Here is a 56956-nt window from a genome sequence, read left to right on the forward strand (position 1 = left end):
AGCTTGTGCGCATAGATCACGCCAGCCTCGGGCTGCGGCTGCGCGATCGGCTTGATGCCGGCCCGCAGCAGGCCCAGGCCGTCGGACAGCACCTGCTCACCCAACGCCGCCAGGCGATCATGCAGTTGACCGCCGGTGTCGTTGGGACCGATCGCGATGTGCTGCTTGAGCAGCACCGGACCGGTATCCAGCCCCGCGTCCATCTGCATCAGGCACACACCGGTTTCGGCATCGCCGGCCTGGATCGCACGCTGGATCGGCGCGGCACCACGCCAGCGCGGCAGCAGCGAGGCGTGCACGTTCCAGCAGCCATGGGTCGGGATGGTCAGCACCGCCTTGGGCAGGATCAGGCCATACGCCACCACCACCATCAGGTCCGGGGCGAGATCGCGCAGCTGCTGCTGGGCTTCGGGGGTCTTCAGGCTCTCCGGCTGGAACACCGGGATGCCGCGTGCGATCGCTTCCAGCTTGACCGGCGAAGGTGCCAGGCCACGGCCACGGCCAGCGGGACGATCAGGCTGCGTGTACACCGCGACCACTTCATGGTGGCGGGCTGCGGCACGCAGCGAGGACACGGCGAACGCCGGCGTACCGGCAAAGACAATCTTCATGGCGACCCCACTAACAGAACGTAAAACGGCGCCGATGTCCGGCGCCGCGCGACAGGACCCATCGCGCGGTCAACCCGCGCGGCGGTCGCTGCAATCACCTCAGGCAACGTGCTTGCGCTGCTTGGCCAGCTTCTTGCGCACCATCTCGCGCTTGAGCGGCGAGAGGTAATCAATGAACAGCTTGCCGTCCAGGTGGTCCATCTCGTGCTGCACACACACGGCGAGCACGCCGTCAGTGGTCAGTTCCTGCGCCACGCCGTCGCGGTCCAGGTAACGCACGGTGATCTGGTTGGCGCGGGTGACGTCGGCAAAGATGCCCGGCACCGACAGGCAGCCTTCCTGATAGACCTGGCCACCTTCGTTGGCGACGATCTCCGGATTGATGAACACCATCGGGGTGTCTTTCTCTTCGCTGACGTCGATCACCATGAAGCGCTTGTGCACGTCCACCTGGCTGGCGGCCAGGCCGATGCCCGGGGCGTCATACATGGTCTGGAACATGTCGTCGATCAGGGTCTGGAACGCCGGCGTGGTCACGTCGGCAGCATCGATCAACGCAGCCTTGGTACGCAGGCGCGGATCGGGAAATTCGAGAATGGGCAGGAGGGCCATGGCAAATACCGGTAGGGGGCGCCGGTCGAAGCGGCGTACAGGGCGATTCTATCGCCAACGCTTGCCCCGCGCCCCGGTTTCTGGACTATAGTGCGCGAACCTGTTGGGGAATCAGGCACCACATCTATGTTTGAACGAACTCGTACGGTCGTCGCCGTGGCGATGCTGACCGTCGCTACCTATGCTACCGCCGTGGAAATGAATGGCGGGCACCCGGATACCTATGTCGTGCGCAAAGGGGACACGCTGTGGGATATCTCGGCGCGTTTCCTGCAGAAGCCCTGGCTGTGGCCGGAGATCTGGCAGGCCAACCCGCAGGTCAAGAATCCGCACCTGATCTACCCGGGTGACGTGCTCAGCCTGGCCTATCTGGACCGCGTCGTGGCCCAGCCCGGCCCGCGCCAGGAGGCCCCGATCAACGGCGTCCCGCTGGAGCAGGTCGAGCCCTTCCTGAAGCAGTTGAGCGTGGTCGACGAGGTCAAGTCGCTGCCCTACGTGGTCAATCTGGAAGACAACCGCCTGCGCGCCACCACCGGCCAGACCGCCTATGTGCGGGGCCTGGAGAACGCCCAGGTCGGCCAGCGCTACGCGGTGGTCCGCCCGACCGTGCAGTACGCCCTGCCCAAGCCGACCGAAGACCTCAATGCCCGCGGCGAGACCACGCCCGGCAGCGGCAACCTCTGGAAGACCTTCATCGTGCCGAGCAAGCGGCACCAGGCGCTGGGCTACGAACTGGCCCAGATCAACGTCGGCACGGTGAGCCGCGTGCAGAGCGGCAGTGTCGAAGTGACCTCGCTGGTGCTTCAGGGTCAGGTGGACGGCCGTGAAGTCCGCGCCGGGGACCGCCTGGTCCCGGTCGAGGCGCGCCCGTACGACCTGCAGTTCGTGCCGCACGTGCCCGCGCCGCAGGCCCTCGATCTGGATGTCCGGGTGCTGGCCGTGGCCGATACCTTCACCTCCGGCGGCCCGCGCGATGTGATCGCGATCTCCGCCGGCCGTGCCAACGGAGTGGACAACGGCACCGTGTTCTCGCTGTGGCGCCAGGGCCGCCATGTGGCCCACCGCATGAATTACCCGAACTCGTCGCGGATGGACGATTCGCTGACCAGCGGGGCCGGCCGGGTCACCCTGCCGGACGAGTACGCCGCCCACGCGATGGTCTTCCGCACCTTCGAGAACGTCAGCTACGCGCTGGTGATGGAAGGCGTGAAGCCGGTCAGGGTCGGCTATTCGGCACTGCATCCCGATAAGCAGTAAGCGCGGGAGAGTCCTACCCCGCCATCCGACGGCGCCCTAGGGCGCCGTCATCATTTGCGGACCAGGGTATAGGGATGCCGATTCCCTGCCTTGCCTCATCCACCGCCCTGCTCACCCTGGTCCTGGCCGGCGGTGCCCTGCCGCCCCGGCTGCGCCTGCTGCGCCAGTTCACTGATGCAGCGGCAGCGCTGCTGGCCGGTCCGAGCGCCTGGCGCGCCGCCGGCTGCACCCCGGCGCAACGCGCCCGGCTGGCGTTGCCGGACGAGGGGTATCTGGCCCACGGCCTGGCCTGGCTGGCAGACGAACGCCACCATCTGCTCGCCCTCACCGATCCCGACTACCCGGCGCTGCTGGCCCAGATCGAGGAGCCGCCCGTGGCCTTGTTCGTGGACGGAAACCCGGCCCGGCTGTGGCATCCGGCGGTAGCGGTGGTGGGCAGCCGCTCGCCCACCGCCAGCGGCCGCGAGCACGCGCACGCCTTCGGCACCGCGCTGGCTGGCGATGGCTGGTCGGTCATCAGCGGCCTGGCAACCGGGGTCGACGCCCAGGCCCACGAGGGCGCCCTGCAGATCGCCGGAGGAATGACCGTGGCCGTGGTCGCCACTGGCTTGGACCAGACCTATCCGCCCCGGCATGCCGCGCTGCATGAACGCATTGCCCGTACCGGCGCGGTGGTCAGCGAATACGCGCCCGGAATGCCGGCCACCCAGGCGCACTTCCCTGCCCGTAACCGGATCGTCGCCGGGCTCAGCCTGGGTACCCTGGTGATCGAGGCTGCCGAGCGCTCGGGCGCGCTGATCACCGCCCGCTGCGCCGCCGAGGCAGGCCGCGAGGTGTTCGCCCTGCCCGGCTCGATCCGCAACCCCCGGGCCCGCGGCTGCCACCGACTGATCCGGCAGGGCGCCGCGCTGGTGGAGGCCCCGGCCGAGGTGACCGCCGGGGTGGCCGCGCTCGCCCAGACCCTGGCCGGGGCCTTGCGAACCCGGTTGGACGCCCCCACTGAACAGGCACGACCGGCGCCCGAGCGCGCCCCTTCCTACACCGACCCGGACTACCAGTGCTTGTGGAAAGCCCTGGATCACGACCCAACGGGTATGGATTCATTGATCCAGCGCAGCGGATTGACGGCGGCCCAGCTGTCGGCCATGCTGCTGGTCATGGAACTGGATGGAAAGGTAATGGCCGCCCATGGTCGCTACTGTCGAAAACCCTAGTTTCTTCACCTCCACAGCGTCGTTGACGCAGGCCGAGGGGCAATGAAAGAGAGCATTCTGGATGTCCTGCTGTACCTGTTCGAACATTATTTCAGCGAAGACGCGGACCTCATCCGCGACCGCGACTCCCTCCAGAACGGCCTGATCCAGGCCGGCTTCAGCCCCACCGAGATCAACAAAGCCTTCGATTGGCTGGACGCGCTTGCCGAGCAGCGCCCGGCCGTCGTGCTGGGCCGCGTGAATGGCCCGGTGCGGATTTTCCATGGCCCGGAGCTGGACAAGCTCGACGTGGAAGGCCGCGGCTTTCTGATGTTCCTAGAGCAGCACGGGATTCTCGATGCCAGCCAGCGCGAGCTGGTGCTCGACCGTGCGATGGCGCTGGACCAGGACGAACTGGACCTGGACGACCTCAAGTGGGTCGTGCTGATGGTGCTGTTCAACCAGCCCGGTGCCGAGGCCGCATACGCCTGGATGGAAACCCAGATGTTCGTGGACGAGCCGGAACCGCTTCACTGACCTTACACTGAGCGCCTTGCGCATTCAGGAGCGGGCCGGTGGACCAATGGTTCTTTGCAGAAGGAAACAGTCAGCAGCGCGGTCCGCTGCCTGCTGACGAGCTGATCGCGCTCTACCGTTCCAGCCGCATCGGGTTGGATACGCTGGTCTGGCGCGACGGCATGGCCCAGTGGCAGCCCCTGGAATCGGTGGCTGCCGAGATCGGCCTGGACCCTGCCCCCGCCGCCGGGCCGGCGGCAGAGCCGGTGCCCGATCCCACCGTGCCGCCGGCACTGCCCGCCGCGCCGGCCATCCCCGTCGCGCCTGCGGCCCCCGCCAATCCCGTCATTCCGCCGCCCCGCAAGGGATTGAGCGGCTGCGCGATCGTGGGCATCGTGGCCGCCATCATCGTGGTGTTGGTGTTGATCGTCGGTGCGGTACTCGCCGCGATCGCCCTGCCCGCCTACCAGGAGTATGTCGCGCGGTCCAAGACCAGCGAAGCGCTGGTGACGCTGGCCCCGGTCAAGGTCGCGGTGGCCGCGTTCCACGGTGAGCATGGCCGCTGCCCGGTCAATGATGACGAAGGCTTCCAGCCGGCCGACGGGTATGCCGACGGCGCGATCAATGCCGTGCGGATCGGTCGCTTCGACAACGGCCACTGCGGCGTGGAAGCCGAACTCACCGTGCCCGGCAATGCCGCGCTGGACGGCAAGCTGTTGTGGCTGGATTACAACGGCGCCGGGCACTGGGAATGCAGCGGCGAGCCCGACGATACGTACCTGCCGCAGGAATGCCGCGGCTGATGAACGGACACATGTCCATGGATGCACCCAACAGGGGATTGAAGCAATGATTGAGTGGTATTTCGCCGATGGCCAGGAACGTCAGGGACCGCTGAGCGCAGATGAGATGCGCCAGCGCTTCCAGCGTGGTGAGATCACCCTGGCCACACTGGTGTGGCGCGAAGGGTTCGCGCAGTGGGCACCGCTGTCCGAGGCCGTCGACGAGCTGCAGTTGCAGACCCTGACCGCTGCGGCCGACAACCTCGGCAGCGGCATCGACCTGCGCGGGGATTACACCGCCATCGACAACGGCACTGCCCCCCTGCCCGGCACCGGCGGTGGCACGCACTCGCCGTATACCGCGCCTGTTGCGGCCACCGGCTACGCCAACACGGCGGTGGTCAGCGGTCATGACGTGGTCTACGCCGGCTTCTGGAAGCGCTACGCCGCCTACTTCATCGACTACATCCTGCTCACCGTAGTCACTCTGCCGCTGAGCATGATCATCAACCTGGCCGGCGTCGGCTCGGGCAACGAGGGCGTGCAGGTCGCGCTCACGCTGGTGGTGATGCTGCTCAGCATGGTCATCAGCATCGGCTACTACGCCGGCTTCCACGCCTCGCGCGGCGGCGCCACGCTGGGCAAGATGGCCGTCGGCATCAAAGTGGTGCGTGGCAACGGCGAGCGGATCAGCTTCCTGCGGGCGTTCTGCCGCTACCTGGCGACCATTGTCAGCAGCCTGATCCTGATGATCGGTTTCATCATGGCCGCCTTCACCGAGCGCAAGCAGGCACTGCACGACATGATGTGCGACACCCTGGTGGTGGACAAGTGGGCCTTCACCGAGCATCCCGAGCTGCAGCAGCGCGGCCTGGGCACGGTCACCATCGTGATCCTGGTGATCGCCGCACTGGCCGTGGTGGCCTTGTTCGGCGTGATGATCGCCATGATCGGCGTGATCGCCTCGATGTCCTGATCTGAGCAATCCTCACACCGGGCCGCTTGACATGAGCCGGCCCGGCGTGATTCCACTAATAGGCAGAAAGCTGAACGCCCGGCCCACCCCCGGGCGTTCGGTTTATGTATATCGCCCGCGCCGCTTCACTAATGCGGCCATTTGCTCCACCCTAGCGGCCCTCCCCGGGGCCCTGCCCATAGAATCCTGACGCCATGCCCAAGCACCTGCTCATCGTCGAATCGCCCGCCAAGGCCAAGACGATCAACAAATACCTCGGCAAGGACTTCACCGTCCTGGCCTCGTATGGGCATGTGCGTGACCTGGTGCCCAAGGAAGGCGCGGTCGACCCCGACAACAACTTCGCGATGCGTTACGACCTCATCGAGAAGAACGAAAAGCACGTCGATGCCATCGTCAAGGCCGCCAAGGGCGCCGACGACATCTTCCTGGCGACCGATCCGGATCGCGAGGGGGAAGCGATCAGCTGGCACATCGCCGAGATCCTGAAGGAACGTGGGCTGGTCAAGGACAAGCCTATGCAGCGCGTGGTCTTCACCGAGATCACCCCGCGCGCCATCAAGGAAGCGATGGGCCACCCGCGAGAGATCGCCGCCGATCTGGTCGATGCGCAGCAGGCACGCCGTGCGCTGGATTACCTGGTCGGTTTCAATCTGTCCCCGGTGCTGTGGCGCAAGGTCCAGCGCGGCCTGTCCGCCGGCCGCGTGCAGAGCCCGGCGCTGCGCATGATCGTCGAACGCGAAGAAGAGATCGAAGCCTTCATCGCCCGCGAGTACTGGAGCATCGATGCGCTGTGCGCGCATCCTTCGCAGCACTTCAATGCGCGCCTGATCAAGCTGGACGGCCAGAAGTTCGAACAGTTCACCGTGACCGACGGCGACACCGCCGAGGCTGCGCGCATGCGCATCCAGCAGGCCGCCCAGGGCGCCCTGCACGTCACCGACGTGGTCAGCAAGGAGCGCAAGCGCCGCCCGGCCCCGCCGTTCACCACCTCCACCCTGCAGCAGGAAGCCTCGCGCAAGCTCGGCTTCACCACGCGCAAGACCATGCAGGTCGCGCAGAAGCTGTACGAAGGCGTGGCGATCGGTGAAGAAGAAGGTACCGTCGGCCTGATCTCGTACATGCGTACCGACTCGGTGAACCTCTCCCAGGATGCGCTGGCCGAGATCCGCGACGTGATCGCGCGCGATTTCGGCATCGCCTCGCTGCCGGACCAGCCGAACACCTACCAGACCAAATCCAAGAACGCCCAGGAAGCGCACGAAGCCGTGCGTCCGACCTCGGCGCTGCGCACCCCTGCCCAGGTGGCGCGCTTCCTCACCGATGACGAGCGCAAGCTGTATGAGCTGATCTGGAAGCGCGCCGTCGCCTGCCAGATGATTCCGGCCACGCTCAACACCGTCAGCGTGGACCTGTCGGCCGGCAGCGAGCACGTGTTCCGCGCCAGTGGCACCACCGTGGTCGTGCCCGGCTTCCTGGCCGTGTACGAGGAAGGCAAGGACAACAAGAGTGCCGAGGACGACGATGAAGGCCGCAAGCTGCCGGCGATGAAGCCCGGCGACCGCGTGCCGCTCGAGCGCATCCTGGCCGAACAGCACTTCACCCAGCCGCCGCCGCGCTTCACCGAAGCGGCGCTGGTCAAGGCGCTCGAGGAGTACGGCATCGGCCGCCCCTCGACCTACGCCTCGATCATCCAGACCCTGCTGTTCCGCAAGTACGTGGAGATGGAAGGCCGCAGCTTCCGCCCGTCCGACGTGGGCCGCGCGGTCTCCAAGTTCCTCTCCAGCCACTTCACCCAGTACGTGGATTACGACTTCACCGCCAAGCTCGAAGACGAGCTCGATGCGGTGTCGCGTGGCGAAGAAGACTGGATCCCGCTGATGGCGCGTTTCTGGGAACCGTTCCACAAGCTGGTCGGCGAAAAGAACGAATCGGTCGACCGTGCCGAGGCCAGTGGCGCGCGCGAGCTCGGCACCGACCCCAAGACCGGCAAGCCGGTGAGCGTGCGCCTGGGCCGTTTCGGGCCGTACGCGGCGATCGGCAGCACTGCCGAGGACGCCGAGGACAAGCCCAAGTTCGCCTCGCTGCGCCCCGGCCAGTCGATGCACACCATCTCCCTGGAAGACGCGCTGGAGCTGTTCCTGATGCCGCGTGCGCTCGGCCAGGACAAGGATGAGGACGTCAGCGTCGGCATCGGTCGCTTTGGCCCGTTCGCCAAGCGCGGCAGCACCTATGCCTCGCTGAAGAAGGAAGACGACCCGTACACCATCGACCTGGCCCGCGCCGTGTTCCTGATCGAAGAGAAGGAAGAGATCGCGCGCAACCGGATCATCAAGGAATTCGAGGGCAGCGAGATCCAGGTGCTGAATGGTCGCTTCGGCCCGTACATCAGCGATGGCAAGATGAACGGCAAGATCCCGAAGGATCGCGAGCCGGCCTCGCTGACCCTGGCCGAGGTGCAGAAGCTGATGGAAGAAACCGGCAAGCCGGTGCGCAAGGGCTTCGGCAAGAAGGCCGCCAAGAAGGTCGTGGCCAAGAAGGCACCGGCCAAGAAAGCCGCTGCCGGTGAAGCGACCAAGAAGACCGCCACCAAGAAGGCGGTGAAGAAGGTTGCCAAGAAAGCCACGGCGAAGAAGGCGACCAAGAAGGTGGCCAAGAAAGCGGTGAAGAAGGCCGTCAAAAAGACGTCCTGACCGCCCCGGGCGGCTCACGCCCCTGCGCAGGGGCGCTGCTCCCACCCGCCGCCGGGTTGACCCCTCCCGCCACGGCGGGAGGATAATGCGGGCCATGCATCCGGCCCGCCTGTCATGAACGAATTCACTGTGGACACCGCCCTGCCTGCGCTGCGCGCCGGCGGGGTGATCGCCTATCCCACCGAAGCGGTCTGGGGTCTGGGCTGCGATCCCGCGCACGAAGCTGCGGTGATGAAGCTGCTGCAGCTCAAGCAGCGCCCGGTCGAGAAGGGGATGATTCTGGTCGCCGCCGACCCGGCCCAGCTGGAGGGCTGGGTGCGGATGGATGCCCTGCCGCTGGAACGCCAAGGCGCGGTGCTGGCCAGCTGGCCTGGCGCCAACACCTGGATCCTGCCCGCCGGCGTTCGTGCGCCGCGCTGGATCACCGGCGAGCACAGCGGGATCGCGGTGCGGATCAGTGCCCACCCCCTGGTCGCCGCGCTGTGCCGCGCCTGGGGCGGCCCGCTGGTTTCCACCAGCGCCAACCTCGCCGGTGAGCCACCGGCACGCACACGCGCGGAACTGGACCCGCGCCTGCTGGCCCTGCTCGATGGCCTGATCGATGGCCAGACCGGGGGCCTGGCGCAGCCCACGCCGATCCGCGATGCGCTCAGCGGCCACGTGCTGCGCAGCTGAGCCGCCTTTTGCGTGCAGGCAGGCAAACCCGCACACTGGCCGCATGACCCTGCGCCCTGCCCTGTGGTTGTCCCTGCTCGCCCTGCTGAGCCCCGCCGTGACCGCTGCGGCGCAGAGCGACAACGTGCGCGTCTACCGCTGTGTGGGCAGCAATGGCGCCGTGTCACTGCAGGATGCACCGTGCCGCCAGGGCCGGCAGGAAGTCCGCGACCTGCAGCGCCCGCGCGACCCGGCCCCGCAGGTCGTGCGCAGCGACCGCGCGCCCGAGCCGACACCGGCACCGCGCGCACCCGAGCGCGAGGTGCGCTATGTGCACGTGCAGCCGCCGCAGCCGATGTACGAGTGCACCACCAGCGATGGCGACAGCTACGTCAGCGACAGCAACGAGGGCAATCCGCGCTGGGTGCCGATCTGGACCGAAGCCTATCTGCCCTACTCGCCTGGCCCGAGGCCGCCCTCGGGCGGCTATCCTCCCTCGCGACCGCTGCCACCGATCGCACCGATGGGCAACGGTTCGGTGAGCAGCAGTGGCGGCGCGGTCTCGGTGAGCGGCAGCGGCGCGCGGGTGGGCGGCAGCATCAGCATCGGCGGTGGCAGCTCGCACTGGCAGGGCGGCGGGTATCCGCACCCCGGGCTGGGCAACAGCGTGGTGGTGCCGGCCGGCAACGTGCTGGTGCGCGATGAATGCCATGCGCTGCCCGCGCAGGAAGTCTGCTCGCGGCTGAAAGACCGGCGCTGGGACCTGATCCGCCGCTACAACAGTGCGCTGCAGAGCGAGCGCGATGCGCTGACCCGCGAGCAGCGCGGGATCGACGCGCGCCTGGACCAGGACTGCGGCGGCCACTGAGCGCGCTGCGCCCTACACTGATGCGATGAAACGACAGTATCTGCTGCTTCTGTTGCTTGTGAGCCTGCCCGCTGCGGCCGACGAAGCGGTGTTCTTCCGCTGCACCGACGCCGGCGGCAGCCTGACCATCCAGAGCGTGCCCTGCCCGGCCGGCAGCGAACAGCGCATCCAGCGGATCAGCGCGCCGGTGCGTGCCCCGGCCGCGGTGGAGAATGCACCGGCTGCGCCCACCCCTGACTACCGCATGCCACCGTTGCCGCAGGAGGGCGACGAAGACAGCGGCCTGCTCGACAGTGCTGCGCTACGCCCGGAAACACCGGTGGCGGCGCTTGATGACGCCGGCCCGCCCAAGCCGCCGCTGCCGGAGATCTACCAGTGCGTCTCGGCAGAGGGCGGTCGCTACCTGCATGAGCGCGAACCGGCGCCGCCACGCTGCGAATCCCTCGCCCTTACCGGCCTGGGCGGCAGCCATGCGCCAAGCAACGCGGCGAGCTGCGAAGTGGTCCGCGATGACTGCGAGCCGGTGGTTGAGGAGCAGCGCTGCAGCAACTGGCAGCAGCGCTTCCGCGACGCGCGTGGCCGCGAGCGCTTTGCGGCGCCGGAAAATCAGGCCGCTGCGACCGCCGAGCGCGCGCGCCTGGAAGCAGTATTGGCCGACAGCGATTGCCCGGTTCCGTAACGAGAGTGCCGAGCACCTTTACCGCGCCGGCTCAGAACCCGTAACGCAGGAAGCCGCCATCCACCGCGATGCACTCGCCGGTGACGTAGCTGGAAGCAGGCAGACACAGGAAGCCCACGGCGGCAGCGACTTCTTCCGGTTCGCCGATGCGGCGCATCGGGGTGCGGTCGATCACCTGCTCGTAGTAATCCGGATCGGACAACGGCCCTGAGGTGCGCCGGGTGCGGATGTACCACGGCGCCACGGCGTTGACGCGGATGCCGTCCTCGGCCCATTCCACGGCGAGGTTGCGGGTCATCTGGTGCATCGCGGCTTTGGTCATGCCGTACACAGCGCCGCTGCGCACGTGGGTCAGGCCGGACACGCTGCCGACGTTGACGATCGCCGAAGCGGCATGCCGCGCCAGCAGCGGGTGTGCGTAGCGCGACAGTTCGAACGCCGAGAACAGATTCGTCTCGAAGATCCCGCGCCACTCGTCTTCGGTGTATTCGGTGGCCGGCTTGCTGATGTTGCCGCCGGCGTTGTTTACAAGAATGTGCAGGCCATCGCTGTGGTCTTCCACCCAGTCCAGGATTTCGCGTCGGTCCTCGTCATCGGCGACGTCGGCGGCCAGGCCATGGATTTCGCGGTCCGGGTAGGCATCGGCCAGCTCGTCGCGCGCCATCTCCAGCGCATCCGCATCGCGGCCGACGATCAACAGGTCCGCCCCGAAGCCCAGCAGTTCGCGCGCGATCGCCAAGCCGATGCCGGCGCTGGCGCCGGTGATCAATGCGGTCTGTCCATCCAGTCGCCAACGTTGCGCGCTCACGTGCTTCTCCTGCGGTGATCCATGGGGTGCGGCACCGAACGTGCTGCCCGGATAGGATAACGCGCGATGGCCTGCACACCGGACGCCATCACGCACGAGGCGCGCGGCGGTGGGACACTGGTGCTCCGCTACCGGCTCAACGAGGGAGGTTGCCATGACGATCCGAATTGCCCTGCCGCTGCTCGCGATGATGGTACTGGCCGCCTGCAACCGGCCGGTGCCCCCGGCACCGGATACGCCGCCGGAACCGCAGGCTGCCGAACTGCGCGATGCGTTCCAGAAACCGATCGACCGCGCCAAAGCGGTCAGCGACACCCTGCAGCAGTCCGCCGATGCCCGCGCTGCCGATGCCGACCGCGCCAGCGGTGATGCGCCACCGCCGACCCCCTGACCGCATCGGCCCGATAGCAGAACGCCCGGCAGAAGCCGGGCGTTCGGGTGTCACACGGAACCGCTGAGGCCGCTTACAGACCGCAGAAGCAGTACACCAGCGTCTTGACCGGCGCGGCATTGTTGCGCGGGTCACGCGCGGCCTCTTCGACAAAGCGCAGCTGGGTGTCCAGCTCCGGCATCGAACGGGCCAGCATCAGACGGGCCATGCCCGATTCGCCCAGCATCCAGGCACCGGCATGGCTGCTGGCGAAGCCGCTGAGGAACTGCGCGAACGGCGTCGCCGCCTTCTCGATGTAGCGCACGCGGAACTTGCCGGCCTCGCCAAGCTTGGCGCGGCTGGCGGCATCGGCCACCGCGGCCTTCAGGCCACCGAAGTCGTCGACCAGGCCACGTTCCTTGGCCTGCGCACCGCTCCACACCCGGCCGCGGGCGACTTCATCGACCGCTTCGACCGGCTTGTTGCGCGCGGCGGCAACCTTGCCGGTGAAGTCGGCGTAGCCCTTGTTGATCACCGACTGGATGACCTGGCCCACGGCCGGGTCCATCGGGCGGGTGATGTCGAACGCACCGGCGAAGCGGGTGGTGCCCACGCCATCGGTATGCACGCCGATCTTGTCCAGCGAGCGGGCCACGTTCGGGATCATGCCGAAGATGCCGATCGAGCCGGTGATCGTGGAGGGATCGGCGTAGATGCGATCGGCGTTCATGCTGATCCAGTAACCGCCCGAGGCGGCCAGATCACCCATCGAGACCACCACCGGCTTGCCGGCTTCCTTCAGCGCGACCACTTCGCGGCGGATCTGCTCGGAGGCGAACACTTCACCGCCCGGCGAGCTCACGCGCAGCACCACGGCCTTCACGTCCTTGTCGTCACGGGCTTCGCGCAGCAGCGCCGAGGTCGACTCGCCACCGATGCGGCCGGCCGGCAGATCGCCGCCGGAGATCTCGCCCGAGGCCACGATCACCGCCACCTGCGGACGCGAATCCATCGGCGAACGACGGCTGTCGAGCACGCTCAGGTAGGCATCAAGGTTGACGTTGCGGTAGCCACCGTCGGCGTCATCGTCGGCGATGCCGCGCTCGGTCAGCAGGGTGTCCACTTCCTCGCGCGTCTTCAGGCCGTCCACCAGCTTCTGCTGCAGGGCGAACTTGGCCAGGTCGCCACCGGCGGCGGCGATGCCTTCGGGCATGGTATCGATGCCGGCGGCCAGCTGTGCCGGGTCGAGCTTGCGTGCCTTGGCGATGTCGGCCAGGTAGCGCTGCCACACATCGTTCATCCAGAACAGATCGGCTTCCTTGGCCTGCGGCGACGCGGCATCCAGCACATACGGCTCGGCAGCCGACTTGTACTCGCCCACCTTGAACAGGTGCACGTCCACGCCCAGCTTGTCCTGCAGGCCGGTGCGGAAGTACTGGCGGTAGCGGCCCAGGCCCTCGAGCACCACGCCGCCCATCGGGTCCAGATAGACCTCATCGGCCTGCGAAGCGAGCAGGTACTGCGACTGGCTCATGTTCTCGCTGAAGGCCACGACCTGCTTGCCGGCGGCACGCAGCTCCTGCAGCGCGACGGTCACTTCGCGCATCGAGGCAAAGCCGCTCGGCTGCAGCTTGTCCAGCTCCAACACCACGCGCTCGATCTTCTTGTCGGTCTTGGCGGCCTCCAGCGCGCGGATCAGATCGCGCAGCTGGATCTCATCGGCGCCCTTGTCACCAACCGCCTTACCCAGCGCGCGGCTGACCGGATCGGCACTGAACTGTTCGACCAGCCGGCCTTCCGGTGCGATCACCAGGGTCGTGCGGTCCTGCAGCGACGCCTTGGAGGTCGCGCTCTTGCCCATCGCGACGATGAACAGGATCAGGATCAGGAACAGCAGGCCGAAGAACACCAGGTTGAGGATGAGCCGGCGGGTAAAGTTCATCACATCCCACAGCCCGATGAAGAAGCTGGCGACGGGATTGCGACGCGCGGGTTGGTTCATGGGGGTAACTCCAGAGTGGCTTCTTGCCGTGGTGCCAGAATAGCCGGTGCCGGTCTCGCCGGCATCGGACACAAGTCAGGGTGTCGAAGGGAGACCGGCGCGGGCGCTGCTCACGCGCAGGCGCCAGGCCATCAGGATCGCGGCGGCGGTCAGGCCCAGGATCAGGCCCAGCCACATGCCCTGCGGGCCCATGCCCAGCCCCAGTCCCAGCCCTGCGCCGAGCGGCATGCCCAGGCCCCAGTAAGAGAACATGGCGATGAACATCGGCACGCGGGTGTCTTTCAGCCCGCGCAATGCGCCGGCCGAGAGCACCTGGATGCCATCCGGGAACTGGAACGCCGCCGCGTACAGCAGCAGCGTCGAGGCCAGCGCCGCCACGCCCATGTCGGCGGTGTAGACGCCGACGATGGCGTCATGGCCGAGCAGCAGCACCAGCGCCGACAGCGTCTGCGTGCCCAGGATGATCACCAGCCCGGCGATCGCCGCACGGCGCACACCCAGCCCGTTGCCGCTGCCGACCGCATGGCCGACCCGCACCGTGGTGGCCTCGGCCACGCCCATCGGGATCATGAAGCACAGCTGCGCGACGTTGATCGCGATCTGGTGCGAGGCGGCTTCGGTGGCGCCGAGGCGGCCGATCAGCAGCGCGGTGACGATGAACAACCCGCCTTCCATCAGCACGGTGATGCCGATCGGCAGGCCGGTCCGCAGCAGGTCCCAGATCGCCGACCAGCGCGGCGCTTCGAAATGCGAGAACAGCTGCAGGTGGGCGAAGCGCTTGGTTTTCCACAGATAACCGGCAAAGCACAGCGCCTGCAGCCACATCATGATCGCCGAGGCCATGCCCAGGCCTTCGGCGCCCAGCTCGGGGAAACCGAGTTTGCCGTAGCAGAGCACATAGCCCAGCGGTGCCAGCACCAGCAGGCCGCCGAAGCCGAGCAGCATCGTCGGCAGCGTCCAGTGCATGCCTTCGCTGAGGTAACGCATGCAGAAATACAGGGTCAGCGCCGGGCCGCCCCAACGCACCGCGTGCAGGAACGCGGTCGCGCCCGGCACGATGTCCGGCGCGATGCCGAACGCCGGCAGCAGCGGCGGCACCACCGTGAGGAAGGTGAACATGATCAGCCCGAGCCCCAACGCCAGCCACAGCGCCTGGCGGAACAGCGGGCCGATCTCGCGCTCGCGGCCCGCGCCGTGCAGCTGCGAGACCGAGGCGGTCAGCGAGATCAGAGTGCCGATCGGGATCAGCATCGGCAGCCACAGCAGCGCGGTGCCGATGGTGACGGCCGCAAGCGTGTGCGTGCCGTGGTGACCGGCGATCACGTTGTCGACGAAGGAGATCAGGCCGGTGGAGACATGGCCCAGAACCAGCGGCAGCGCGAGCAGACCGGTGGCGCGCACTTCCCGGGAGAGGCGCGGCGTGGAGGAAGCGGTAGACATGGGAGTCACAGACGGCAACTACGGTCGCGCGCGGAGGGCACAGGCACCGGGTTGCGGCCCGCCATCTTACGCGCGCGGCGGGGGAAAGCCGCGCTTTCAGGTAAACGGAGACGAACCCGTCAGTGCCCCACGTGCTCGCGCAGCCAGGTGTCGCGTGCGGTCGGTGCGACCCCCAGGAACTCGGCACGCACACGGTCGCGGTCCTGCGGCGGGGTGCGCTGGGCGACGAGCGTGAGCTGGGTCAGCTGGGAGGGCGTGAGCTGGCGCAGCACGGCCAACGCGGTGGGACGCTGCTCGGCCGGCAGATAGCCGAACAGGCCCTGCAGCTTGGTGAACTCATGGCCGAGCTGCGGGCCGAGCAACCAGCCGTCGCGGAAGCGCTGGTCCTGCTCGGCGAAGCGCTGGCGCAGCGCCTGCTGCTGGGCCGGAGGCAATGCCGCCACGCGCGCCGCCGCAGCACGGACGCGGGCACGCTCGCCCTCGCTCATGGCCTGCCAGGCGGCATAGCGGCTGCGCAGCTCCCGCAGCTGGGCCGGGTCCAGCGCCGCAGGCGTGGCCGGAATCGCCGGGGCGGTGGCACTGGCAGGTGCGGGCACCGCCAGCGGAACCTCGACCCGGTTGGGGGCGGCGATGGCCGCACTGGAGAGCCCGAGGGCGATCAGCAGGAAGGCAGGCTTACTCATCGGCGGCAGCCGTCTCCAGGCCGGCGGTAGCGGGTTCAGGGCGGCTGGGCTGGGCCTGCGATTCATCGACCGGGACCGGGCCGCCGGCGGCGAACCACGCGTACAGATCGGCATCGCGGGCGGTCGGCAGGTCCGGGTCGGCCAGCATCGCCGCGTCGCTGGCGGCGAACGGCGAGGCGGTCGGTGCCACGGTCGGCAGGTCGTCCGTCGGCAGCGCTTCCACCTTGACCGGGCCCGCGTCGGCGACCGCGCCTTCGGGGGTATCGGCCAAGGGCGCGCCAGCCTGGCGGGCGTGCTTCCACCAGGCCGCGCCGCCGAGCAGCACGCCAACGGTGACGGCCACGATCAGCACGCCCTTCCATGGGAAGCGACGGCCGCGTTGGCGCTTGACCGGGCGGCGCTGGGCGGGCGCATCGGACCTGGCCGGGGTGCGCCAGGAGGCCGCGTCCGGTTGCTGGCTGGTCGGCGCGGCCACCGGTTGCTGCAGCCGCTGCAGGCGACTCGCGGGCAGGTCCCGGATGCGCAGCTGGACCTGTTCGGCCAGGGCGCGCCAGCCGGCGGCGTCGGGATTGCCGTGGGCATCGCGCGGGCAGGCATCGGCCAGGGCGTGCTGGTAGTCGGCCATCGGCAGATCCAGGATCTGCGCGGCAGCGGCTTCATCCAGCCCGCCGCCGATGCGCAGCACGAACGCCAGACGTGCCGGCGGCGTCAGCCCGGCCAGATGCTCCAAGGGCGCCGGCCAATGGCCGGCGGTCGGCTCACGCAAGGGCGCGCGGTGCACCAGCAGCGACCAGAAGCGTTCCGGCCACTGGGCCATGGGCAGGTCGCTGGCGATCCCGGCAAAGGCGCGCATGACCGCGACCAGGGCCTGCTCGGCCACGGTCGGGTCGCCGCACTGCAACTCGGCCACGACCAGGGCCCGGCGTTCAACGCCACGAAGAAATGCCGACAGCGCGCCGGCTGCGGTAGAGGAAACAGGGGCGGGCGCAGCCGTCATAGCAACTCCATCATTGTGTGGAAATGATAGCGATTGCGTCACGCCAGCGGCGCGCGGATGTTCATTTCCTGTGAGTGGCCACGGTCCGCAAAGCCTTCCGGCGCAAAAGGTTGTGCACAGCACCACGCAAAACCGGGGTGGAACTGCAGGTGAGGCCCGCGTCAAGTCTGTTTCAACTTTGTTTCACAGCTATCTCGTTGTTTTTATTGATCATTGTTTCTTGGCTATTTTTTGACCAACCTGAGAAGAACGTCGGAAGTTCCTGACGCAAGGCGGTCACATCCGCAGTGGCACACAGACTTATCCACAGAAGATGTGGATAAGCCCGAATCTCCAATCAACTCGGATATTTAGGTGGGATTTATGATTCGGCGCGTACCCGGTTGAGACCGTGAATGGGCGTGATCCGGGTCCGCCCGCCCCGCTACACTGACCCGATGACCTCCTCGTCTTCGACCCTGCGCGTCGCCCTGCCGGTGCCGCTGCCGCAACTGTTCGACTACGCCCCGCCGCCCGGGCCGGCTCCAGCGCCGGCGATGACCGGGCAGCGCATCCGGGTGCCGTTCGGCTCCCGCGAGCTGGTCGGGGTGGTGGCCGGCATCGGCCAGGTGGAGGATCCCGGCAGCCTGCGCGCGGCGATTGAATGGATCGACACCACGCCGCTGGTGACCGGCGAACTGTGGCGCTCGCTGCAGTGGCTGGCGCGCTACACCCATGCGCCGCTGGGCGAAGTGATCAGTACGGCCCTGCCTGGCCCGCTGCGGCGGGGCGAGGCGGTGCCGGATACCCATCAGTGGGGCTGGCAGCTGACGGAGCCCGGGCGCGACCCGCAGCCCAGGCTGCGCAACGGCACCCGACCGCAACGCCTGGCCGAGTGCCTGGCCGAGGGGGTGGTGAACGAAGACCGCCTGGACACCTTGATGGACGACTGGCGCAGCGCCGCCCGCGCGCTGGCCAAGCGCGGGCTGGTGGAACGGATCGCGCTGGCCCATTCGCCGGTGGTGGCCTCGCCCGCGGGCGGCCCCGCGCCCAACGCCGAACAGGCCGACGCGATCGCCGCGATCACCGCCGCCGACGGTTTTGCCGCCTACCTGCTCGATGGCGTGACCGGCAGTGGCAAGACCGAGGTCTACCTGCAGGCGATCGTGGCGTGCCTTGCGCGCGGCAAGCAGGCGCTGGTGCTGGTGCCGGAGATCGGCCTGACCCCGCAGACGCTGTCGCGCTTCCGCAACCGCCTGGGCATTCCGGTGCACGTGCTGCACTCGGGCCTGAACGACAACGAGCGTGCCCGCGTGTGGGCGGCCGCCGCGCGCGGCGAAGCACAGGTCATCGTCGGCACGCGCTCGGCGGTGTTCACCCCGCTGCCGAATGCGGGCCTGATCGTGATCGACGAAGAGCACGACGGCAGCTACAAACAGCAGGACGGCATCCGCTACCACGCGCGCGATTTCGCGCTGGTGCGCGCCAAGGCACTGGACGTGGCGGTGGTGCTCGGCAGTGCCACGCCGTCGCTGGAATCGCTGCACAACGCGCAGGCCGGCCGCTACACCCACCTGCGCCTGAAGCAGCGCGCGGGAGCGGCGCGGCCCCCCGTGGTACGCGTACTCGACGTGCGCAAGCGGCCGCTGCGCGATGGGCTATCGCCGGAGGTACTGGCCGGCATCACCCAGCATCTGCAGGCCGGGCACCAGGTGCTGGTGTTCAAGAACCGCCGCGGCTATGCGCCCGTGCTGCTCTGCCATGACTGCGGCTGGACCGCCCCGTGCCAGCGCTGCGATGCGCCGATGACCGTGCACGCCGGCGGCCGCCGCCTGCAGTGCCATCACTGTGGCGCACGCCAGTCCGCGCCGCTGGCCTGCCCGGACTGCGGCAGCCTCGCGCTGCAGCCGCAGGGCATCGGGACGGAGCGGCTGGAAGAACATCTGGTCGAAGCCTTCCCGGATTTTCCGGTGATCCGCATCGACCGCGGCACCACCGGCAAGCGCGACGCGCTGGAGACCCAGTTGGCCTCGCTCGGCGATCGCGCGGGCATCCTGGTCGGCACGCAGATCCTGGCCAAGGGGCACGATCTGCCGAAACTGACCCTGGTGGTCGTGGTCGGCATCGATGAAGGCCTGTTCTCGGCGGATTTCCGCGCCAGTGAAAAGCTGGCCCAGCAGCTGATCCAGGTCGCCGGCCGCGCCGGGCGCGCCGTGGATGCAGGCGAGGTGTGGTTGCAGACCCACCACCCGGGGCATCCGCTGCTGGAGACACTGGTCAACGGCGGCTACCACGCCTTCGCCCATGCGGAACTGCAGCAGCGCGAGGCGGCCGGTTTTCCGCCCTTCGCGCATCTGGCACTGCTGCGTGCCGAAGCGCAGCAGGTGGAGCATGCCAACGCGATGCTCAGTGCCGTGCGCGCGTTGATTCCCGACGATGCGGCGGTGGAACGCTATGGCCCGATGCCGGCGCCGATGCCGCGCCGCGCGGGCTACCAGCGCACCCAGTTGCTGCTGTCCTCACCGGCGCGGCGCCCGTTGCATGGCGTGCTGGACCAGGTGACGCCGCAGATTGCCGGCTTGCCGCAGGCACGCCGGGTACGCTGGTCGTTGGATGTGGATCCGATGGATCTGTATTAGCGCGGCACGGTCGCTCAGGTGAGCGCGGTCATAACCCCACGCTGGTACGCCGGACGCTGTTTCAACCGCTCGTACCAGGCCGCCAGATGCGGCAGGTCCGGGCGCTGGATCGGCATCTCGAACCAGGCGTAGATGAAGGCGCCCAGCGGAATATCGCCCATCGCGAACTGCTCACCGGACAGATATGGCTGCCGCGACAGGGCTTCATCGGCCATCGCCAGCAGCTCGCCGGAACGCACCAGTGCGGCAGCGATGCGCGCCTCGTCCCGATCCGCCGGCGCGGTCCGCAGGGTGCCCCAGAACAGATCGCGGAACACGCCGGCGAAGGTCGAGGTGGTCCAGTCCATCCACTTCTCCGACTGCGCGCGCGTCACCACGTCTTCCGGGTACAGCGTGCCCAACGCGTAGCGCGCCGAGAGATAGCGCACGATCGTGTTGGATTCCCACAACGGCAGGCCCTGATCCTCGATCACCGGCACCAGCCCGTTGGGATTCATCGCGCGGTATTCCGGCGACTGCGTGCCACCGAAGGCACCGCCGACCTCGATCGACTCGTACGGCGCGCCGATCTCCTCGGCACACCACAGCACTTTGCGCACGTTGCTGGAATTGCGACGGCCCCAGATTTTCAACATGATCGGATTCCCGTATCGTTCGATGCGCGGCAGCGGGGTCGCGCGGTGCCGCTACGATACGCCCAACGGCGGGCCGACCGTCATGTCATGGATGAAAAACAATGATCCTCTACGCGCTCGAAATCGTGTTGCTCGTTGCCGGCATCGGCACCCTCGTGGTCGGCTATCGCCGCCACCATCGCAATCTGTTGCTCAGCGCCGCGCTGTTGCTGCTGGCCAGCGGCATGCTGCCTGACGCCGTGCGAGGCTTCTCCGATGGCTTCAACGGCAGCACGGCCCGCCCGCTCGCCGCGCTGCTGCGTTGAGGCCAGCGCTTACTTCGCCACCTTGGCCGTACTCTTCTTGGGCAGCGCGCGCACATAGGTCGATTTGCCGTCCTTCTTCATCTCGAACAGGCCGGTCGCGGCCAGCAGATCGCTGAGTTTGCTGTACCCGTAATTGCGCGAATCGAACGAGGCCTGGTTGCCGATCTGGCTGCCGACCGGGCCGAGATGCGACCAGCCATCCTCGGCTTCGGCCGAGGTCACCGCGCGGCGCAGCATCTGCACCAGCCGGGTGTCGTTGCGCAGCTCCGGCCCGCTCTTGCGCGGGCGCGTCTCCTCGTTGTCCTGCTCCACCTCCTGATCGGCCGCATGCGGCTGGCCCAGCGCTTCGATGTAGGTGAACTTCGAGCACGCGTTGACGAACGGCTCGGGCGTTTTCTTCTCGCCGAAGCCGTACACCTTCACCCCGTCGGTCAGCAGGCGCATCACCAGCGGAGTGAAGTCGGCATCGCTGGAGACGATCGCAAAGCCGTCCAGATTGCGCGCGTACAGCATGTCCATCGCATCGATCACCATCGCCATGTCCGAGGCATTCTTGCCACGGCTGTAGGCGAACTGCTGGATCGGGCGGATCGCGTATTCGTGCAGCACCGATTCCCACCCTTTCAGCCGCGGGCTCTTCCAGTTGCCGTAGGCACGGCGGACATTGGCCACGCCGTAGCGGGCGACTTCGGCCAGCACCGCATCGATCTTGGAAGAAGGTGCGTTGTCGGCATCGATCAGCAGGGCGATGCGCTTTTCCGGTTCGGACATCTCGGTCTCCAGGGCGGGATCGGATCGGCCATCGGGCAAGCGCGATGGCCCCTGAACCCAGTATCGGCCATCGACGTGAACATCGCGCTTCACGTGCGACCATAGGCCGCATCACGAGACGACCTGCGCCGCCCCCCTCCGGCGCCCGCCAAGGAGTGAAGCATGACCCGCGATCCCACGCCCCACCTGCTCATCATCGGTGGTGGTTTTGCCGGCCTCTGGGCCACCCGTGCCCTCGCCTCGGCGCACGTGCGCATCACCCTGGTGGACCGTCGCAACCACCATCTGTTCCAGCCGCTGCTTTACCAGGTGGCCACCGCCGGCCTCTCGGCACCGGATATCGCCGCCCCGCTGCGCCACATCCTCGGCCATCAGCGCAACGTTGAAGTGCGGCTTGGCGAAGTGACCCACATCGACAAAGCGGCGCGCAGTGCCACCCTGGCCGATGGCACGCAGATCGCCTACGACACGCTGATGCTGTGCACCGGCGCCACCCACGCCTACTTCGGTCACGACGAATGGGCCGCCGATGCGCCGGGCCTGAAAACGCTGGACGATGCCATCGCACTGCGCCGCAAGCTGCTGCTCGCCTTCGAGCGCGCCGAGGCCGAGCCCGATCCCGCACGCAAGGCCGCCTGGCTCAGTTTCGCCGTGGTCGGCGGCGGCCCCACCGGGGTGGAACTGGCCGGCACCCTGGCCGAGATCGCACGGCATACGCTGCGCAATGAGTTCCGCCATATCGACCCCGCCTCGGCCAAGGTCCGCCTGATCGAGGCCGGCCCGCGCGTGCTGTCCACCTTCCCCGAGGTGCTCTCCCTCAAGGCGCGCCGCCAGTTGGAAAAACTGGGTGTGGAAGTGCTCACCGGTACGCCGGTAAGCGACATCAACGCCGAGGGCTTCCAGCTGGGCGAGCGCTTCGTCGAAGCGCGCACCGTGGTCTGGGCCGCCGGTGTCGCCGCCTCACCGCTGGCGCGCACGCTGGACGTGCCCCTGGATCGCGCCGGCCGCGTGCCGGTGCAGCCCGATCTCACCCTGGACGGCCACCCGGAGATTTTCGTGGCCGGGGATCTGGCCGCAGTGACCCAGGCCGATGGCAAGCCGGTACCCGGCGTCGCCCCGGCAGCCAAGCAGATGGGCAAGCACGTGGCGACCACGATCCTGGCGCGCCTGGCCGGCAAGCCCGCGCCGGGCCCGTTCAAGTACCAGGACTTCGGCAACCTGGCGACCATCGGCCGCATGGCCGCGATCGTCCACCTCGGCCGCCTGCAGCTCTCCGGCGTGCTGGCGTGGTGGTTCTGGCTGGCCGCGCACGTGTTCTTCCTGATCGGCTTCCGCAACCGCGTGGTGGTGCTGCTGAACTGGGCAGTGGCGTACTGGAGCTACCAGCGCAGCGCGCGGATCATCTTCGGCGATGCGCAGGACGATCGCCGGCCGAAGCGGCCGCCGACGCCCTGAGCGGTCGAGCCGCAACGGTGGCAGCCAGCCACGCCGGGCTGCCACACGGATGGGCCACTCAGCCCTGCGACAGACATCCCCAGCCATCGACCTGGCCGCTGTAGGAGACCGCCTCGCTGGCGAGCAGCCCTTCGAAGCCCGAGATGTTCTGGTGGGTCGGCAGCATCAGCGGATGCACCACCACCTGCCACGGGTATTCGTCGTTGCCCTCGTAGGCAGCCAAGGACACCTTCTGCTCGTTCTTGAGCAGGTGCACGGCAAAGGCGATCGCCACGTCCTGGGTCGGGAAGATCAGCGCGAAATCCACCTCGCGCGGAATCGACAGGTCGTCGCCATCCTGCAGCATGTTCCAGAGCACATCGCCATTCTCATCTTCCGGGTACAACGACAGATCGCGGGACATGGCACTCCAGGGCTTGGGCAAGCGGATCAACGAACGAGGGTCGATGGTATGCCGCCAACGAAGGCCCGAACAACCAGCACGCAGGGCTACATGGGATCGGGCAGCGCCAGCCACGCCAGCTTGCGCTCGCGCGGTTGCCGCTTGAGCTGCCATTCGGCCTTCGACGCCGCGGCCCGGTCCGGGTAGGCGCGCATCGCCAGCACCTTCACCGGCGGGTTGGCGCGCGTGTATTTGGCCCCTTTGCCGGCCAGATGCGCCTGGAAACGTGCCTCCACGTCGTTGCTGATGCCGGCGTAATAGCTGCCGTTGCGGCATTCAAGCAGGTACAGGTACCAGAGGGCAGGTTCAGCGGGCATACCGGGATTATCCCCCGGCGCGGGGCCGGCGGCTGCTAGAATCCGCCCCGGATGCAGGAGAGAGGCGCCGCGCTGGCGCCCGCCGAAGGCGCAGGCTCCCATAATCGCTCAGGCCGGTGGCTCGATACGCCACCAACCATGCATCCGACACGCCGATCTGGAGAGAGGTCTTCAATGACCCGCCGAAGGGGCACGTGGCCTTGGCCACCGAACTCTCAGGCAAAAGGACAGCGGGAGCGGCAACGGAATCCCACCCCACGACAGTGCAGCGGCGCAGGCGTGATGCGTGTGCGTTTCCGTCCCCGCCTGACGTGTTTCCCGGAGCCACCCCCATGCTGCTCTCCCTGATCTACCTCATCGCCATCTCGGCCGAAGCCATGACCGGCGCGCTGTCGGCCGGCCGCCGCCGCATGGACCTGTTCGGCGTTGTCATCATCGCCTGCGTCACCGCACTCGGCGGTGGGTCGCTGCGCGACATCGTGCTCGGCCATTACCCGCTGGGCTGGGTGAAGCACCCGGAGTACCTGGGCTTCACCATCTGCGCCGCGCTGATCGCCACCTGGGTAGCACGCTGGATGCACCACTTCCGGCGCACCTTCCTGGTGCTCGATGGCCTGGGCCTGATCGCGTTCACCCTGATCGGCTGCGCGGTCGCGCGCGAGGGCGGGCATACCGTACCGATCATCCTGATCGCCGGCATGCTGACCGGTGCGTTCGGCGGCGTGCTGCGCGATGTGCTGTGCAACGAGGTGCCGCTGATCTTCCAGAAGGAACTGTATGCGGTGATCACCCTGCTCACCGGTGCGGCCTACCTGACCCTGCTGGAACTCGGCGTATCGCTCAACGCGGCCACGCTGTGGTGCCTGGGCGGCGGCTTCCTGCTGCGCCTGCTGGCGATCCACTTCAAATGGGAAATGCCGAAGTTCGTGTACCGCGACGAGGTGCATTGACGCACCCGCGGGCATGACCAAGGTCACGGGAGCTTGAGCGGCCTGGCCCTGTATCATGGCGCTCCCGTTCCATTCGAACGGCATCCAGCCACGCGGCGGTGTTCCACCCGCTGCCCCGCCAGACACCCTCTCCCCCGTTGACCTGCCGCACTCGGCCGGTCCCCATGGACGCACTGCTCCGGTGGAGGGTGCGCAGGATGCGTATGTCCGCTTCAACGCCCCCGTCGTCTCGCCGTCGTGTCGTCAAACCGCTGTTGATCGCCGCCGCTGTCGGCCTGGCCGCGATCGCCGCATGGAAACTGCTCTCGCCCGCTCCCGCCGGCCCGTCCGGTGGTCCGCAGCCGACCCCGGTGCGTGTGGCCACCGCGACGCAGGAAGACCTGGTGGTGCGCCTGAAGGCGCTCGGCACGGTGACCCCGCTGCATACGGTGAGCATCCGCAGCCGCGTGGATGGCGAACTGCTGCGCCTGGCGTTCTCCGAAGGCCAGCACGTCCAGGCCGGCGAGCTGCTGGCCGAGATCGATCCGCGCCCGTTCCAGGTGCAGCTGTCGCGTGCGTTGGGGACGCAGCAGCAGAACCTGGCCGAGCTGGACAACGCCGAAAGCCAGCTCAAGCGCTTCACCGAACTGCAGACCGAGCACTTCGTCTCCGCGCAGGACCTGAGTGACCAGCAGAGCAAGGTGCGCCAGCTGCAGGGCCGCCGCCAGACCGACCAGGCGGCCGTGGATGAAGCGCGCCTGCAGCTGCAGTACACCCGCATCACTGCGCCGGTGGCCGGGCGCATGGGCCTGCGCAATGTGGATGTCGGCAACCTGGTGCGCAGTGGCGATACCGAGCCGCTGGCCACCATCACCCAGACCACGCCGATCAGCGTGCTGTTCACCGTGCCCGAGCCGGACCTGCCGGCGGTGGTCGCCGCCGCCCGCGCCAATCCGCAGCTCACCGTGGAAGCCTGGGACCGCGAGGAGCGCACCGCGCTGGGCGACGGCATGCTTTCCAGCCTGGACAATCGCATCGATACCGCCACCGGCACGCTCAAGCTGCGCGCGCAGTTCGCCAACGCCGATGAATCGTTGTTCCCCAACCAGTTCGTCAATGTGCGCCTGCAGGTCAGCAGCAGCGATGCGGTGGTGATTCCCAACGCCGCCGTGCAGTTCGGCAGCAAAGGCAGCTACGTCTACGTGATCGCGGCCGATGCCACCTCGCACCTGCGCAGCGTGGTGCTCGGCCCGGCCGATGGCGAGCGCGTGTCCGTACGCGAAGGGCTCAAGGCCGGCGAGCGCGTGGTGGTGGAAGGCATCGACGGGCTGCGCGAAGGCGCCAAGGTCGAGGTGGTGGAGCAGGACCCGCCGCGGACCGGCGCATGAGCCTCTCGCGCCCCTTCATCGAGCGCCCGGTCGCGACCACGCTGCTGATGGTGGCGCTGCTGCTGTCCGGCGTGATGGCCTACCGCCTGCTGCCGGTCGCGGCACTGCCGCAGGTCGATTACCCGATCATCCAGATCACCACGCTGTATCCCGGCGCCAGCCCGGATGTCACCACCAGCGCAGTCACCGCGCCGCTGGAACGGCAGCTGGGGCAGATCCCCGGCCTGAAACAGATGTCCTCGACCAGTTCGGGCGGCGCCTCGGTGATCACGCTGCAGTTTTCGCTGGAGGTCGCGCTCGGCGTGGCCGAGCAGGAAGTGCAGGCCGCGATCAACGCCGCCGACAGCTTCCTGCCCGATGACCTGCCGGTGCCGCCGGTGTACCGCAAGGTCAACCCGGCCGATACCCCGATCCTGACCCTGGCGGTGACCTCGCAGGGGCTGTCGCTGCCGCAGGTGCACGATCTGGTCGATACGCGCATGGCGCAGCGGCTCTCGCAGCTGCCCGGTGTCGGCCTGGTCAGCCTGGCCGGCGGGCAGCGCCCGGCAGTGCGCATCCAGGTCAATCCGTCCGCGCTGGCCGCCAACGGCCTGAGCATGGCCAGCATCCGCACCGCGATCGGCACGGCCAACGTCAACATGCCCAAGGGCAGCTTCGATGGCCCGACCCGCGCGATCATGCTCGATGCCAACGACCAGATGCGCTCGGTCGCCGAGTACCGCGCGCTGATCCTGGCCTACAAGGAGGGCGCACCGCTGCGGCTGGGCGATGTCGCCACCATCGAAGATGGCGCCGAGAACCGCCAGCTGGCCGCGTGGTCGGGCACTACCCCGGCCGTGCTGATCAACATCCAGCGCCAGCCCGGCGCAAACGTGATCGCCGTGGTCGACCAGGTGCGCGCGCTGCTGCCGCAGCTGCAGGCCTCGCTGCCGGCCGGTGTTGATGTGGCCGTCCTGAGTGACCGCACCGAATCGATCCGCGCCTCGATCCGCGGCGTGCAGCACGAGCTGCTGATCGCGATCGCGCTGGTGGTGATGGTCACCTTCGTGTTCCTGCGCAACCTCCCGGCCACGATCATCCCCAGCATCGCGGTGCCGCTGTCGCTGGTGGGCACTTTCGGGGTGATGCTGCTGGCCGGCTTCTCGCTCAACAACCTCACCCTGATGGCGCTGACCATCGCCACCGGCTTCGTGGTGGACGATGCGATCGTGATGCTGGAGAACATCGCCCGTCACCTGGAGCGCGGCGCCACGCCGATGCAGGCGGCGTTGAAAGGCGCCCGGCAGATCGGCTTCACGCTGATCTCGCTGACGCTGTCGCTGATCGCGGTGCTGATCCCACTGCTGTTCATGGCCGACGTGGTCGGCAAGCTGTTCCACGAGTTTGCGATCACGCTGGCGGTGGCGATCGGCATCTCGCTGCTGGTCTCGCTGACGCTGACGCCGATGATGTGCGCGCGCCTGCTCAAGGCCGGCCACGCGACCCGTCGCGATGCCGATGGGCAGGAATCGTCGCAGCAGGGCGACCCGTTCGACCGCGTCGTGGCGGTCTACGATCGCCAGCTGCACTGGGTGCTGCAGCGCCAGCCGCTGATGCTGGCCGCCACCGTCGCCACGCTGGTGCTGACGGCGCTGCTGTACGTGTGGGTGCCCAAGGGCTTCTTCCCGGTGCAGGATGCCGGGCTGATCCAGGGCATCAGCGAGGCGCCGCAGTCGATTTCCTTCCAGGCGATGGCGCAGCGCCAGCAGGCGCTGTCCGCGGCGTTGCTGGAAGATGAGGACGTGGCCAGCCTGTCCTCGTTCATCGGCGTGGATGGCAACAACGCCACGCTCAACAGTGGCCGGCTGCTGATCGAGCTGAAACCGCATGCACAGCGCGCTGCCGATGCACAGGCGATCATCGCGCGGCTGCAGCGGCGCGTGGCGCACGTCCCGGGCATCAGGTTGTACCTGCAGCCGGTGCAGGAACTGGGCATCGAAGACCGGATCAGCCGTACCCAGTACCAGTTCACCCTGACCAGCCCGGATCTCGCACAGCTGGACACGTGGACGCCGCGCCTGCTTGCGCATCTGCAGCAGTCGCCGGCGCTGGCCGACGTCGCCAGTGATCTGCAGAACCAGGGCCTGCAGGCGCATGTGGTGATCGACCGGGTCGCCGCCGCGCGGCTGGGGATCAGCGTGGAGACCATCGCCGATGCGCTGTACGACGCGTTCGGGCAGCGCCAGATCTCGACCATCTTCACCCAGGCCAACCAGTACCGCGTGGTGCTGGAAGCGCGCCCGGACGTAGCCTTCGGCCCGGATGCGATCGCACGCCTGCACGTCACCGGGCCCGACGGGCGGCAGGTGCCGCTGGGCGGCATCGCGCGGATCGAACAGCGCCCGGCGCAGCTGCTGATCAACCATGTCGGCCAGTTCCCGGCGGTGACGTTCTCCTTCAATCTCGCCCCGGACGCCTCGCTGGGCGAAGCGGTGGAGGCGATCGAAGGTGCACGTACCGCGATCGGGCTGCCGGCCGGCGTCGAACTGCGCCTGCAGGGCGCCGCCGATGCGTTCCGCGCCTCGCTGTCGAGCACCTTGTGGCTGGTGCTGGCGGCGGTGGTGGTGATGTACCTGGTGCTGGGCGTGCTCTATGAGAGCTTCATCCACCCGATCACCATCCTCTCCACCCTGCCCTCGGCCACGGTGGGTGCGCTGCTGGCGTTGCTGGTCAGCGGGCGCAGCCTGGATCTGATCGCGGTGATCGGCATCGTGCTGCTGATCGGGCTGGTGAAGAAGAACGCGATCATGATGATCGACTTCGCGCTGGAGGCCGAGCGCGAGCATGGCATGGCGCCGCGTCAGGCGATCCACCAGGCCGCCCTGCTGCGCTTCCGGCCGATCCTGATGACCACGCTGGCCGCGCTGTTCGGCGCGATCCCGCTGATGTTCGCCAGTGGCTCGGGCGCGGAGCTGCGCCAGCCGCTGGGCCTGGTGATGGTGGGCGGGCTGATCGTCAGCCAGGTCCTGACCCTGTTCACCACGCCGGTGATCTACCTGTTCTTCGATCGCTTCCGCCAGCGTCCCACGCCGGCTGCCGACGCGGCTGACGAGGCGCTGGCGTGAGTCCGCTGTCGCGGGCAATCGGCTGGTTCGTGCAGCATCCGGTCGCCACCGTGCTGCTCGCGGTCGCGGTGGTGCTGACCGGCCTGCTCGGGCTGCGCCTGCTGCCGGTTGCGCCCTTGCCACAGGTCGACTACCCGGCGATCAACGTCAGCGCGAGCCTGCCCGGCGCGAGCCCGGAATCGATGGCGGCCAACGTCGCCACGCCGCTGGAACGTGCGCTGGGCACCATACCGGGGCTGACCGGGATCGACTCGGCCAGCACCCAGGGCTCGACCCAGGTCGAACTGAAGTTCGCACTCGGCCGCAACGTGGACGATGCCGCGCGCGATGTGCAGGCCGCGATCAATGCCGCGCGCGCGCAGCTGCCCAGCGGCATGCCGGGCATGCCGCAGTACCGCAAGGTGAATCCCTCGCAGGCGCCGATCATGGCGCTGGCGCTGAGTTCGGACAGTCTCTCGCCGGGCCAGATCTACGACGTGGCCTCCACCGTGATCGCGCAGAAGCTGGCGCAGATTCCCGGTGTCGGCGAGGTCCAGGTAGGGGGCAGCTCGCTGCCGGCGGTGCGCGTCTCGCTGGATCCCAATGCACTCAACCATCACCGCATCGCACTGGACGACATCGCCGCGGCGATCCGCAACGCCAACGCGCTCAAGCCACTGGGCACCGTCGCCAGCCAGGCCCAGCAGTGGCAGCTGGAAGCCACCCTGCAGCTGCGTACCGCCGCCGAGTACCGCCGCCTGATCGTGGCCATGCGCGATGGCCGGCCGGTGTACCTGGAGGACGTGGCCGGGATCAGCGAAGGCGTCGAAGACCGCTACGCCAGCGGCTTCCACAACGAGCGCCCGGCGGTGCTGCTGATCGTCAGCCGCCAGCCGGATGCCAACATCATCGAGACCGTCGACGCCATCCAGGCGCAGATGGACACACTGCAGGCACTGCTGCCGGCCAACATCGACATGCAGGTGGTGATGGACCGTTCGCCGGTGATCCGCGCCACCCTGCGCGAGGCCGAACTGACCCTGCTGCTGGCCATCGCCCTGGTGGTGCTGGTGGTCCTGGCCTTCCTCGGCCACTGGCGTGCGGCGCTGGTGCCGACCGTGGCGATTCCGGTCTCGCTGCTGGGCGCGCTGGCGATCATCGCCCTGCTCGGGTTCTCGCTCAACACGCTCTCGCTGATGGCGCTGATCGTGGCGGCGGTGCTGGTGGTCGACGATGCGATCGTGGTGCTGGAGAACATCGCCCGCCATCGTGAGGAGGGCGCTTCGCCGATGACCGCCGCGCTGCGCGGCGCCGGTGAAGTCGGTGCCACGCTGCTGTCGATGAACATCGCGCTGGCCGTGGTGTTCATCTCGATCCTGTTCCTGGATGACTTCGTCGAGAAGCTCTTCCGCGAGTTCTCACTGACCCTGGTGGCGGCGATGGGCGTCTCACTGCTGGTTTCGCTGAGCCTGACCCCGATGCTGTGCGCACGCCTGCTCGGGCAGGCTCGGCCGGGCCCCGGCAATGGCCTGCAGCGCGCCGGGACCGCCCTGTTCGAACGCCTGCGCGCGGCCTACGTGGGCAGCCTGCAGACCATGCTGCGCTGGCTCGCGCTGCCGCTGCTGCTGTTCGCCGGCGTGATCGCGCTGAATGTGTGGCTGTTCCAGCAGGTGCCCAAGGGCATTGTGCCCAAACAGGACACCGCGCAGCTGCGTGGCTTCGCGCGCGGCGACGACGGGCTGTCGTTCCAGGTGATGCAGCCCAAGATCGATGCGTATCGGAAGTTGCTGCTGGCCGATCCGGCCATCAGCGACATCATCGGGTATATCGGTGGGCGCAGCGGGGTCAACAACGCCTTCATCATGATAAAGATGAAGCCGCTGGCCGAGCGCAAGGTCTCCAGCCAGCAGGTGATCGACCGCCTGCGCGCCAACATGCCGAAGATTCCGGGCGGCGGCCTGTTCCTGTGGGTGGACCAGGACATCAAGCTGGAGGGCAGCGGCGACAGCGGCCAGTACGAGTTCCAGCTGCTCTCCGGCGAACTGGAACCGCTACGGCAATGGACACCCAAGGTAGCCGATGCGCTGCGCGCCCTGCCCGAGCTGGTCGATGTGGAATCCAAGGGCGACGAAGGCATGCGCCAGGTGGTGCTGGACATCGACCGCGACGCCGCCGCGCGGCTGGGCGTGGACATGCGCATGATCGCCTCGGTGCTCAACAACGCCTTCAGCCAGCGCCAGGTCGCCACGCTGTACGACACCCTCAACCAATACCGCGTGGTGATGGAACTGGACCCGCGTTACACCCAGGATCCCTCCACGCTGGAGCAGATCCATGTGATCGGCAAGGACGGTCAGCGCCTGCCGCTGTCCTCGATTGCCAGCTGGTCCTACGGCATGGCACCGGACCGCATTTACCACAGCCAGCAGTTTGCCTCGGTCTGGATCGAGTTCGCGCTGGCGCCCGGCGTGACCCTGGACCAGGCGGTGAAGGCGGTGGACCGCGCGATGGCCGGGATCATGCTGCCCACCCACGTGCAGGCCAGGCTGAGTGGCGAGGCCGGTGGCTTCGAGAAGCTGCGCGAGCGCCAGCTGTGGTTGATCGTGGGCGCGATGCTCGCGGTGTATCTGGTATTGGGCGTGCTGTATGAAAGCTTCGTGCAGCCGCTGGCGATCCTCTCCACCCTGCCCTCGGCCGGCGTGGGCGCGCTACTGGCGCTGATGGCCTTCGGCAACGAGTTGAACCTGATCTCGCTGCTCGGCCTGTTCCTGCTGGTGGGGGTGGTGATGAAGAACACCATCCTGATCATCGACTTCGCGCTTTCGGCCGAACGCGAGCGCGGGTTGCCGTCGTACGACGCCATCTGCGAGGCAGCACGGCTGCGCTTCCGCCCGATCCTGATGACCAGCGTCGCGGCGTTGCTGGGCACGTTGCCGCTGATGCTGGCCACCGGCGAAGGCTGGGAGATGCGTCAGCCGCTGGGCATTGCGATCGTGGGTGGGTTGCTGGTGAGCCAGTGGCTGACGTTGTATACGACGCCGGCGATCTACCTGGCCTTGGCGAAGCTGCGGCGGGCAGCGTGATCATCGGACGCGCGACGCCCTGAGGGTAGAGCCACGCCATGCGTGGCTGCTCCTGCATGATCTGCAAGCAGCGCCGCGGCGCTGTGCGCAGCCACCCAGGGGGTGGCTCTACCCTGGATCAACGCACGCTCATGCCGCCTTGCTGATCCGCACCGCCCGCCGCGCCCGCACTGCCTGGGCCAGACTCTCCAGCACCGCCAGCGAGCTGTCCCAGCCGATGCAGCCATCGGTGATGCTCTGGCCGTAGGTCAGCGGCTGGCCCTCGACCAGGTCCTGTCGCCCAGCCACCAGATGACTCTCGACCATGACGCCAACGATGCGCTCTTCGCCGTTGGCCAGCTGCGCGTTGATGTCGGCGATGACCTTGGGCTGGTTCTCCGGATTCTTGCTGCTGTTGGCGTGGCTGGCATCGATCATGATGCGCGCGGCCAGGTGCGACTTGGCCAGGGTCTGGCTGGTCGCTTCCACGTGGTCGGCATCGTAGTTCGGCGTCTTGCCGCCGCGCAGGATGACGTGGCAATCCGGATTGCCGGCGGTGGCCACGATCGCGGTGCCGCCTTCCTTGGTCACCGAGAGGAAGTGATGCGGGTTCGAGGCCGCGCCAATCGCATCGGCGGCGATCTTGATGTTGCCGTCGGTGCCGTTCTTGAAGCCCACCGGGCACGACAGGCCCGAGGCGAGCTCGCGGTGCACCTGGCTCTCGGTGGTGCGTGCGCCGATCGCGCCCCAGGCGACCAGATCGGCGATGTACTGCGGCGAGATCACGTCGAGGAATTCCACGCCGGCCGGCAGGCCGAGCTTGTTGATGTCGCGCAGCAGGCCGCGCGCCACGCGCAGGCCCTTGTTGATGTTGAAGCTGCCGTCCAGGTCCGGATCGTTGATCAGGCCTTTCCAGCCCACCGTGGTGCGCGGCTTTTCGAAGTACACGCGCATGACGATTTCCAGCTCATCGGCGTAGGCATCGCGCAGCGGCTTGAGGCGCTGGGCGTATTCGATGGCGGCCACCGGGTCATGGATCGAACACGGGCCGATCACCACCGCGAGGCGGTCGTCGCGGCCGTGCAGGATCTCGTGCAGGGCCGAGCGCGAGGCGCTGACCGTATCGGAGGCTTCATCGTCGCAGGGCAGCATCGCCAGCAGCTGTGCCGGCGGGGTCAACGGTTCGATCTTGCGGATGCGCAGGTCGTCGGTATGGGGGGGCATGGGATAACTCCTTGGAAGTGGGGGTCCCCAGCGCGGCGGCAACAAAAAAGCCGCCAGGTGCGCTGGCGGCTTTCGGGAATGCGTCTGAAGCTTTCTTCAGGGTGAGCGCATGCCTTCCTCCGCCGGTGGCTTCGGAAAGTAATACCAAAAGTAGGCATTGGCGGGGCGTGCGTTCATTGGGGAGTATTGATAACACAGGGGTTTGGAGGTGCCAACTGTTTCATTCGCAACTGCGGCGTCGGTTCAGCCCCGTTCGAGCGCCCCACGCGCTCACGTCCGCGGCAGCGCCGCCAGCTCAGCCAGGTGCTGCTGCAGGGTGCCCGCTGCGCCCATCGCGTGCGTGGTGGTGAAGTACTCGTGCCAGCCGGTGGCACCGATCGCGGCGAGCAGCGCATCGGCATCCAGCCGTTCGGCGCACTGCCATACCGCATAGAACTGCTCGGCGGTGGTGTGCGGTACGTCCTGCTCGATACGGCCCATCGCCACCGGCGTGACGCGGGCGGGATCCACGTTCTGCATACCCGCGCCGATGCGGGCGAAGAGCGCCCCGCGCGATACCGGGTCCAGCGCGGTCCAGGCAGGGGTGGCGGTGTACAGCTCGATCAACATGTGCGACATGGCAGTCCTTGAGGTCAGAGCGAGCGCAGTGCGCGCTTGCGGATATAGGTGTTGGCCGGATCATCGGCATGCCGCTGCTGCCATTCGCTGCACAGCGCGCGGACCCAGTCAGGCTGGCTTTTGCCGGCGTCGTTGAGCCAGTTGCCGACCGAGTCCTGTACGTAGCGCGAGGCATCGCAGCACAGTGCCTGCAGCAGCGGCAAGGCGTGCTGCGGTTCGTGCTTGAACAACGCGATGTGCGCGGCCCATACGCCCCGCGGGCGCAGCGCTTCGCAGGCGAAGCGGCGCACATTCGGTGAGACGTCGGTGGTCCAGCCGTGCAGGTGCGTGAGCACGCGCAGCGGTTCGGCGACGACGTGAGGTCGCACCGCCAGCCACGCCCACTCGCGCACGCCGAAGTGCGCATCATCGGCCAGCACGCGCAGGGCATCGAGCTTGCGCTCCAGCGACAAGGCCGGGTCACTGCCGATCAGATAGCACGCCCAGCCACGCACGGTATCGCTGCCGTGCCGCGACCACGTGGCGTGGTCACCGTGACCATGCACGCGCAGCAGAGTGGCCGCCCCCTGCATGCGCAGTGTGATGCCGCGCTTGGCCGCATTGCGCATCGGTGTGATCGCGGCGGCGGGCAAGCCCGGCGCTACATTCGCCATCAGCTTGGCGAAGTCCACCGCCAGCACTTCGGCCAGATGCGTGGCTTCGGTTTCACCGCGATCCAGCTGCCCGCGCCGCTCGCGGGTGACGGGCTGTTTCATGCGGCGCGCCCTGCGTCGGTGCGCGACCACACGCGCTGCAGCAACGTGCCGAGCGTGCGCCGTTCCCTGGGGCTGATATCCGCGAACAGCGAGGCGATCCACTCGGTCTGCTGGTCGAACAGGCGCGCGGCCAGTGCCTGGCCGGCCCCGGTCAACCGTACGTGGATGCGGCGCCTGTCATCCGGATCACTGTGGCGGCTCACCAGGTGCTCGCGCTCCAGCCCATCAAGCAGGCCGGTGATGGTGGCGCGGGTCACCCCGGCGCGCTCGGCCAGTTGGTGTGGCGAAAGCGCCGTATCTGCGCCACGCAGCAGGAACAGCAGGACGAAACGCCCTTCGCTCAGGCCCAGCGGCGCCAGCCGGCTGGCGCAGTCCTGGTCGATCGCGCTGGCCAGCGACAACACCTGGAAGCACAGCGCCAACTCGCCCGAATCCGGTTGGCCGCGGCGCTCCAGTTCAGTCAGGAAGGCATGGTGTTTGGTTTCCAGCATGCAGGCGGCTTCGACATAATACGGCGGCTAACTATATCGTCGTTGCGCTCTGAGAGAAAGGCTCGGCGCCTACGTTGCCGCTACTGCGGGCACCTGCATCCGTACGATCAACCCGCCGCCCGGCCTGTCCAGCAGCCAGAGCTGACCGCCGTGCTGGCGAACCGCGCCCTGGACCACCGCCAGCCCCAGACCGGTGCCGCCGGTGGCGCGGTTGCGCGAGCTTTCATGCCGCTGGAAAGGCTGCAGCAACCGGGCTTTTTCGCCATCGGGGATACCCGGCCCGCGGTCGGCGACCTCCAGCCACAGCGCGTCGCCCGTGGTGCGCACGTCCACTTCCACCGTGCCGGCATAGCGCGCGGCGTTGTCGATGAGGTTGTCCAGTGCGCGCCTGAGCAGGAGGGCATCACCGTGCCATGGCAGAGGCCCGGTCAGGCCACTGTGGATGTCCACACCGCGCAGGCGCGCGGACTGCACGCACTCGTCCAGCAGGGCCGCCATGTCCAGCGGCAGCATCGAGGCGGGTTCCAGTTCGCCACGGGCGTAGTCGAGGACCTGTTCGATCATTGCGTTCATGCGTTCGATGTCGGCCACCATCCGCGCCGCCTGCGCGGGCGGTGCGAATTCGGCGCGCAGGCGCAGCCCGGTCAGTGGCGTGCGCAGATCGTGCGCGACCGCTGCCAGCATGCGCGTCATGTCCTGCGCTTGCTCGCGGAGACGTTCACGACCGGCATTGATGGCCTTGGCCAGCATCTGGACATCGCGTGGGCCGTCGTCGGGCAGCAGCATGCTGGATTGCAATGTCACAGCAGCGCTCGCGTCGGCCAGCCGGCGCAGCGGGCGCCCGATCCGGAGCGCCGCCCATGCCGTCAGCGGTGCCAGCAGGACAGTGCCGCCGAGCAGCGCCAACAATACCTGGCGTCGCCACGCCACCACGTCGCCCTGGTCACTGCCCAGCACCTGCCAGCGGCCATCGGCGCGTTGCACGCCAAGCTCGAACGGTGGCCATTGCAGGGCCGCCAGTGCCAGGCCCTGCGCACGCAGCACTTCTGGATCGGCCAGCGCGTCCACCGGGGTGCCACGGGAGTACACCTTGATATCGGGCGCATTGCCCGTCCCTTTCCAGACCAGCCTGACATGCTCGACAGGCAGCGCCAGCTGGTGGGCGGTCAACTGTGTCAACCAGGGACTGGCATGACCGCTGGGCGGCGCATCCCGCAGCGTCACCCGCATTCCCTCGGCCGCCGGGGCCCGTTCACCGCGCAGCACCTGCACAGCATGATCCAGCCGCATCTGGGGCGGCGCAGGCCGGGGCATCCAGCCGATCACCGCCAGGCTGACCAGCGTGGCCAACAGCAGGCTGCTCACGGCCAGCATGACGATCCAGGTGGTGGTGGACCAGTGCCGGGTCACAGTACCTCCACCGCCGCATCGAACCGGTAGCCCTCGCCGCGCAGTGTCTGCACGAGTGCATCGCCACCGGCCGCCGCATGGGCCAACCTGCGGCGCAGGCGGCTGACCGCCAGGTCGACCGCGCGATCGACACTCTCGTGCGCATCGCCGCGCGTGAGCTGCATCAACCGCTCGCGGTCAAGCACCCGCCCGGGGCGCTCGGCCAAGGCCTGCAGCAGGGCGAATTCGCCCCGGCTCAACACAACCTCGGCGCCCTCGGGCGCGAACAGGCGGCGTTGCTCCGGCAGCAGCCGCCACCCGGCAAAACGCAGTTCGGCAACAGCCTGCCCCCGCAGCTTCTCCTGCCTGCGCAGCAGCGCGCGGACGCGCGCGATCAGTTCGCGCGGGTCGAACGGCTTGGCAAGGTAGTCGTCGGCGCCCATCTCCAGGCCGATGACGCGGTCGGGCGTGGCCCCCATCGCCGATAGCATCAGGATCGGAATCGCACGTGCCTGCAGCCGCCTGCAGACCGACAGGCCATCCTCACCGGGCATCATCCAATCCAGGATGATCGCGTCGGGCCGATGGACCTGCAGCAGGTGGTCCAGCGCGACTGCATCGGCGGCCACGCGCACACGGAAGCCATGCCGCTCCAGGCACTCGGCGAGTGCATCACGGATGCTGGTGTCATCGTCGACCACGACGATCTCGGGGCTGCGGTTCATGCGGGCAGTATCGGGCAGGTCTGTATCCGGACGGTATCAACGCGGACATTCCCGCGATACGGCGGTGAGGATCAATCACCGCTCCTTCCCACGGCGTTCTCCCATGCACCCTGCCCTGCTCCCATTGCTGGCCGCCACCCTTGCAGCACCAGCACCCGAACATGTCCTGCCGATGTGGATGCAGGCCATGCATCCCAGCGTCGCCGTGGGTCTGGATGGCCAGGCCGAGCCGTTGCGCTTCGTGGTCGACAGCGCGGCAGGTGCCACGCTGGTGGACAGCCGCATCGCCCGTCGTTACGGCTTGGACAATACCGACGACGCGACCGCCGGGCAGATCCGCGGTGCGTCTGCCAGCAGCGCCACGGCGAACCGCATGCGGCAGACCGACTGGGCGATCGGCACGGTGAAGCTGACGATCGTCGGCATGCACGCGGACCTGTCGCGCCTTTCCAATCCCGACAAGGCGATCACCGTCGATGGCATCCTCGGCAACGACCTTACGCGCCGCTGGGACACCCGGTGGGATTTCGCCGCGAGTGAACTGCAGTTGTGGACGGCGGGGCAGCTTGATGATGGGCCTCACTGCCAAGCCAACGCCCTACCCTCGCGACGACGTGGACTGGAAGGCTTCGGCTTCATCGCCACACAGTTGGGCGAGGCGGGCATCGAGGCGATTGCGGTGGTGGATACCGGGGCAGCCCAGACCGTGCTCAATGCCGCCGCCGCGCGTGCGTTGGGGCTGCGCACCGATGGCAGCGATGCACGGGTCACGCCTCGCGAAAAGGGAACGGAAGGCCTGGGCGGACAACCGCAGCCGAGCTGGCTCTATACCTTGCCTGCACTACGCAGCGGCACCTGGCAGCACCCTGCGTTTGAGGTGAGGATCAGTGCGCTGCCGGTGTTCAAGGCCATTGGACTGGAGGACCAGCCTGCGCTGATCCTGGGCGCCGACGCGATGCTCGGCAGCCAGGTGGACATCAGTGCGGGGGCAGCGCGCATCTGCCTGCAACGTCCCGCAACGCACTGAGCCACGCGCGAGTGGGGGTTTACGCGGGCGCCGTCCCACGGCAGCATGACGCCATCACCACCGACGCAAGGACACGCGGATGGACCCTTCTCAAGCTGACGCCGTGGCGGATGCCATGCTGCAACCCGATCCCAAGCGCGAGGCCGTGCGGGCACGGCATCTTGCCAGCGCCGCACAACTGAAGCGTCAGCGTAAGGCCGCAGGAGCGAGCCTGGTCGGCATGGCCGTGGGCGCCGCGGTGGCCAGCCAGTTTCCGATGGCCTTTTCGCAGGGCATGCTGATCGGCGCGTTGCTGACGTATTTGCCCACCAAGCTATGGCTGGACCGGCGTGCACGCCTCGCCGACCCCGCCATCCGCGGCGACGGGCACGCCCAGCCATAGCGCAGGGATTCCGGCCGTCCCTTTACCAGCGCACACGCGCCGGTAAAGGCCCATCATGCGAGGGAAACAAGGGCAGCACGTATTCGGCCAGTTCCTGCAGCACCTCGGCCGTCGGGCGCTGTGAGAACTGGATGCCCAGCGCAGCATGGTTCACGCCGGCACGTTGCCACTCGCCGAGCAGATCGATCAATCCGTTACGACCGGTCCTCAACGTGTAGCCGCCATTGAGCGGGGTGCGTGGATGGTTCGGGTCCTCGACCAGATCCAGCCACTCGTTGGTGACATGCGGGCGGAAACCCCCGTCGGGAATGAGCCGGCGCCAGGCCTGGATCTTGTCGGCCAAGCGCCGCGGCCCGGCCGCATGATGGGTTGCCCCGGGATAGGTCAGCCAGCCATCGGCATGTTGCCCGACCCAGTCCAGTGTCTGCCGCGAGGTGCCGGTCACCAGCAGCGGAATCGCCCCGGCCACTGGCTTGGGCAACAGTTCCACGCCCTGCAGCGCGCCCAGTGGCGACTCGATATGCAGGGAACCGTGCTGCATCAACTGACGAACGTAGGCCACCGATGCGGCGAAGCGCTCGCCGCGGTCTGCATGCTGCAGGCCATACGCAGGGAACTCGACCGGACGATCGCCCGAAGCGATGCCCAGCACCAGGCGCCCACCGGACAGCTGGTCGATGGTGGCCGCCGACTTTGCCAGATCGATCGGGTGGCGCAGCGAGAAGATCGCGCTACCGGTGGCCAGCGCCAGCCGTTCGGTGCGCGCCGCCAAGAAGGCCAGATAGGTAAACGGATCGAACACCTGCCCGGCATCGCCGAACAGCGGGTCGAACAACGGCACATCCCGCACCCAGGTCGCGGCGAAACCGTCGCGGTCCAGCTGGCTCACCAGGTCGGCCTGGCCGGCCAGCACCTGCATGTCGCCCTGGTAGAAGCGCAATGGCAGGAACACGCCCAGCGTGAGCGCACCGTCGCGGAACATGCGCTGGTAGCCGGCATGCCGGGCGAACATCGGGGCGGAGGCGCCGGTCAGCGGAGCCTGCATCGCGGTGATATCGGTCAACTGCGTCATCATGGTCATGCCTGGATCAGGGGCCGGTGGCCGGTTCGGGGAGCTGCACGCCGCGCTGCACCGCAGGCCGCTGTGACATGCGCAGGTGCCATGCACTCAAGTGCGGGTACGCGCTGAAATCGAAGCCGATCAACTGCGCGATGTGGGTCCAGCCGTAACCGGCGATGTCGGCGATCGAATACGCCTCACCTGCCACCCATGGGCGCTCGGTGAGGCGCTGGTCCAGCGTGGCGAAGAACTCCCCGCTCAGGCGCCGATAGCGTTCGATCGCAGGTGCGTAGCGCTCCTCGGCAAACATCTCGACATGCACGCGCTGGCCGAGGATCGGGCCGACGCTGGCGGCATGGAACATCAGCCAGGTGATTGCCTCCCAGCGCGCGCGTGGCGCGTGGGGCAACAGGCGTCCGCTCTGCTCGGCCAGGTACAGCAGGATGGCAGCCGATTCGAACACGGTGATACCCGTCGCCTCGTCGACCAACACCGGAATGCGGCCGTGCGGATGCAGTTGCAGGAAATCGGGATGGCGGTGCTCACCGGCGTCGATACGCACGTGGTGCAGCACATAAGGGAGGCCGAGTTCCTCCAGCGCGATGGTGATCTTGAAGCCGTTGGGCGAGCTGTCGGTGTACAGGTGCAGCGAAGCGGGGGACACAGCGGTCTCCTTGGCGGGCGGTGGAGGGGGGAGGAGGTTCATGTCACGGCGTCGCGCCGCGATGGCAGCGCATGTCGATTGCGGTGGGCAACCGGGTACATGCAATGCAGCTGGACTAAACCACCGTGAATCAACATGATCACGATGCTACGCAGGGCAGCACGCCGTGTAGAACGATTCTTCCTGCACTATCAAGAGAGAAAATCTAAGGTCATGGGCGCCGTCCTTCCCCTGCTCGCGCTGCGCGCCTTCGTCGAAACCGGGCGTCATGGCAGCCTCAAGGCCGCTGCTGCGGTCATGGGGGTCACGCCGGGCGCGATCAGCCAGCAGCTCAAGCTGTTGCAGGCGCGCACCGGCGTCACGCTGTTCACCCGTACCCCCCATGGTGTCGCCCTCACCGCGGCCGGCGCACAGGTGCACCCTGCCCTGCTGCGCGCGTTCGATCAGATCCAGGACAGCATGGCCACCCTGGACGCCATCCATGCGCGGCAGACACTGACGATCAGCACCGTGCCCAGCTTTGCCGCCTCCTGGCTGGTGCCGCGGCTGGGGCGGTTCACCGAACGTCACCCGGCGATCGAAGTGCGCGTGGAGGCCTCATCGACGCTGGTGGATCTGCGTCGCGACCGTATCGACATCGCCATCCGCCACGGTCTGGGTGCGTATCCCGGCCTGGTGTCACGCCCGCTGGCGGCGCCGGTGCTGTTGCCGGTGGCCTGCCCGGCACTGCTCGCCAACGGCCCACCCATCCACTCGGCGGTGGATTGCCTGCAGTACCCGCTGCTGCAGGATTCAGACCGCAGCGACTGGTCGCTGTGGTTCAGCGCGCTCGGCCTGCCACCCGACCCGCGCATCGAGCGTGGCCCGGCGTTCGATGATGACGTGCTGTTGATCCGTGCCGCGGAGGCGGGCCAGGGCATCGCGCTGGTGCGCGACCTGTATGTCGACGCCGAAGTGGCCAGCGGGCGGCTGGCGGTGGTGCTGGATCAGCCCTGGCCGACGCGGTTTGCGTACTACGCCGTCACCCTGCCCGGCGCCGAGGAGACGCCGGCCATCGCAGCCTTCCTGGGTTGGCTGCAGGACGAGGTCGAGACGCCCACCAGCGCGCTGTGAGCCCGTAAGCCGCGCACAAAAAAACCCCGCCTTCCGGCGGGGTTTTTGTACTGCGGTGGCGGATGGCAGGTGCCGACCGATGGCCGGCCTCTACATCAGAAGTCCATGCCGCCCATGCCACCCATACCGCCCATGCCGCCGCCAGCTGCGCCAGCGCCGTCATCCTTCTTCGGGGCTTCGGCAACCATCGCTTCGGTGGTGATCATCAGGCCAGCGATCGAGGCCGCGTTCTGCAGCGCCGAACGGGTCACCTTGGTCGGGTCCAGGATGCCGAATTCCAGCATGTCGCCGAATTCGCCGGTGGCCGCGTTGTAGCCGAAGCTGCCGGTGCCTTCCTTGACCTTGTTGACGATCACGGACGGCTCTTCGCCAGCATTGGCCACGATTTCGCGCAGCGGGGCTTCCATCGCGCGCAGGGCGATCTGGATACCGTGGTTCTGGTCTTCGTTGGCACCCTTCAGGCCGCTCAGCGCGGTGACCGCACGGACCAGCGCAACGCCGCCGCCCGGGACCACGCCTTCTTCAACGGCTGCACGGGTCGCGTGCAGGGCGTCGTCGACGCGATCCTTCTTTTCCTTCATTTCGATTTCGGTCGAGGCACCGACCTTGATCACGGCAACGCCGCCGGCCAGCTTGGCCACGCGTTCCTGCAGCTTCTCGCGGTCGTAATCCGACGAGGTGTCTTCGATCTGGGTCTTGATCTGGGTGACACGCGCTTCGATGTTGGCCTTCTCGCCGGCGCCATCGATGATCGTGGTGTTTTCCTTGGAGACCTGCACCTTCTTGGCGCGGCCCAGGTCCTTGATCGTCGCCTTTTCCAGCGACAGACCGATTTCCTCGGAGATCACGGTGCCGCCGGTCAGCACGGCCATGTCTTCCAGCATCGCCTTGCGACGGTCGCCGAAGCCCGGTGCCTTGACGGCCACGACCTTCACGATGCCGCGGATGGTGTTGACCACCAGGGTCGCCAGCGCTTCGCCTTCGATGTCTTCGGCGATGATCAGCAGCGGCTTGCCGGCCTTGGCGACGCCTTCCAGCACGGGCAGCAGGTCGCGCACGTTGGAGATCTTCTTGTCGTGCAGCAGCACGTACGGATCATCCAGGTCAGCGGTCTGCGACTGCTGGTTGTTGATGAAGTACGGGGACAGGTAGCCACGGTCGAACTGCATGCCTTCGACGACGTCCAGCTCGTTGTCCAGGCCCGAGCCTTCTTCAACGGTGATGACGCCTTCCTTGGTAACGCGGCGCATCGCTTCGGCGATGATGTTGCCGATCGACTCGTCCGAGTTGGCCGAGATCGTGCCGACCTGGGCAATGGCCTTGTCGTCAGCGGTCGGCTTGGAGATGTTCTTCAGCTCGGCGACGGCGGCGATCACGGCCTTGTCGATACCGCGCTTGAGGTCCATAGGGTTCATGCCGGCAGCGACGGCCTTGGCGCCTTCGCGGATCAGGGCCTGGGCCAGCACGGTGGCGGTGGTGGTGCCGTCGCCGGCGTCATCGTTGGTGCGCGAAGCAACTTCCTTCACCATCTGCGCGCCCATGTTCTCGAACTTGTCAGCCAGTTCGATTTCCTTGGCGACGGAGACGCCGTCCTTGGTGATGGTCGGCGCGCCGAAGCTCTTCTCGAGCACGACGTTGCGGCCCTTCGGGCCCAGGGTGGCCTTGACGGCATTGGCGAGAACGTTGACGCCGCGAACCATGCGGGCGCGGGCGTCTTCACCGAAACGAATATCTTTGGCAGCCATTGCGATTACCTTTTTTGTTGAGCCGGGCCAAGCCCGGCGTCATGAATGACGGAACGAAGCAATATCCGGCAGCGCCAGGCCAGGCCCGGCGACGCCCACTCAGCCGACGATGGCGAGGATGTCGTCTTCGCGCAGAACCTTGAACTCGACGCCTTCGGACTTGTAGCTGCTGCCGGCGTACTGGCCGTAGATGACCTTGTCACCGACCTTCAGCGACGGCGCGCGCACGCTGCCGTTGTCCAGGGGCTTGCCCGGGCCGACGGCCACGACTTCACCCTTGGTCGACTTTTCCTTGGCGGAATCCGGAATCACGATGCCGCCGGACGAGATTTCGTCGGCTTCGATCGGCTTGACTACGACGCGGTCATGAAGCGGCTTGATGCTCATGTGAGACCCTTTTAAGTTGTTGATTGGTCTAGGAAAGTCTGGCGATGTTAGCACTCGCACAGGGCGACTGCCAGCCACGCTCACGAAAAAACCCGACGGTGCGGGACAGAGCAGAGATGGTGCTGGCCCCTGCCCTTTCAAGGGCACCCGGCCGGATTTTTTTGCCGGCCGGCACCGGGACGTGAATGTTTGACCCAGTTCTCAATGCGAAAGGTCGAACCCGACAGGCCGATCGATGTGTCATCTGGATTGCGTAGATTCGAGCGGCACTGACCAATCACAAGGAGCCGTAGATGAGGTTGCTGACGCCGCTGTCCCTGGCCTGCCTGCTGGTAATTGCCACCAGCCCGGCCCGGGCCGATGTATTCATCAATGAACTGCATTACGACGACAGCACCCCGGCCGGGGATGTGGGCGAGGCGATCGAGGTGGTCGCCACCGCCGGTGAGGACCTGTCCGGCTACCGGCTCTACCTCTACAACGGCAGCACCCCCTCGGCCGCCGCGGTCTACGCCAACAACGCCGTCCCGGCCGGCACCGCCAGTTGCGGCAGCGCCCGGCTGGCCACGGTCAACTACCCCACCAACGGCCTCCAGAACGGTCCCAACGACGGCATCGCTCTGGTCGATGCCAGCGGCAAGGTGGTCCAGTTCCTCAGCTACGAGGGCACCATCACCGCCGCCGGGGGCCCCGCGGCGGGCCTGACCAGCCAGAACCTCCCGGTCAGCGAGACCAACAGCACCGCCCCGGGCACCTCCCTGCAGTTGACCGGCACCGGCAGCCAGTACGCGCATTTCACCTGGGCGGAATCGGCCGGGCAGACCTTCGACGCCTGCAACCCCGGCCAGACCTTCAGCGGCGGTGGCCCGACCGGCCCGAACACGGCGCCCTCGGTCACCGCGACCACCCCCGAACAGGGCGCCAGCACCTTCCCGGCCGCCGCCGACCTGAGCGTCACTTTCAGTGAGCCGGTCACGCTCTCCAGCGGCGCCTTCGCGCTGAGCTGCGGCCAGTCCGGCACGGTCGCGCTGAGCCACCCGACCACCAGTACCCGCTTCACGCTGGCCACCCACACCGCGCTGGTGGCGGGGGAAGCCTGCCGCTTCGACATCCGCGCCACCCGCGTAAAGGATGCCCAGGGCGCGCGCCCGGCCGCCGATACGCGCATCGCCTTCACCGTGGCCACCGCCACCCCGCCCGATCCGGGCAACCCCGGCACCCCGGGCGACTACTACGCGAAGGTGAACACCGCCACCCCCAGCCAGCTGCGCTGCTCGCTGCACGAGACCATCAAGGGCCACACCGCCTACCCGTACAGCGGCTCGGGCACCAGCACCTGGACCATCCTGGAGATCGCCGACGAAGATCCCAACAACAGCGGCAGGATTCTCGATGCGTATCGCAACCGCAGCTACACCAAGGTCAGTGGGCGCGCAGGCACGGGCAGCGGGCTGACCTACAACCGCGAACACACTTGGCCGAACTCGCTGGGCTTTGCCAGCACCACCGGCGACAAAGGCCTGCCCTACGCGCCCTACACCGACACCCACATGCTGTATCTGACCGATGCGCAGTGGAATGCGGACCGCGGCAACAAGCCCTATGCCAGATGCGACAGCAACTGCGGTGAGCGCGCGACCGAATCCAACAACGGATCCGGCGGCGGCAGCGGCGGCTACCCGGGCACTTCCAACTGGGTGCGCACACCGGATGGCAACGGCGGCTCGTTCGAGGTGTGGGGCCACCGCAAGGGCGATATGGCGCGTGCGGTGATGTACATGGCGATCCGTTATGAAGGGGGCAACGATGCGAAAACCGGGCAGTCCGAGCCCGACCTGGAGCTGACCGACGACCGCAGCAGGATCGTCAAGACTTCGGCCTCGCCGGCCTACATGGGGCTGCTCTCGACCCTGATCGACTGGCACCTGTCCGACCAGCCGGACGCGGCAGAACGCGCTCGCAACGAGGTGATCTTCAGTTTCCAGGGCAACCGCAATCCGTTCATCGATCACCCCGAATGGGCCACCCCGGCCCTGTTCACCTCGGCCAAGCCAGCGACCTGCCAGCTGGCCAACTGACACCGTCCGGCCGGCGCCCCCTTGCGGCGCCGGTCGGACCATTGGCCTCCGGCGGTCCTATACTCGGCGGTCATGTCGATTGCCGATCCCGTCTTCCTGCTGTTCACCACCTGCCCCGACGTGGCCTGCGCCACGCGGCTGGCACATGCGCTGGTGGACGAACGCCTGGCCGCGTGCGTGACGCGCCTGGACGGGGCGCATTCGACCTACCGCTGGCAGGGCGAGGTCACCGAGGACCATGAGGTCCAGTTGGTGATCAAGACCACCGGCAGCCGCCTGGACGCCGCGATCGCGCGCGTGCAGGCCCTGCATCCGTATGAACTCCCCGAGTGCATCGCGGTCGAAACCCGCGCCGGCCTACCGGCGTACCTGGATTGGATTCGGGCGCAGACCCGTGAGGAAAGTGATTGATGACGCTGTTTCGTCGTGTTGCCGCGCTGTGCGCGTTGCTCGTGCTCTCCCTGCCGGCCTGGGCCGTCAGCGAAAAAGATCTGCTCCCGGTCGATGAGGCCTTCGGGCTCACGGCGCAGGCGCGTGACCGCGACCGGGTGGAGATCAGCTGGAAGATCGCCCCGGGCTACTACCTGTATCGCCACCGCACCACGGTCAAGGCTGAAGCCGGCTTCGATGCAGAGGCGCTGCAGCTGCCCGCCGGCAAGAAGCACCACGATGACTTCTTCGGCGAGGTGGAAACCTACCGCGAGCGCCTGACCGGGGTCCTGCCGGGCAAGGCGGCCGATGGCACCGACACCGTCACGCTGGAAGTGCGCTACCAGGGCTGCGCCGACGCCGGCGTGTGCTACCCGCCGCAGAAGCGCACGCTGCAGGTGAAGCTGCCGGCCGGTGGAAGTGGCACTGCCAGCGCGGCACCTGCCGCCACCAGTAGCGCCGCCTCCCCGTTCAACAACCCGCTGGCCGGCAACAGCGGCAGCGGGCTGCGCCTGCCCGGCACCAGCACCACCCAGGCGCTGCCGTTGCCGTCCGAGCGTGCGTTCGGCTTCGATGCGATCGTCGGTGATGGCAACACCGTGCTGCTGCGTTTCACGCCGGCGCCGGGTTACTACCTGTATCGCGACCGCACCTCGCTGGCGCTGGAAGGCGCGCCGGGCATCCGCGCGGACAAGCCGACGTGGCCGGCCGCCAAATCGCACCGCGATGAGCACTTCGGCGACGTGGCGGTGTATTTCGACCAGATCGACGTGCCGCTGCCGCTGCGCCGCAGCGCTGCCGGGGCGACCGACGCCACCCTGGTGATCACCTTCCAGGGCTGCCAGACCGATGGCATCTGCTACCCGCCGATGACGCGCCGGGTGAAGCTGGCCCTGCCGGCCGGCAAGGTCAACGCGGCAGCTGATGAGGTCGCACAGAAGACCGAGGTAATCGCACCGCTGCCCAACCGCGACAAGCGCGCCCAGGGCCGCAGCGACGCCGGCAGCCAGCCGATGCTGATCCGCCCGAACGAACCGGCGCTGACCGTGCCGGGCGACACCGCCGCCACCCCCGATGCCAGCGCCGACAACGCGCAGCGCACGCCGCCGCCGGCGGCGCCGGCCGCCGCACCCGGCAATCTGCTGGTGCTGCTGCTGTTCGCCGTGGCCGGTGGCCTGATCCTCAACCTGATGCCGTGCGTGCTGCCGATCCTGTCGCTGAAGGTGCTGGGCGTGGCGCAGAGCGGCGAGAGCCGTCAGCGCGCGCGCAGCCATGCGCTCTGGTACACCGCCGGCGTGCTGGTCGCCTTCGCCGCGATCGGTGCATTGGTGATCGCGCTGCGTGCGGCTGGCCAGGCCGCAGGCTGGGGCTTCCAGCTGCAGCACCCGTGGTTCATCGCCGCGCTGGTGTACCTGATGTTTGCCGTGGGCCTGAGCCTGTCGGGTGTGTTCACCCTGGGCGGCAGCATGGGCGGCGTCGGCCAGTCGCTGGCCTCGCGCAGCGGCCCGGTCGGCGATTTCTTCACCGGCGTGCTCGCCTGCGTGGTGGCCAGCCCGTGCGTGGCCCCGTTCATGGGCCCGGCACTGGCGTACGCCTTCGCCGCGCCCGGGCTGCAGGCGATGCTGGTGTTCCTGGCCCTCGGCCTGGGCCTGGCGCTGCCGTTCCTGCTGATCGGCTTCGTGCCCTCGCTCGCCCGCCGCCTGCCGCGCCCCGGCGCGTGGATGGAAACCCTCAAGCTGGTGCTGGCTTTCCCGATGTACGGCACCGCGATCTGGCTGCTGTGGGTGCTGGGCAAGCAGCGCGGCGTGGATGCGATGGCACTGGTGCTGGGCGGCCTGGTGATCCTGTCGCTGGCGCTGTGGTGGTTCGAGCGCAGCCGCTGGCGCAGTCAGCGCGTGGGCGGCCTGCTGGCCCTGCTGTTGACCCTGGGCGCGCTGTACCCGATCTGGGGCGTGACCCGCATGGATCCGACGGCCAAGGCCGCACAGGTGGCCAGCGACAACGTGGTGGAGTACTCGCCGCAGATGCTGGACCGGCTGCGCCAGGACAACCGCGTGGTGTTCGTCAACATGACCGCCGACTGGTGCGTGACCTGCAAGGCCAACGAGCGCGCGGTGCTGGGCACCAACGCGTTCCAGGACACCCTGCGCCGGACCAACGCGGTCTACATGCGCGGCGACTACACCAATGTCGACCCGCAGATCACCGCGTTCCTGGATGAACATAAAGCGGTCGGTGTGCCGCTGTATGTGGTCTACGGCCCGGGCGCACCGCCGACCGTGCTGCCCACGGTGCTGACCCAGGCGCTGGTGGAAGAAGCGCTGCTGCGGACCGCGCGATGAGCCTGCGGCCACCACGCCGGACGGTCGTGGTGGTCGTGATCGCGGCCGTGCTCGGCATCGGCGCGGGCATGTGGTTCGCCGGGCATGGCCAAGGCCCGGCCGAGGCTCCGCCACCGCCTCGGCCGGCGGTGGTCGCTGCCCAACCGGGTGATCCGATCCCGGCCATCACCCTGCCGGACCTCCAGGGGACACCGCTGGCCCTGGCCAGCTTCCGCGGGCGTCCGCTGCTGATCAATGTCTGGGCCAGCTGGTGCGGCCCCTGCGTGGAGGAAATGCCCGCGCTGACCGCCTTTGCCGACGCGCAGGGTGCCAGCGGCGTACAGGTGCTCGGGCTGGCGCTGGATACACCCGAAGGCGTGCGCGATTTCCTGACCCGCATCCCGGTGGCCTACCCGATCGTGCTCGATACGCCCGGGCCAGCCGATGCCAGCGTGCGCCTGGGCAATGCACAGGGCCTGCTGCCGTATTCGGTACTGGTGGACGCGCAGGGGCGCATCGTGAAACAGAAGCTGGGGCCGTTTGCGGCCGGTGAGATCGAGGCGTGGGCAACGCACTGACGCCTGCGTGGCCAAGGTGAACGTCTGATCGAGAGGCCGTACGGGCCCGACCTGGCTATTGACCGCCCCAGGCCCGCACCCAACAATGACGAGATCCATTCTCATCCACCGCCGGGCGCGCTTCGCCTTGCCGCCGGACCGCCCCCATGTTGAAGACCATCATTTTCCAGCTGCATTGGCTGCTGGGCATTACCGCCGGTACGGTTCTGGCGGTGATGGGGTTGAGCGGGGCCACGCTGGCCTTCGAAGACGAGATCATGCGCGCGGCCAACCCGCCGCTGGCGCAGGTGGTGCAGCGGCATGCGGCCGGCGAGCAGCCGCTGGCTCTGACCGCGCTGCTGCCGCGGCTTCAGAAAGACATGCCACAGCCGTTGCAGCGGCTGCGCGTGGATGCCACCGGGCAGCGCCTGTCGGTGGCGCGTTTCGAAGGCGGCCAGGCGAACTGGCGCTATTTCGATCCATACACGGGTGCCGTGCTGACCGGGCTGAAGGGGCTGGACGTCTTCGCCTTCGTCGAAGATCTGCATCGCCACCTGGTCAGCGGTGAACGCGGCAGCCTGATCACCGGCAGCTGCGCGATCGCGCTGGTGTTCTTCTGTCTTTCCGGGCTGTACCTGCGCTGGCCGCGACGCTGGTGGCACTGGCGCACCTGGTTGGCGGTGGAGTGGTCACGCAGCGGCCGCAGTTTCCTGTGGAGCCTGCACTCGGTGGTCGGCACCTGGGTGCTGCTGGTGTACCTGATGATCGCCCTGACCGGGCTGTGGTGGTCGTTCGACTGGTACCGCAAAGGCGCAACGGCATTGCTGGGCGGCCCCGCGGCCGAGCAGAACCAGCCGCGCACCAGCGGCGGCCCTCTGGACCTGGGCAAGGTGCAGGCCACCCTGTACGGGTTGGAGGGCGTGCGACGTGGCTACATCGACCTGCGCTTCCCGGCCAAACCAGGCCGTGCGCTGAGCGGCCGCGTGCAGGGAAACAACACTGCGCACGACCGCGCGCAGGACATCCTCCAGCTCGATCCGTCCACAGGTGCCCTGCTCTCCTACGAGCCTTACCGCAGCAAGAACGCCGGCGGCAAGATCATCGTCAGTGTGTTCGCGCTGCACTCGGGCAGCTTCTTCGGGCTGCCGGGGCGGATCATCGTGATGGTGTCCAGCCTGGGCATGCTGGTGTTCTTCATCACCGGCTGGATGCTGTATCTGGACCGCCGCCGCAGGAAGCGCGAGGTGCGCGCCTCGCGCCTGCCCCTGGCCACAGTCACCGGCACCGGGCAGCCGTGGCTGGTGGCATTCGCCAGCCAGAGTGGCTTCGCCGAACAGCTGGCCTGGCGCACCGCTGCGCAGCTGCAGGCGGCGGGTCTGCCGGTGCACGTCCGCCCGCTCGCGCAGGTGGATGCCGCATTGCTCGCGGGCACGGACAAGGCGTTGTTCGTCATCAGCACCTTCGGCGATGGCGAAGCCCCGGATGCCGCGCGTGTCTTCGAGCGATGGGTGCTGTCGCACTCCGCTGCGCTGCCGGGGATGCGGTATGCCGTGCTTGGGCTGGGGGATCGCGAGTACGCACGCTTCTGCGGTTTCCCGCGTCAGGTGGACACCTGGCTGGTAGCGCAGGGTGCGCAGCGGTTGTTCGCCAGCATCGAGGTGGACCGCACCGATGCCGTTGCATTGGCGCAGTGGCAGCAGCAGCTGGCCATGCTGACCGGGGTTGAGGACCACACTCCGCTGCCGGCGCCGGCCGAGCTGCAGCCATGGGCACTGGATGCACGCACCCTGCTCAACCCGGGCAGCGCCGCCGGGGCGATCTGGCAGGTGGCATTGCAGCCGCCGGCACACGCGCACTGGCAGGCCGGTGACATTCTGGAGATGGCGCCCCGCCACGCGCGTGCGCATGTGCTGACGGTGCTGGCCCGCAATGGTCTGGACCCGCAGGCGCCGGTAACGGTGGATGGACGGATCACGACGCTGGCCGAAGCGGCTGCCGCGCGCGTGCTGCCGGAGACCGCGGAGGCGATCGCTGCCGCGGCAGCACCCGATGCCGCCCGCTGGCTGGCGCGGCTGCCGGCGCTGCCCCATCGCGAGTACTCGATCGCCTCGGTACCGGCCGATGGGGCCGTGCAGCTGGTGATCCGCCTGACCGCTCTGCCCGATGGCCGCCATGGGCTGGGCTCGGGCTGGCTGTGCGTGCATGCCACCGGGGCGGACCGCATCCCTGCCCGCGTGCGTCGCAACACCGGCTTCCATCGCCATCCCGAGCACGCCCCGATGCTGCTGATCGGCAACGGTACCGGCATCGCCGGCCTGCGCAGCCTGCTGCGTGAAGCCGACGCGCAGGGCGACCGCGGCCACTGGCTGGTGTTCGGCGAACGCACGCACGCGCACGATTTCATCTATCGCGAGGAAATCGAGGCCTGGCAGGCCAAGGGCCACCTGAGCCGGGTGGACCTGGCGTTCTCGCGCGATGCCGATGGCGGTGGTTATGTGCAGGATCGTCTGCGCGCGGCACCGGAGGCACTGCGCGCGTGGGTGGACCTGGGTGGCAGTGTCTACGTGTGCGGCTCGCTGCATGGCATGGCCGAGGGCGTCGATGCGGTGCTGCGCGAGGTGTTGGGCAACGATGCGGTCGATGCCCTGCTCAACGATGGACGCTACCGCCGCGACGTGTACTGAGCAACGCCGCGGCGCTCACGGAAACCAGCGGCGCAGATAGCGCGCGGTGGCGCCCTGCCTGGCCCGGCTGACCTGCGCCGGCGTGCCCTCGGCGACGATCCGGCCACCTTCCTCGCCCGCACCCGGACCCACATCGATCACCCAGTCCGCGTCGGCCACCACGCGCAGGTCGTGCTCGACCACAACCACCGTGTTGCCGGCATCGACCAGGCCATGCAGCTGCGTCATCAGCTTGTCCACGTCGGCCGGATGCAGGCCGGTGGTCGGCTCATCCAGCACGTACAGACTGTTGCCGTGCTGGCTGCGCTGCAGCTCGGTGGCGAGCTTGATCCGCTGCGCCTCGCCGCCGGACAGCTCGGTGGCGGGCTGGCCCAGGCGCAGATAGCCCAGGCCGATGTCCCGCAGCAGCTGGAGCGGCCGCTGCACCGGCGGCTCGTCGGCGAAGAACGCCAACGCCTCCTCCACCGTCATCGCCAGCACCTGCGCGATGTTGCGGCCGTTCCACTGCACCTCCAGCGTCTTGGCGTTGTAGCGCTGGCCGTGACAGGTTGGGCACGGTGCGTAGACGCTGGGCATGAACAGCAGTTCGACGTGGACGAAACCCTCGCCTTCGCAGGTCTCGCAGCGCCCGGCGGCGACGTTGAAGGAGAAGCGGCCGACGCTGTAGCGGCGCGCCTTGGCCGAGCGCGTGCCGGCGAACAGCCGGCGCACATGATCGAACAGGCCGGTATAGGTGGCCAGGTTGGAGCGCGGCGTGCGCCCGATCGGCTTCTGATCCACATTGACCAGCCGCTTGATCGCCTTGGCCCCGTTCAAGCGGCCACGGGTGCGTTCGATGCGGCTGGGCTGCGGCACCTCGCTGTCGGCTTCCTCGATCACCGGCTCCTGCCCCAGATGCTCGCCGACCAGCTCCACCAGCGCCTGACTGACCAGGCTGGATTTGCCCGAGCCGGAGACGCCGGTCACCGCCGTGAACGCGCCAAGCGGAAAGCGCGCGTCCACGCCATGCAGATTGTTGCGATGGATGCCCTGCAGGCCCAGCCAGCCGGAGGGCGTGCGCGGCGTGCGCCGCGGGCCTGTGGCGTCCTGGAACAGATAGGGCGCGGTAACCGAGGCATTGACCGTGCGCAGTCCGTCGGGCGGTCCGCTGTAGAGCACCTGGCCGCCATGCTGACCGGCACCGGGGCCGACATCCACCAGCCAGTCCGCGCGGCGCAGCATCTCCAGATCATGCTCGACCACGAACAAGGTGTTGCCACCGGCCTTGAGCTGGGCGAGCGCGTCGTACAGGGCCTCGCCATCGGCCGGATGCAGGCCGGCGGTGGGCTCATCCAGTACGTACACCACCCCGAACAGGCTGGAACGGATCTGCGTCGCCAGGCGCAGGCGCTGCAGTTCGCCCGGCGACAGCGTCGGGGTCGCGCGGTCCATCGACAGATAGCCCAGGCCCAGCGACTGCAGCGTGCCGATCCGCTCGACCAGATCGTGCGCGATGCGCTGTGCTGCGATGCGTTTCTCTTCGGACAGATCCGGCGTGCGGCGTACGTCACTGCCGCCGGCATGCGCATTGCCACCGGCGGCGACGCGCTTGGCGGTCGCCTTGCGGCCTGCACTGCGGCTGCGCGTGGCGGTGGCGGTAGGTGCGTCGAAATGCCCTTCCGCTGCAGGACGCAGCGCCTGCGCCATCGCATTGAGCGGCAGCTGCGACAGGGTGCCGATATCCATGCCGGCGAACGTCACCGAGAGCGCCTCGCGCTTCAGCCGGCGGCCATCACAGACCGGGCACTGCGCACCGATCATGTAGCGCGCCACGCGCTTTTTCATCATCGCACTCTGCGTGGTCGCAAAGGTGTGCAGCACATAGCGGCGCGCACCGCTGAAGGTGCCCATGTAACTGGGCTCTTCCTTGCGCCGCAGCGCGGCGCGGGTTTCGGCCGGGGTAAAGCCGGGGTAGACCGGCACCACCGGCTGTTCTTCGGTGAACAGGATCCAATCCCGCTGCTTCTTGGGCAGATCGCGCCAGGGAATGTCCACGTCGTAGCCGAGCGTGACTAGGATGTCGCGTTGGTTCTGCCCGTGCCATGCCGGCGGCCACGCGGCGATGGCGCGCTCGCGGATGCTCAGCGAGGGATCGGGCACCATCGATTGTTCAGTCACTTCATATACGTAGCCCAGCCCATGACAGTTCGGGCAGGCGCCCTGCGGCGTATTCGGCGAGAAGTCCTCGGCATACAGCATCGGCTGTCTGGCCGGATAGGTACCGGCGCGCGAATACAGCATCCGCAGCAGACTCGACAGCGTGGTGACGCTGCCGACGCTGGAACGCACGCTGGCGGTGCCGCGCTGCTGCTGCAGGGCCACCGCCGGTGGCAGGCCTTCGATCGCGTCCACGTCCGGCACGCCGACCTGGTCGATCAGCCGACGCGCATACGGCGACAACGACTCCAGGTAGCGCCGCTGTGCTTCGGCATACAGCGTCCCGAACGCCAGCGAGGATTTACCCGAGCCGGAGATGCCGGAGAACACCACCAGCGCATCGCGCGGGATGTCGACATCCACGTTTTTGAGGTTGTGTGCGCGTGCGCCCCGGACACGCACGAAGGTATCCGGGGCAGTAGTGGGCGACGGCCGGCGCGTGGAGGTCTTCATGGATGAAGAATAGCGAACCACAGCGCCGGCTCACTGCCGGTGAAGACCCGTGAGTGCGGTGTTGACGCCGGCCTCAGGCCGTCGCCCGCACGCGCGCGGACGCCGGCGCAGTCATGACGAAGGCATCCACCGCTTCGCCCAGCAGGGTGGCCTGGCGCTCCAGCGCGCGCGCCGAAGCCGAGGCCTCCTCCACCAGCGCCGCATTCTGCTGCGTGCTGCCGTCCATCTGCAGCAACGTCTGGCTCACCTGCTCGATGCCCGCGGTCTGCTGCTGCGACGCGGCCGAAATGCTGGCCATGATCGATGTCACCCGCTGCACGCTGCCGACGATCTCGCCCATGGTCGCGCCCGCATCATCGACCTGGCGTGTGCCGACGTCGACCTTCTCCACCGAGGCGTCGATCAGCTGCTTGATCTGGCGCGCGGCGTCTGCACTGCGTTGTGCCAGCAGCCGCACTTCGCTGGCCACCACCGCGAAGCTGCGCCCCTGCTCGCCGGCCCGCGCCGCTTCCACGGCGGCGTTCAGGGCCAGGATGCTGGTCTGGAACGCGATCCCGTCGATCACCCCGGTGATCTCGCCGATCCGCCGCGAGGACAGCGCGATGTCGGCCATGGTGGTCACCACCTGCGCCACCGATTCACCGCCGCGCGCCGCGACCTCGGCCGCGCGGATCGCCAGCTGGTTGGCCTGCTGCGCCGAGTCCGCGTTCTGCCGCACGGTGGCCGAGAGCTCCTCCATCGAGGAGGCGGTCTCTTCCAGATGCGCCGCCTGGCGCTCGGTGCGGCCGGAGAGGTCGTGGTTGCCGGCGACGATCTCACCGGCGGCATGGTTGATCGCCAGCGAGGCCTGCTGGATACGCGCGACGATGTCGGTCAGCTGCATCACCGTGGCGTTGGCATCGTCACGCAGGCGCGCGAACACGCCGTGGAAGTCGCCCTGCATGCGCGCGCGCAGATCGCCCTGCGACAGCGCCGAGAGTAGGCCCTGCAACCCGGACAGGTTGCTCTGGAAGGTATCGAGCAGGTGGTTGATGCTCAGCGCTAGGGTTCTCACGAAGCCCTGTTTGCCCTCCATCGTGATCCGCCCGTGCAGCTCCCCGCGCGCGGCGGCGTCCACCAGTGCGGCGACTTCATTCTCCACTGTGGTTTCCAGCGCCCGGCTGCGCCACTCCACCGCTGCGCCCAGCAGCTGGCCGTGGTCCACGATCGGGGTGATCACCAACTGGTAGCGGATGCCCGCGTGCTCGATCTCGCGGCTGGCGCGCTGGCCGGCCCGCAGTGTCTGCACCAGGGTCGCGAAGGCCGGATGCAGGGCGGCCGCCGGCTGGCCACTCCACTCCGCCTGCGTGAGCTGCAGTTCGGCCAGCAGCGCCTGGTTGAGGAAACCGATCTGCCCCTCACCGTCGAGCACCATCACCCCGGTCTGCGCGCAGTCCAGCGCCTGGCGGGCGCGGGTGTTGTCGCGCGCGACGGCGCGCTCGGCATCGATCCGCTCACGCAGCCGGTGCTGCATGTGGCGCAGGCGTGCGGCCAGCTGGCCGATTTCATCGTGCGGGTTATGCAGGGGCAGGACGGTGTCCAGCCGATCCTCGGCAATATCCTCGGCGAAGCGCAGCGTATCGGTGATCGGCTGACGGACCGCGCGCAGCACCAGCAGCAGCGTGGCGATCAGCACCACCGCCACCAGCAGCAGAGTCAGTGCGAACACGACCCCCATGGTGCTGGCCCGCGCGGCCTGTCGCTCACGTGCCGCCGCCAATGCCCGCGTCTGTGCCTGTTGCAGCGCCTGCAGACCGGGGCCGATCTGGGCGGCGGTCTCAGCCAGTGACTGCGCTTCCACATCCAGCCCGATGCGGGCAGCGGTATAGGCCAACAGCGCGCCCTGGTAGTCGTCCATCTGCGTGCGCAGCGCGTCCTGCGTGTCTGCGCCCAGCCACGCCTGCGCCAGCGCCAGATCGAACGGCAGCTTCTGTTCGCTGGCACGATCGGTGTGCGCCGAATCACCGGTGAGCAGCAGCAGGCTTTCCTCGCGCCGCATCTTCTGCAGCAGGGCCATCAGCACCGGGCTCGCGCTGCTCTCGACGCTGGCTTCCAGCGTGGCGGCCGCGGCCTCCAGCTGCGCACGCAGGCCGGCATCACCGCGCCCCATCTCATTCACCCGGGCATTCAATGCGGTGATGCCCTCGGCGAAGTCACCCGCACGCACCGCCAGCTCGCGCAGTGCCCCGGCACTGCCGGCATCGTGCGGATCGCGCTGCAGGTGCGCCAACGTTGTCTGCAGGCGCTGCTGCGCGGCCTGCAGGGCCTCCCGGTCAGCATCTTCGAAGGTGCTGGCATACCGCGTCTGCAGCCGCCGTGCATCGGCGATCTCGGTCGCCAGCGTGGCGGCCCGTGCCGCCTCCTGCTGATGCGCCGCGAACGCCTCGGCCGCGCGCTCGTTATCATGGCGCGTCCAGCCGTACACGACGGCCACCGCGAACAGGCCCAAGCCGCAGATCAGCAGGCTGGCCCT

The 56956-nt window shown here is 68.1% G+C and carries 48 protein-coding genes and 2 riboswitches (2 of these 50 running past the window's edge); of the genes, 25 read left to right on the plus strand and 23 right to left on the minus strand.

Annotated features, from left to right (window positions below):
- Both fmt and def read right to left on the minus strand, forming a co-directional pair.
- Positions 1–611 carry the 5' portion of a methionyl-tRNA formyltransferase gene (gene fmt / locus ACTT2I_RS15690; protein ID WP_421098908.1) on the minus strand. Its footprint begins 313 nt before the window's first position, so 611 of the gene's 924 nt are visible here — the first part of the coding sequence; it begins with the start codon at positions 609–611; its stop codon lies beyond the left edge, outside the window.
- A 99-nt stretch (positions 612–710) separates the two neighbouring features.
- Entirely contained in the window at positions 711–1223 is a 513-nt protein-coding gene (gene def / locus ACTT2I_RS15695; protein ID WP_088433669.1) for a peptide deformylase, read from the minus strand.
- A 126-nt stretch (positions 1224–1349) separates the two neighbouring features.
- On the opposite strand from def, the gene ACTT2I_RS15700 reads away from it, so the two are divergent.
- The 9 genes from ACTT2I_RS15700 to ACTT2I_RS15740 all read left to right on the plus strand — a co-directional run bounded on the left by ACTT2I_RS15700 (position 1350) and on the right by ACTT2I_RS15740 (position 10841).
- A complete protein-coding gene (locus tag ACTT2I_RS15700) occupies positions 1350–2480 on the plus strand; it encodes a LysM peptidoglycan-binding domain-containing protein (protein WP_088433668.1) in 1131 nt (376 codons plus the stop codon).
- A gap of 74 nt (positions 2481–2554) precedes the next feature.
- Positions 2555–3694: a DNA-processing protein DprA gene (gene dprA, locus ACTT2I_RS15705; protein ID WP_421098907.1), complete on the plus strand. Its 1140-nt coding sequence runs from the start codon at positions 2555–2557 to the stop codon at positions 3692–3694.
- Positions 3695–3736: 42 nt separating this feature from the next.
- On the plus strand, positions 3737–4210 hold the full coding sequence (locus tag ACTT2I_RS15710) for a DUF494 family protein (RefSeq protein ID WP_088433666.1): 474 nt from the start codon (positions 3737–3739) through the stop codon (positions 4208–4210).
- Positions 4211–4248: 38 nt separating this feature from the next.
- Complete coding sequence (locus ACTT2I_RS15715) at positions 4249–4992, plus strand: pilin (RefSeq protein WP_421098906.1); 744 nt, start codon at positions 4249–4251, stop codon at positions 4990–4992.
- Positions 4993–5038: 46 nt separating this feature from the next.
- Positions 5039–5947: an RDD family protein gene (locus ACTT2I_RS15720; protein ID WP_088433664.1), complete on the plus strand. Its 909-nt coding sequence runs from the start codon at positions 5039–5041 to the stop codon at positions 5945–5947.
- A gap of 194 nt (positions 5948–6141) precedes the next feature.
- Entirely contained in the window at positions 6142–8640 is a 2499-nt protein-coding gene (locus ACTT2I_RS15725) for a DNA topoisomerase I (RefSeq protein WP_088433663.1), read from the plus strand.
- Between the two features lie 114 nt (positions 8641–8754).
- Positions 8755–9315, plus strand: a complete 561-nt coding sequence (locus tag ACTT2I_RS15730; RefSeq protein WP_088433662.1) for a Sua5/YciO/YrdC/YwlC family protein — start codon at positions 8755–8757, stop codon at positions 9313–9315.
- Positions 9316–9364: 49 nt separating this feature from the next.
- Positions 9365–10162: a DUF4124 domain-containing protein gene (locus ACTT2I_RS15735; RefSeq protein ID WP_421099397.1), complete on the plus strand. Its 798-nt coding sequence runs from the start codon at positions 9365–9367 to the stop codon at positions 10160–10162.
- A gap of 25 nt (positions 10163–10187) precedes the next feature.
- The gene (locus ACTT2I_RS15740; protein ID WP_421098905.1) at positions 10188–10841 is read left to right on the plus strand and encodes a DUF4124 domain-containing protein; all 654 of its coding nucleotides are present in this window, start codon (positions 10188–10190) and stop codon (positions 10839–10841) included.
- Positions 10842–10872: 31 nt separating this feature from the next.
- Here ACTT2I_RS15740 and ACTT2I_RS15745 read toward each other — a convergent pair whose 3' ends face one another.
- Entirely contained in the window at positions 10873–11649 is a 777-nt protein-coding gene (locus ACTT2I_RS15745; protein WP_088433659.1) for an SDR family oxidoreductase, read from the minus strand.
- A gap of 154 nt (positions 11650–11803) precedes the next feature.
- On the opposite strand from ACTT2I_RS15745, the gene ACTT2I_RS15750 reads away from it, so the two are divergent.
- Positions 11804–12040 (plus strand): hypothetical protein, encoded by a 237-nt coding sequence (locus ACTT2I_RS15750; protein ID WP_421098904.1) that lies wholly within the window; start codon positions 11804–11806, stop codon positions 12038–12040.
- A gap of 73 nt (positions 12041–12113) precedes the next feature.
- On the opposite strand, the gene sppA is transcribed toward ACTT2I_RS15750, so the two are convergent.
- The 4 genes from sppA to ACTT2I_RS15770 all read right to left on the minus strand — a co-directional run bounded on the left by sppA (position 12114) and on the right by ACTT2I_RS15770 (position 17141).
- The gene (gene sppA, locus ACTT2I_RS15755) at positions 12114–14021 is read right to left on the minus strand and encodes a signal peptide peptidase SppA (protein ID WP_088433658.1); all 1908 of its coding nucleotides are present in this window, start codon (positions 14019–14021) and stop codon (positions 12114–12116) included.
- A 75-nt stretch (positions 14022–14096) separates the two neighbouring features.
- Positions 14097–15461: an MATE family efflux transporter gene (locus tag ACTT2I_RS15760; RefSeq protein WP_293979156.1), complete on the minus strand. Its 1365-nt coding sequence runs from the start codon at positions 15459–15461 to the stop codon at positions 14097–14099.
- A gap of 119 nt (positions 15462–15580) precedes the next feature.
- On the minus strand, positions 15581–16144 hold the full coding sequence (locus ACTT2I_RS15765) for a DUF3106 domain-containing protein (protein WP_070426045.1): 564 nt from the start codon (positions 16142–16144) through the stop codon (positions 15581–15583).
- Entirely contained in the window at positions 16137–17141 is a 1005-nt protein-coding gene (locus ACTT2I_RS15770) for a hypothetical protein (protein WP_293979152.1), read from the minus strand. The genes ACTT2I_RS15765 and ACTT2I_RS15770 overlap by 8 nt, the downstream gene beginning before the upstream one ends.
- Positions 17142–17578: 437 nt before the next feature.
- Here ACTT2I_RS15770 and ACTT2I_RS15775 point away from each other — a divergent pair, with 437 nt between their 5' ends.
- The gene (locus ACTT2I_RS15775; protein WP_421098903.1) at positions 17579–19759 is read left to right on the plus strand and encodes a primosomal protein N'; all 2181 of its coding nucleotides are present in this window, start codon (positions 17579–17581) and stop codon (positions 19757–19759) included.
- A 14-nt stretch (positions 19760–19773) separates the two neighbouring features.
- Here the strand turns inward: ACTT2I_RS15775 and ACTT2I_RS15780 are convergent, their stop codons facing one another.
- Complete coding sequence (locus ACTT2I_RS15780; protein ID WP_421098902.1) at positions 19774–20394, minus strand: glutathione S-transferase family protein; 621 nt, start codon at positions 20392–20394, stop codon at positions 19774–19776.
- Positions 20395–20495: 101 nt separating this feature from the next.
- Here ACTT2I_RS15780 and ACTT2I_RS15785 point away from each other — a divergent pair, with 101 nt between their 5' ends.
- Complete coding sequence (locus tag ACTT2I_RS15785) at positions 20496–20699, plus strand: hypothetical protein (protein ID WP_421098901.1); 204 nt, start codon at positions 20496–20498, stop codon at positions 20697–20699.
- A gap of 9 nt (positions 20700–20708) precedes the next feature.
- On the opposite strand, the gene ACTT2I_RS15790 is transcribed toward ACTT2I_RS15785, so the two are convergent.
- Positions 20709–21470, minus strand: a complete 762-nt coding sequence (locus ACTT2I_RS15790; RefSeq protein ID WP_421098900.1) for an NYN domain-containing protein — start codon at positions 21468–21470, stop codon at positions 20709–20711.
- A gap of 162 nt (positions 21471–21632) precedes the next feature.
- Between ACTT2I_RS15790 and ACTT2I_RS15795 the strand changes: the two genes are divergently transcribed.
- Positions 21633–22925, plus strand: a complete 1293-nt coding sequence (locus ACTT2I_RS15795) for an NAD(P)/FAD-dependent oxidoreductase (RefSeq protein ID WP_421098899.1) — start codon at positions 21633–21635, stop codon at positions 22923–22925.
- 58 nt (positions 22926–22983) lie between these two features.
- On the opposite strand, the gene ACTT2I_RS15800 is transcribed toward ACTT2I_RS15795, so the two are convergent.
- Positions 22984–23328: a ribonuclease E inhibitor RraB gene (locus tag ACTT2I_RS15800; RefSeq protein ID WP_088433651.1), complete on the minus strand. Its 345-nt coding sequence runs from the start codon at positions 23326–23328 to the stop codon at positions 22984–22986.
- 86 nt (positions 23329–23414) lie between these two features.
- The gene (locus ACTT2I_RS15805) at positions 23415–23684 is read right to left on the minus strand and encodes a GIY-YIG nuclease family protein (RefSeq protein WP_088433650.1); all 270 of its coding nucleotides are present in this window, start codon (positions 23682–23684) and stop codon (positions 23415–23417) included.
- 44 nt (positions 23685–23728) lie between these two features.
- A riboswitch (glycine riboswitch) is annotated at positions 23729–23811 on the plus strand.
- A 20-nt stretch (positions 23812–23831) separates the two neighbouring features.
- A riboswitch (glycine riboswitch) is annotated at positions 23832–23923 on the plus strand.
- Positions 23924–24016: 93 nt separating this feature from the next.
- On the opposite strand from ACTT2I_RS15805, the gene ACTT2I_RS15810 reads away from it, so the two are divergent.
- From ACTT2I_RS15810 to ACTT2I_RS15825, 4 genes are all read left to right on the plus strand, one after another.
- Complete coding sequence (locus ACTT2I_RS15810; RefSeq protein ID WP_088433649.1) at positions 24017–24634, plus strand: trimeric intracellular cation channel family protein; 618 nt, start codon at positions 24017–24019, stop codon at positions 24632–24634.
- A gap of 203 nt (positions 24635–24837) precedes the next feature.
- Entirely contained in the window at positions 24838–26001 is a 1164-nt protein-coding gene (locus ACTT2I_RS15815) for an MdtA/MuxA family multidrug efflux RND transporter periplasmic adaptor subunit (protein ID WP_421098898.1), read from the plus strand.
- Positions 25998–29105: an MdtB/MuxB family multidrug efflux RND transporter permease subunit gene (locus tag ACTT2I_RS15820; protein ID WP_421098897.1), complete on the plus strand. Its 3108-nt coding sequence runs from the start codon at positions 25998–26000 to the stop codon at positions 29103–29105. The genes ACTT2I_RS15815 and ACTT2I_RS15820 overlap by 4 nt, the downstream gene beginning before the upstream one ends.
- The gene (locus ACTT2I_RS15825) at positions 29102–32167 is read left to right on the plus strand and encodes an efflux RND transporter permease subunit (protein ID WP_443096699.1); all 3066 of its coding nucleotides are present in this window, start codon (positions 29102–29104) and stop codon (positions 32165–32167) included. Before ACTT2I_RS15820 ends, ACTT2I_RS15825 begins: the two co-directional genes overlap by 4 nt.
- 129 nt (positions 32168–32296) lie before the next feature.
- Here ACTT2I_RS15825 and aroG read toward each other — a convergent pair whose 3' ends face one another.
- From aroG to ACTT2I_RS15855, 6 genes are all read right to left on the minus strand, one after another.
- Positions 32297–33370, minus strand: coding sequence for a 3-deoxy-7-phosphoheptulonate synthase AroG (aroG, locus tag ACTT2I_RS15830; protein ID WP_421098895.1), 1074 nt, complete (start codon positions 33368–33370; stop codon positions 32297–32299).
- A gap of 270 nt (positions 33371–33640) precedes the next feature.
- Positions 33641–33988 (minus strand): DUF6616 family protein, encoded by a 348-nt coding sequence (locus ACTT2I_RS15835; protein WP_293979129.1) that lies wholly within the window; start codon positions 33986–33988, stop codon positions 33641–33643.
- Between the two features lie 14 nt (positions 33989–34002).
- A complete protein-coding gene (locus ACTT2I_RS15840; RefSeq protein WP_421098894.1) occupies positions 34003–34743 on the minus strand; it encodes a DNA alkylation repair protein in 741 nt (246 codons plus the stop codon).
- Positions 34740–35234, minus strand: coding sequence for a MarR family winged helix-turn-helix transcriptional regulator (locus ACTT2I_RS15845; protein WP_421098893.1), 495 nt, complete (start codon positions 35232–35234; stop codon positions 34740–34742). The genes ACTT2I_RS15840 and ACTT2I_RS15845 overlap by 4 nt, the downstream gene beginning before the upstream one ends.
- A gap of 69 nt (positions 35235–35303) precedes the next feature.
- Positions 35304–36608: a HAMP domain-containing sensor histidine kinase gene (locus ACTT2I_RS15850; protein WP_421099396.1), complete on the minus strand. Its 1305-nt coding sequence runs from the start codon at positions 36606–36608 to the stop codon at positions 35304–35306.
- Positions 36609–36640: 32 nt separating this feature from the next.
- The gene (locus tag ACTT2I_RS15855; RefSeq protein ID WP_421098892.1) at positions 36641–37348 is read right to left on the minus strand and encodes a response regulator; all 708 of its coding nucleotides are present in this window, start codon (positions 37346–37348) and stop codon (positions 36641–36643) included.
- 103 nt (positions 37349–37451) lie between these two features.
- Between ACTT2I_RS15855 and ACTT2I_RS15860 the strand changes: the two genes are divergently transcribed.
- Together ACTT2I_RS15860 and ACTT2I_RS15865 are read left to right on the plus strand one after the other, a co-directional pair.
- Positions 37452–38375, plus strand: a complete 924-nt coding sequence (locus ACTT2I_RS15860) for a pepsin/retropepsin-like aspartic protease family protein (RefSeq protein ID WP_421098891.1) — start codon at positions 37452–37454, stop codon at positions 38373–38375.
- Positions 38376–38454: 79 nt separating this feature from the next.
- A complete protein-coding gene (locus ACTT2I_RS15865; RefSeq protein ID WP_293979765.1) occupies positions 38455–38757 on the plus strand; it encodes a hypothetical protein in 303 nt (100 codons plus the stop codon).
- Positions 38758–38779: 22 nt separating this feature from the next.
- Here ACTT2I_RS15865 and ACTT2I_RS15870 read toward each other — a convergent pair whose 3' ends face one another.
- Positions 38780–39838, minus strand: a complete 1059-nt coding sequence (locus ACTT2I_RS15870; RefSeq protein ID WP_421098890.1) for an LLM class oxidoreductase — start codon at positions 39836–39838, stop codon at positions 38780–38782.
- 7 nt (positions 39839–39845) lie between these two features.
- Positions 39846–40481 carry a glutathione S-transferase family protein gene (locus ACTT2I_RS15875; RefSeq protein ID WP_421098889.1) on the minus strand — a complete coding sequence of 212 codons (636 nt, stop codon included), beginning with the start codon at positions 40479–40481 and terminating at the stop codon, positions 39846–39848.
- A 213-nt stretch (positions 40482–40694) separates the two neighbouring features.
- Between ACTT2I_RS15875 and ACTT2I_RS15880 the strand changes: the two genes are divergently transcribed.
- Positions 40695–41594, plus strand: coding sequence for a LysR substrate-binding domain-containing protein (locus ACTT2I_RS15880; RefSeq protein ID WP_421098888.1), 900 nt, complete (start codon positions 40695–40697; stop codon positions 41592–41594).
- A 95-nt stretch (positions 41595–41689) separates the two neighbouring features.
- Here ACTT2I_RS15880 and groL read toward each other — a convergent pair whose 3' ends face one another.
- Together groL and ACTT2I_RS15890 are read right to left on the minus strand one after the other, a co-directional pair.
- Complete coding sequence (gene groL / locus ACTT2I_RS15885) at positions 41690–43339, minus strand: chaperonin GroEL (RefSeq protein ID WP_019183552.1); 1650 nt, start codon at positions 43337–43339, stop codon at positions 41690–41692.
- Between the two features lie 99 nt (positions 43340–43438).
- The gene (locus tag ACTT2I_RS15890; RefSeq protein WP_019183551.1) at positions 43439–43726 is read right to left on the minus strand and encodes a co-chaperone GroES; all 288 of its coding nucleotides are present in this window, start codon (positions 43724–43726) and stop codon (positions 43439–43441) included.
- A 293-nt stretch (positions 43727–44019) separates the two neighbouring features.
- On the opposite strand from ACTT2I_RS15890, the gene ACTT2I_RS15895 reads away from it, so the two are divergent.
- The 5 genes from ACTT2I_RS15895 to ACTT2I_RS15915 all read left to right on the plus strand — a co-directional run bounded on the left by ACTT2I_RS15895 (position 44020) and on the right by ACTT2I_RS15915 (position 51795).
- The gene (locus tag ACTT2I_RS15895) at positions 44020–45804 is read left to right on the plus strand and encodes an endonuclease (protein ID WP_421098887.1); all 1785 of its coding nucleotides are present in this window, start codon (positions 44020–44022) and stop codon (positions 45802–45804) included.
- Positions 45805–45876: 72 nt separating this feature from the next.
- Complete coding sequence (gene cutA / locus ACTT2I_RS15900) at positions 45877–46215, plus strand: divalent-cation tolerance protein CutA (protein ID WP_088433636.1); 339 nt, start codon at positions 45877–45879, stop codon at positions 46213–46215.
- A complete protein-coding gene (locus tag ACTT2I_RS15905; protein WP_421098886.1) occupies positions 46215–48575 on the plus strand; it encodes a protein-disulfide reductase DsbD domain-containing protein in 2361 nt (786 codons plus the stop codon). Before cutA ends, ACTT2I_RS15905 begins: the two co-directional genes overlap by 1 nt.
- Positions 48572–49132: a TlpA family protein disulfide reductase gene (locus tag ACTT2I_RS15910; protein WP_421098885.1), complete on the plus strand. Its 561-nt coding sequence runs from the start codon at positions 48572–48574 to the stop codon at positions 49130–49132. Before ACTT2I_RS15905 ends, ACTT2I_RS15910 begins: the two co-directional genes overlap by 4 nt.
- A 146-nt stretch (positions 49133–49278) precedes the next feature.
- Positions 49279–51795, plus strand: a complete 2517-nt coding sequence (locus ACTT2I_RS15915; RefSeq protein ID WP_421098884.1) for a PepSY domain-containing protein — start codon at positions 49279–49281, stop codon at positions 51793–51795.
- Positions 51796–51810: 15 nt separating this feature from the next.
- Here the strand turns inward: ACTT2I_RS15915 and ACTT2I_RS15920 are convergent, their stop codons facing one another.
- Together ACTT2I_RS15920 and ACTT2I_RS15925 are read right to left on the minus strand one after the other, a co-directional pair.
- Positions 51811–54444 (minus strand): excinuclease ABC subunit A, encoded by a 2634-nt coding sequence (locus tag ACTT2I_RS15920; protein WP_421098883.1) that lies wholly within the window; start codon positions 54442–54444, stop codon positions 51811–51813.
- A 73-nt stretch (positions 54445–54517) separates the two neighbouring features.
- On the minus strand, positions 54518–56956 hold the 3' portion of the coding sequence (locus tag ACTT2I_RS15925; RefSeq protein WP_421098882.1) for a methyl-accepting chemotaxis protein. 123 nt of this gene lie beyond the right edge of the window; the window shows 2439 of its 2562 coding nt (coding positions 124–2562); its start codon lies beyond the right edge, outside the window; it ends in the stop codon at positions 54518–54520.

Source organism: Stenotrophomonas sp. PUT21 (assembly GCF_052232875.1).
In the GTDB taxonomy this organism is placed as follows: Bacteria; Pseudomonadota; Gammaproteobacteria; order Xanthomonadales; family Xanthomonadaceae; genus Stenotrophomonas; species Stenotrophomonas maltophilia_N.

Excerpts from the sequence above, each read along its gene's own strand:
- ACTT2I_RS15775 (WP_421098903.1), top strand. The coding sequence starts at position 17,579 with ATGACCTCCTCGTCTTCGACCCTGCGCGTCGCCCTGCCGGTGCCGCTG.
- ACTT2I_RS15740 (WP_421098905.1), top strand. The coding sequence starts at position 10,188 with ATGAAACGACAGTATCTGCTGCTTCTGTTGCTTGTGAGCCTGCCCGCT.
- ACTT2I_RS15720 (WP_088433664.1), top strand. The coding sequence starts at position 5,039 with ATGATTGAGTGGTATTTCGCCGATGGCCAGGAACGTCAGGGACCGCTG.
- ACTT2I_RS15895 (WP_421098887.1), top strand. The coding sequence starts at position 44,020 with ATGAGGTTGCTGACGCCGCTGTCCCTGGCCTGCCTGCTGGTAATTGCC.
- ACTT2I_RS15780 (WP_421098902.1), bottom strand. The coding sequence starts at position 20,394 with ATGTTGAAAATCTGGGGCCGTCGCAATTCCAGCAACGTGCGCAAAGTG.
- ACTT2I_RS15845 (WP_421098893.1), bottom strand. The coding sequence starts at position 35,234 with ATGCTGGAAACCAAACACCATGCCTTCCTGACTGAACTGGAGCGCCGC.
- ACTT2I_RS15765 (WP_070426045.1), bottom strand. The coding sequence starts at position 16,144 with ATGAGTAAGCCTGCCTTCCTGCTGATCGCCCTCGGGCTCTCCAGTGCG.
- ACTT2I_RS15750 (WP_421098904.1), top strand. The coding sequence starts at position 11,804 with ATGACGATCCGAATTGCCCTGCCGCTGCTCGCGATGATGGTACTGGCC.
- ACTT2I_RS15785 (WP_421098901.1), top strand. The coding sequence starts at position 20,496 with ATGATCCTCTACGCGCTCGAAATCGTGTTGCTCGTTGCCGGCATCGGC.
- ACTT2I_RS15820 (WP_421098897.1), top strand. The coding sequence starts at position 25,998 with ATGAGCCTCTCGCGCCCCTTCATCGAGCGCCCGGTCGCGACCACGCTG.
- ACTT2I_RS15760 (WP_293979156.1), bottom strand. The coding sequence starts at position 15,461 with ATGTCTACCGCTTCCTCCACGCCGCGCCTCTCCCGGGAAGTGCGCGCC.
- ACTT2I_RS15815 (WP_421098898.1), top strand. The coding sequence starts at position 24,838 with ATGTCCGCTTCAACGCCCCCGTCGTCTCGCCGTCGTGTCGTCAAACCG.
- dprA (WP_421098907.1), top strand. The coding sequence starts at position 2,555 with ATGCCGATTCCCTGCCTTGCCTCATCCACCGCCCTGCTCACCCTGGTC.
- ACTT2I_RS15910 (WP_421098885.1), top strand. The coding sequence starts at position 48,572 with ATGAGCCTGCGGCCACCACGCCGGACGGTCGTGGTGGTCGTGATCGCG.
- ACTT2I_RS15855 (WP_421098892.1), bottom strand. The coding sequence starts at position 37,348 with ATGAACCGCAGCCCCGAGATCGTCGTGGTCGACGATGACACCAGCATC.
- aroG (WP_421098895.1), bottom strand. The coding sequence starts at position 33,370 with ATGCCCCCCCATACCGACGACCTGCGCATCCGCAAGATCGAACCGTTG.
- ACTT2I_RS15880 (WP_421098888.1), top strand. The coding sequence starts at position 40,695 with ATGGGCGCCGTCCTTCCCCTGCTCGCGCTGCGCGCCTTCGTCGAAACC.
- ACTT2I_RS15840 (WP_421098894.1), bottom strand. The coding sequence starts at position 34,743 with ATGAAACAGCCCGTCACCCGCGAGCGGCGCGGGCAGCTGGATCGCGGT.
- ACTT2I_RS15805 (WP_088433650.1), bottom strand. The coding sequence starts at position 23,684 with ATGCCCGCTGAACCTGCCCTCTGGTACCTGTACCTGCTTGAATGCCGC.
- def (WP_088433669.1), bottom strand. The coding sequence starts at position 1,223 with ATGGCCCTCCTGCCCATTCTCGAATTTCCCGATCCGCGCCTGCGTACC.
- ACTT2I_RS15870 (WP_421098890.1), bottom strand. The coding sequence starts at position 39,838 with ATGACCATGATGACGCAGTTGACCGATATCACCGCGATGCAGGCTCCG.
- ACTT2I_RS15795 (WP_421098899.1), top strand. The coding sequence starts at position 21,633 with ATGACCCGCGATCCCACGCCCCACCTGCTCATCATCGGTGGTGGTTTT.
- ACTT2I_RS15725 (WP_088433663.1), top strand. The coding sequence starts at position 6,142 with ATGCCCAAGCACCTGCTCATCGTCGAATCGCCCGCCAAGGCCAAGACG.
- cutA (WP_088433636.1), top strand. The coding sequence starts at position 45,877 with ATGTCGATTGCCGATCCCGTCTTCCTGCTGTTCACCACCTGCCCCGAC.
- ACTT2I_RS15710 (WP_088433666.1), top strand. The coding sequence starts at position 3,737 with ATGAAAGAGAGCATTCTGGATGTCCTGCTGTACCTGTTCGAACATTAT.
- ACTT2I_RS15730 (WP_088433662.1), top strand. The coding sequence starts at position 8,755 with ATGAACGAATTCACTGTGGACACCGCCCTGCCTGCGCTGCGCGCCGGC.
- ACTT2I_RS15800 (WP_088433651.1), bottom strand. The coding sequence starts at position 23,328 with ATGTCCCGCGATCTGTCGTTGTACCCGGAAGATGAGAATGGCGATGTG.
- groL (WP_019183552.1), bottom strand. The coding sequence starts at position 43,339 with ATGGCTGCCAAAGATATTCGTTTCGGTGAAGACGCCCGCGCCCGCATG.
- ACTT2I_RS15905 (WP_421098886.1), top strand. The coding sequence starts at position 46,215 with ATGACGCTGTTTCGTCGTGTTGCCGCGCTGTGCGCGTTGCTCGTGCTC.
- ACTT2I_RS15920 (WP_421098883.1), bottom strand. The coding sequence starts at position 54,444 with ATGAAGACCTCCACGCGCCGGCCGTCGCCCACTACTGCCCCGGATACC.
- ACTT2I_RS15700 (WP_088433668.1), top strand. The coding sequence starts at position 1,350 with ATGTTTGAACGAACTCGTACGGTCGTCGCCGTGGCGATGCTGACCGTC.
- ACTT2I_RS15835 (WP_293979129.1), bottom strand. The coding sequence starts at position 33,988 with ATGTCGCACATGTTGATCGAGCTGTACACCGCCACCCCTGCCTGGACC.
- ACTT2I_RS15915 (WP_421098884.1), top strand. The coding sequence starts at position 49,279 with ATGTTGAAGACCATCATTTTCCAGCTGCATTGGCTGCTGGGCATTACC.
- ACTT2I_RS15890 (WP_019183551.1), bottom strand. The coding sequence starts at position 43,726 with ATGAGCATCAAGCCGCTTCATGACCGCGTCGTAGTCAAGCCGATCGAA.
- ACTT2I_RS15770 (WP_293979152.1), bottom strand. The coding sequence starts at position 17,141 with ATGACGGCTGCGCCCGCCCCTGTTTCCTCTACCGCAGCCGGCGCGCTG.
- ACTT2I_RS15860 (WP_421098891.1), top strand. The coding sequence starts at position 37,452 with ATGCACCCTGCCCTGCTCCCATTGCTGGCCGCCACCCTTGCAGCACCA.
- ACTT2I_RS15790 (WP_421098900.1), bottom strand. The coding sequence starts at position 21,470 with ATGTCCGAACCGGAAAAGCGCATCGCCCTGCTGATCGATGCCGACAAC.
- ACTT2I_RS15865 (WP_293979765.1), top strand. The coding sequence starts at position 38,455 with ATGGACCCTTCTCAAGCTGACGCCGTGGCGGATGCCATGCTGCAACCC.
- ACTT2I_RS15810 (WP_088433649.1), top strand. The coding sequence starts at position 24,017 with ATGCTGCTCTCCCTGATCTACCTCATCGCCATCTCGGCCGAAGCCATG.
- ACTT2I_RS15850 (WP_421099396.1), bottom strand. The coding sequence starts at position 36,608 with ATGCTGGCCGTGAGCAGCCTGCTGTTGGCCACGCTGGTCAGCCTGGCG.
- sppA (WP_088433658.1), bottom strand. The coding sequence starts at position 14,021 with ATGAACCAACCCGCGCGTCGCAATCCCGTCGCCAGCTTCTTCATCGGG.